Below are 55,673 nucleotides of genomic sequence, written 5' to 3'. Positions count from 1 at the left end.
TGATCTTGCCGCGTCCGAGCTCGTCGCCGCCTTCCAGCGCATAGGGGTAGGGGATTTCCTGCGTGCTGACCCCGGTCTCGATCGTCGCGCCGTATTCGGCGACGAGCGGCCGGAGCTGGTCGAGCAGATAGGCCCGGAATTCGGCCGGCTGCGTCACCGTGGTCGAATAGATGCCCGGCGCCGCGAATTTGGCATAGCCGCGCCGCGTGGCGGCCGGGAGCTTCGACGGTTCGTAGGTCACGCGCAGCATGGGGTAGCGGTAGCGCTCCCGATCCTCCGGGGTCGGGGCCTTTCCGGTATCGAAGAAGTGCTGCAGGTCGCCGCGCAGCGCCGAGCGGGCTTCGTCATAGAGCTGCTCGAGCCGGTCGATGGCGGCTTCGGGTGTCGCTGCGGTCTCGAAGCTCATGAGCGGGTGCGTCCTCCTCGTCTATCGGTTCTAGAGCATTTTCGAGCGGAGTGGACACCGGTTCGCGTGAAGAAATCGCCTCGAAGCAAAGAGGCTATCCGCGTGTTCTTGCTCCTGACAACAACCGGCGGTGGTTCACGACAATCTGCTCGGAACGCGGTTGACAAGGTAGCGGGGTGGCGATACTAAACCGACTAGTTAATTAACTGATCGGTTTCATTCGATGTCGACGGACCCGCTCAGCCTGACTTTCGCTGCCCTCGCCGACCCGACGCGCCGTGCCATTCTGGCCCGGCTGTCGCAAGGCGAGACCTCTGTGAAGGAGTTGGCTGAGCCCTTCGCGATGAGCCTCCCTGCGGTCTCGAAGCATCTGAAGGTGCTGGAGCGCGCGGGGCTGATCACGCGGGGGCGGGAAGCCCAGTGGCGACCCTGCCGGCTCGACCCCGGCCCCTTGCAGGACGTCTCGGAATGGCTGGAGCATTACAGCCGTTTCTGGGACCAGAGCCTGGGCCGGCTGGACGAGATGCTGCGCCAGATCAACGTGAAACCCCCCGATGAATCGGGCGTTTGACACGCCAATATTCCCTTCAGCTTTTCCGCAGGTGATGACCCATGCTCAAGACCGTTCTCCTCAGCCTGCTCGGCGTTGTCGTGGTCGGGATCGCCATCGTGCTGATCCTCGCGGCCCGCAAGCCGGACACCTTCCAGGTCACGCGCACCGCCACGATCAAGGCGCCGCCGGAACGTGTCTATGCCCTGATCGCCGATTTCAAGGCCTGGAGCGCCTGGTCGCCCTGGGAGAAGAAGGATCCGGCGATGAAGCGGACCTATGGCGGCACTGACACCGGCGTGGGGTCGACCTATGCCTGGGCCGGCGACAAGAATGTCGGCGAAGGCAGCATGCGCATCATGGAAGCCAACGCGCCGAGCCGGGTCGCGCTCAAGCTCGATTTCGTCAAGCCGTTCGAGGCGCATAACGACGTCGCCTTCGCGCTGACGCCGCAGGGCCCTGCGACGGTCGTGACCTGGACCATGACCGGCCCGACGCCATTCATCGGCAAGATCATGCATGTCTTCATGGATATGGACCGCATGGTCGGCGGCGATTTCGAATCCGGCCTGACGGCGATGAAGGCAGCGGCCGAGCGCCCCGCCTGAGCCGCCCTCCGCACCCGCCATCAACCCAGCGAGGAGGAAAGACAATGAAACTGTCGACTTACCTGATGTTCGGAGGCAACTGTCGCGAGGCCTTCACCCATTACGAAAAGGTGCTGGGCGGCAAGATGCTGGCCATGATGGACCACAAGGGCACGCCGGCCGAGGAGCATGTCGCCCCCGAATGGCGCGACAAGATCCTGCATGCCTGCCTCGAGGTCGACGGGCAGATGCTGATGGCCTCCGACGCGCCGCCGGATCGCTCGGACGGGCCGATGCGTTCGGTCTCCGTCAGCGTCGGCGTGAAGACTCCCGAGGAGGCCGAGCGCATCTTCGCGGGTCTCTGCGAAGGCGGCGCCAAGATCACCATGCCGATGGCCGAGACCTTCTGGTCGCCGCGCTTCGGCATGCTGGTCGATCGCTTCGGCACCAACTGGATGGTCGGCGCCGACCAGCCGGCCGACAAGATGAACTGCAGCTGAGGCACGGGTGACGTCATTCTCGGGCTCGACCCGAGAATCTCACGCAGAACAAGGCGCTGGAGCCTCCTCCGGGACGAGATGCTCGGGTCAAGCCCGAGCATGACGGCGCGCTCCAGCCGCCTCTATGACCGTCCGCCATCCACCGAGAGCACCTGCCCGCTGATCCAGCCTGCCTGTTCGCTCAGGAAGAACAGCGTGGCGTTGGCGATATCCTGGGGCGTGCCGAGGCGGCGGGTGTGGATGCTTTCGACGAGGCGCTTCTGCCCTTCCGGCCCATAGCTCTGCCACTGCCGCTCGGTTGCGGGGTTTGAGCGCACGAAGCCCGGCGCCACCGAGTTCACCGTGATGCCACGCGGGCCGAATTCCCAGGCGAGCTGCTTCGTCAGCCCGACGAGTGCGTGCTTGGCGCTGGCATAGGCCTGGATGCCGGTGAGGCTAGGCCGCAATCCTGCGCCAGACGAGATCGTGACGATCCGGCCGTAGGCGCTTTGCTTCATCGCGGGCGCTGCCGCCTGCGCGAGGAAGAAGGCGGCATCGACATTGGCCGCGAAGATCACCCGCCAGTCTTCTTCTGAAATCTCCTCGATCGGTCTGCCGACCTGTCCGCGCACGCCGCCGGCGGCATGGACGAGGAGTTCGAGCCGGCCTTCCATCGCCACGATGTCGCGCACCAGCGCCTGCGCGGCCTCGGGCGTGCCGAGATCGACCCCGTGGCCCGTCGCGCCGATTTCCCGCGCCGCCGCCTGCACGCCGCCGGTATCGATGTCGGCAAGGTGGACGCGGGCGCCGGCCTCGGCCAGCGCGGCCGCGATCGCGCGGCCGATTCCCTGGGCCGCGCCGGTGACGAGGGCTACCCGCCCGTCGAAACGGATCTGCATCGGTCGACCAGTACCTTCAGCGTTTCGAAGACCATCGGACGGCGGCCTTCCTCGATGTCGTGGATCAGCGAGACCAGCGTCTCGAGTGCCGGCGTCGCGACGCCGACCTCGCGGCCAACAGTCGCGATGATGCCGATCTGCGGGTCGACCTCGGTCTTGCGCTTGCGCACCGCGAGATCGCGCCAGATGCCGGAATGGGTCTTGGCCGTCTGCGATGTGTAATGGGCGAGCCAGCGAATGGTCTCGATCTGCGGCCCCTCGGGGCGGCCTGGCGCGAAGACCATCGGGTCGAACTCCCCGAAGCCGAGCGAGGTCACCCCGCGCTTCGCAGCAACCGCGCCGACCTCGCGCCCGAGCGCGAGCCAGACCGGCAGGCGTCCGGGATCGGCGAAATTCGCCGACATCGAATCGTCGGTCAGTGCCGTGGCGAACAGCATCGCGCCATAGGCGAGCTTGCCCCAGAGATAGCCGAAGATGTTGTCGGTCAGGATCGCATCGGGCTCGAACAGCTTCATCAGCCGATGCATCTCGGACGCGCGTTCGCTGATCGACCCGTCGAGCTCGCCGACAACCGTCGCGCCGCGGTTGCCGTAGAGAATCTCGCCCGGCCCGAGCCAGTCGGCGCCGAAATTGACGAAGCAGCCCATGGTGCGCCGTTCGCCGACTGCCTTGGCGATGGCGAGCTCGTTGAGCCCGTTCTGCGCGGAGAGCACGAAGCCGTCCTCGGCCAGATGCGGCTTGAGCGCTGCCAGCGCCGCTTCGGTCGCGCCTGCCTTCACGGCGAGGACGATGCGGCTGTAGCGGCCGCCGAGCTCGGCCGGGGTCACGGCGGGCACCGCCTGCGTGAATTCCTCGACCGGACCGGTGATGGCGAGCCCGCGCGTGCGGCAGGCCTCGACATGCTCGGCGACGATATCGACCAGCAGCACCGGCACGCCCGCCCGCGCCCAATAGGCGCCGAGCGTGCCGCCGATGGCCCCTGCGCCCCAGATCAGGATCGGCTCGCTCATCCCTGCAGCCTCACGCCTGGCCGGCCATTTCGACGGTTCCGTGGGTGGCGACATGCATCAACCCGTCCGGCGTCACCCAGCCGCGATACATGCCGTCGGTGTTGAAGGGCGCGACGACCGTGCCATCCGCGCCGACGGCCACCAGGCCGGCACCGATCCTGTGCTCGGAGAGCTCCGCCATGACGGCCTGCGTCGCGGCCTCCAGCGAAAGGCCCTTATAGGCGATCAGCGATGCGATCTCGTGGCCGACGCAGTAGCGAATGAAATACTCGCCCTTGCCGGTGCCGGAGACGGCGCAGCGTCCGTCGCGGGCATAGGTGCCGGCGCCGATGATCGGAGTGTCGCCGACGCGGCCGGCCGGCTTGTTGGTGTAGCCGCCGGTCGAGGTTGCTGCGGCGAGGTGGCCTTGCGCGTCGCAGGCCACGGCGCCGACCGTGCCGTGCTTCTCGGCCTCGCTCGCCTCGGCGGCCGTGCCGACGATCTCGCGGATCTTCATCGAGGCCAGGCTCTTGCGCCGGCGCTCGGTCGAGAAATGCTCGTTGGCGACGGTGTCGATCCCCTCATGCTCGGCGAAGGCGTCGGCGGCGGGCCCGGCGAGCAGCAGCGGGTCGCCGCGCAGCATCAGCGCCTTTGCGGCGGTGATCGGGTTGCGGATGCGTTGGGCCGCGCAGATCGCGCCGGCCGCAAGCGTCGATCCGTCCATGATCGAGGCGTCGAGCTCATGCTCCCCATCGGTGTTGAAGGCGGCGCCATGGCCGGCGTTGAAATGCGGGGAGTCCTCCATCACCCGCACCGCGGCCTCGACCGCATCGACGGCGGGGCCGCCCTTGCTCAGGATCCTCCAGCCGGCCCTGAGCGCAGCGGCGAGGTCGGCGCGGGCCTGCGCCCATTCGGCTTCGGTCATCTCGGCCTTGGGCAACGTGCCGCAGCCGCCATGGATGGCAAGCGCGAGGGTCATGTTCGTATTCCGATCAGTCGTCGTTTCGAGGAGTCGCCCGTCATGCTCGCCCTTGTGGCGAGCATCCACGTCTTGAACACGACCCTCGCCCAGCGAAGACGTGGATGGTCGGGACAAGCCCGACCATGACGCGAAGGTGGTCGCGTTACTTCTTGGCGGGCTTGATGTCCATCGCAAGCGTGTCCTCGTCGACGCGCGGGCTGATCGTCACCTTGTCCTTCTGCATCGCCCAGGCCGAGCCGACGGCGGTGATCGGCAGGCGCGGCCGGTCCTTGGCGACGATGGCCGAGACATCGGCCAGCATCTGGTTGCGCTTGGCCTCGTCCATCTCGACAGCAGCGTCCTCGATCAGCTTGTCGACCTGAGGATTCGCGTAGTTCTGGACATTGAAGGCGCCGAGCTTCTTGGCCGGGTCGTTCGAATGCACCAGTGAGGACAGCGTGTAGTTGGCCTCGCCCGTCAGCGTGCCCCAGCCCGACATCGACATCGAGAAGTCGCCGCGCAGGCGGGCCGGGAAGAACACGGCGCCCGGCTGGGCGTTGGCGTTCACCTCGACGCCGATGCGCGCCAGCATCTGGGCGATCGAGGTGCCGACCTGCCGGTCGCCGGGCAGGCGGTCATTGGTGAAGGAGAAGGTGATCTTGAAGCCGCTGGGATAGCCGGCCTCCTCCATCAGCTTCTTGGCCTTGGCGATGTCGGGCTTGAGCGCCGGCAGGCTCTTGTTGAAGCCGGCGATGGTCGGCGTCACCAACTGGTTGGCCGGCGAACCGAGGCCTTCCATCGCGATCTCGGCCAGCGCCGGCCGGTCGATGGCAAGGTCGATCGCCTCGCGCACCCTGACGTCCTGCAGCGGGTTCTTCGGCAGCGGCGAGCCGTCCTTGGCGCTGATCTGCGGGGACTTGTCCCGCATGTCGAGCTCCATGTTGAAGAGATAGACGCTTTCGACCGTCGCGACGTTGAGCTTAGCATCGCGCTTCAGCGTCGGCACGTCGGAGGCCGGGGCGCGCACGATAATGTCGACCTGCCCGGCCTTGAGCTGCGCGACGCGGGCGGCGTCGTTCGGCAGCTCCTTGCGCACGACCTTGGCCCAGGGCTCCTTCGGGCCCCAGTAGCCATCGAAGCGATCCAGCACCATCTGGTCCTTCGGCGTCCAGGAGAGGAACTTGTAGGGGCCGGTGCCAACAGCCGCCTTGCCGGAGTTGAAGGCCTCGTTGGCATTGTCCTTGGTCAGGCCCGCGGCGGCCTTGTGCGAGACGATGAACAGCCGGATGAAGTCGTTCGGCAGGTTCGGAGCCGGCCCGTCCGTGACGATGTGAACCGTCAGCGGGTCGACGATCTTCACCTCCTTGACCCGCCGGACATAGATCGTCGTCGGGTTCGGTCCGGCCACGACCGGGATGCGCTCGATCGAGAACTTCACATCCTCGGCGGTGAAGTCGGAGCCATCATGGAATTTGACGCCGGGGCGCAGCTTGAACTCCCAGACTGTCGGCTCGAGCGTCTTCCAGCTCAGGGCGAGCCGCGGCTCGATCTGCAGCTTGTCGCCGGACCAGGTCAGCGTGTCGAAGACATGCTTTAGCGCCTCGGCATGCGTGCCGGTGGCGGTGAAGTGCGGATCGATCGACTCAGGGCCGGCACGCACGCCGATCGTCAGGGTCTGGGCCAGTGCGCCGGTCGAGACGGTGGTGGCGAGTAGCGCGGCAAAGGCCGCGAGGCGGAAGGTCCGGGCCGGTTTCATGATTAGTTCCCCTCGTGTTCGAGTTCGTTGGGCCAGGTGGGCGAGGCGATGACGAGCTTGTCGAGCAGCGCGCAGAGCTGCTGCTGCTCGTCTTCGCTGAGGCGAGAGAGCATCATGTTCTGGTGCTGCACCATCTGCGGCATGGTCTCGTTGAAGATCTTGCGGCCGGCCGCCGTCAGGTGCAGCACGTAGCTGCGCAGATCGTCGGGGTCGGTCTCGCGCTTGAGCAGGCGCCTCTGCAGCAGCTTCTGCACTGCGCGCGACAGCGTGTTCTTCGGCAGCCCCGACGAGGCGACGATGTTCTTGGCAGCGACGCCCTCGCGCAGCCCCACGGCATACAGCGCAACGAATTCCGGGCGCACCAGGCCGTATCGGGTCTCGATCCAGCGATAGACCGGATCGTTGAAGCGGAAGGCAAGGAAGTTCAGCCGGAAGGACAGCCAGCAGGGATTGTCCCAGAGTTTGGTGACGGTCAGCGGATCGAGCGCGCCAAACGCGGCCTCGCGTTCCGGGTCAACGCGCGAAAGAGAGGTAGGCGAGCGCCGCATGGCAGTGTCTCCCTGCCGTTTAGTTCCAAATGGAACTTGACGCTCCGGAATGCCAGAGTCAAGGATGGTTTGGGCAGGGACTGACCGAACTGTCTACCGCCTGTGAAAGCAAAGCAAGGATTGCGCCGTGCTGGTCGCCGAGATGAACTGGATGCAGATCGAAGCCCAGGCGAAGCGGGACGACCGCTGCGTCCTGCCGCTCGGCAGCGTCGAGCAGCACGCCTATCTCAGCCTGGCGACCGACGTGATCCTGTCCGAACGGGTGGCGAAGGAGGCGGCCGAGCCGCTCGGCATCCCCGTTTTCCCCGTGCTGGCCTATGGCATGACCCCGGGCTTCCTCGATTTTCCGGGCAGCATCTCGCTGAAGCTCAGCACCTATGCGGCGCTGCTGGGAGACATCTTCGACGGCTTCTATCGCTCTGGCTTCCGGCGGATCGTGCTGGTCAACGGCCATGGCGGCAATTCGCCCGCGCTGAACTTCGCCACCGAATGGCTCGATCGCCACCCGGATGCGAGCATCAGGTTGCACAATTGGTGGGCGGCGCCGCAATTCCAGGCGGCGGTGAAGGCTATCGACCCGGCGGCGTCGCACGCCTCCTGGATGGAGAACTTCCCCTGGACGCGGCTCGCGGGCGTCTCGATGCCCGACACGCTGAAGCAGCCCTTCATTGCCGCCCAATACCAGGCCGCCAGTCCCGCGAGGCGACGCGAAATCATCGGCGACGGCAACTTCCACGGCCTTTATCAGCGGCCGGACGAGGACATGCTGAAGGTCTGGCGGGTGGGCGTCGAGGAGACGCGTGCGGCGATGGTGGAGAACTGGCCGTGAGGCCGACTTCCCTCAGCCCTCATCCTGAGGAGCCGCGGAGCGGCGTCTCGAAGGATGTTCCAGGGGGCGTCACTATCGCGAGCCGGACCAAGCCTGCGGCGCTCCGCAGGATGAGGGCTGGACAGAGCGGCAGGGACCGCCGAGACGCATGCTAGGCCACGTCGCCGTCCGGCTGGTGCAGGCGCTCGTCGTCATGCTCGTGATGTCGGTGCTGGTCTTCGTCGGCGTCTATGCGATCGGCAATCCGATCGACGTGCTGATCGGTCCCGATGTCAGCCAGGAGCTCAGGCTCCAGACCATCGCCCATTACGGGCTCGACCGGCCGCTCTGGGAGCAATACCTCACCTTTCTCGGGCGCGTGCTGCACGGCGATTTCGGCCGTTCCTTCGTCTTCGGCATGCCGGTGATGCAGCTCATCCTCTCGCGCCTGCCGGCGACCCTGGAACTGACGCTGGCCGCGGTCTGCGGCGCGGCGCTGATCGGCATCCCCGCGGGAATCTACGCCGGCTACAAGCCCGATGGCCTCGCCTCGAAGCTGATCATGACGGTCTCGATCCTCGGTTTCTCCGTGCCGACCTTCTGGATCGGCCTCGTGCTGATCATGGCCTTCGCCGTCGAACTCCAATGGCTGCCGGCGGGCGGGCGCGGCGAGACGGTTTCCGTGTTCGGCGTCGAGTGGAGCTTCCTGACGCTGAATGGGCTCAACCACTTGCTGCTCCCGGCACTAAACCTCGCCTTCTTCAAGCTCGCGCTGATGACGCGCCTTGCCCGTGCCGGCACGCGCGAGGCCATGCTGTCGGACACGGTGAAGTTCGCCCGCGCCGCCGGCCTCTCCGAATGGACCGTGCTGCGCCGGCACGTGCTGAGGCTGATCGCGATTCCGCTGGTGACCGTCTTCGGCCTGGAGTTCGGCTCGACGCTCGCCTTTGCCGTCGTCACCGAGACGATCTTCTCCTGGCCCGGCATCGGCAAGCTGATCATCGACTCCATCCAGTCGCTCGATCGGCCGGTGATGGTCGCCTATCTCATGCTCGTCGCCTTCGTCTTCATCACCATCAACTTCCTCGTCGACCTCGCTTATGTCGGGCTCGATCCCAGGCTGAGGAAAGGAGGCGCCAGATGAAGGACGCCTCTCCCGCCGCCCGCTTCTGGGCCGAATTCCGCGAGAGCAGGACAGCGGTCGCGGCGCTCGTCGTGGTCGTGCTGATGATCGGCATCGCGCTGCTGGCGCCGCTCGTCGCTCCTCAGGACCCCTACGACCTCGCCAAACTGTCGCTGTCGGATGCGCGCCGTCCGCCGGGCTATGTCGGTGAAGGTGGCTATACCCATTGGCTCGGCACCGACGCGCAGGGCCGCGATCTGCTGTCAGCCATCCTCTACGGCTTGCGCATCTCGCTGCAGATGGGGCTCGTCGCCGGTGCGCTGGCCTTCGTCCTCGGCGTTTCGCTCGGCATTGGCGCCGCCTATGTCGGCGGCCGCTGGGAAGCCTTCATTATGCGCGTCATCGATCTCCAGCTCGCCTTCCCGGCGATCCTCCTGGCGCTCGTGCTCTCGGCGTTGCTGGGCCAGGGCAAGATGCAGCTCATCGCCGCGCTCGCTGCCGCGCAATACGCCTATTTCGCGCGCACCGCCCATGGCGCCGCCTCGGCCGAGCGCGGCAAGGACTATGTCGAGGCGGTGCTGTCGACGCCGCTGCCCGGCTGGCGCGTGGTCTTGCGCCACATCTTCCCGAACTGCCTGCCGCCGCTGATCGTGGTCGCGACGGTGCAGGTGGCGAATGCCATCGCGCTGGAAGCGACGCTCTCCTTCCTCGGCGTCGGCCTGCCGGTCACCGAGCCCTCGCTCGGCATGCTCATAGCAAACGGCTTCCAGTACATGCTCTCGGGCCGCTACTGGATCTCGATCTATCCGGGCATCGCGTTGATCGTGCTGATCGTCGCGATCAACCTCGTCGGCGACCGCATCCGCGATCAGGTCAATCCGAGGCTGAAGCGATGAGCGGCCCTCCTGGATATGCGAGCCCTCATCCTGAGGAGCCGCGCAGCGGCGTCTCGAAGGATGCTTCAGGGGGCGCTTTCGCCGCGAGCTGGACCATCCTTGGAGACGCGCCTGCGGCGTGCTTCAGGATGAGGGCTGAGGGATACCGGTGGAGGGGGCAGTCATGACCGAAGTCCCGCTCCTTCAGGTCACGAATCTCGCAACGCATTTTCACGCCCGCAGCGGCGTGGTGAAGGCGGTCGACGGCGTCTCCTTCGCGCTGAAGCGCGGCGAGGTGATGGGGCTCGTCGGCGAGTCCGGGTCGGGCAAGAGCATCACCGGCTTCTCGATCATCGGGTTGATCGACCCGCCCGGCCGCGTCGAAAGCGGTTCGTCGGTGAAGCTGGAGGGCCGCGAACTCGTCGTTTTGTCTCCGTCCGACTTGCGCAAGATCCGCGGCAAGCAGATCTCGATGGTCTTCCAGGACCCGATGATGACGCTGAACCCGATGCTGACCATCGGAACGCAAATCCGATTGGCTCTGGAAGCGCATGAGACGGTCCCGGGCGCCGAGGCGCGCCGCCGCGCCGTCGCGGCATTGGCGCAGGTCCGCATTCCCGATCCCGAGGGCAAGGTCGATTTCTACCCGCACCAGTTCTCCGGCGGCATGCGCCAACGCGTCGCCATCGCCATTGCCCTGCTGCACCGGCCGAAGCTGATCATCTGCGACGAGCCGACGACCGCGCTCGACGTCTCCGTGCAGGCCGAGATCCTCGCGGAAATGAAGGAGCTGGTCGCGGAGCTCGGCACGGCGCTGATCTGGATCAGCCACGACCTCGCCGTCGTTGCCGAGCTTGCCGACCATGTCTGCGTCATGCGCCATGGCAAGATCGTCGAGGCCGGGCCGACGCTCGATGTTCTGACCCATCCGCAGCACCCTTATACGCGGGGGCTGCTCGACGCGCTGCCGTCCCGCTCCGAGCCTGGCCAATTGCTGGCCGGAGGCGCCGGCTCCGATGTAGCGCCGCCGCCGCGCGCCGCAAGGCAGGCCCCGCCCGCTGTTGTCGATGCCGTGCATTACGTCCGCATCGAGCATGTCGCCAAGCGCTTCGCCCAGACGCCGGGCCTGTTCCGCAAGCTCGCCCAGAAGGCCGGCTTGTCGAAGGCTGCGGCAGTGGTGCAAGCGGTCGACGACGTCACGCTGGTGCTGAAGCGCGGCGAGGCGCTCGGCCTTGTCGGCGAATCCGGCTCCGGCAAGTCGACGCTCGGCCGCGTGGCCGCCGGCATCTATGCCCCGGATAGCGGCCTCGTCCGCATCGGCGGCGCGCCGGTGATGAGCGCGGGCGAGAATCCCCATAAGGTCACGACGCGGGTCCAGACCATCTTCCAGGACCCTTTCGCCTCGCTGAACCCGCGCATGACGGTGGGCGACAGCATTGCCGAAGGGCCGCTGGCGCATGGGCTCGTCAAGAGCGGCGAAGCGAAGGACTACGTCCGGCAATGGCTGGCGGCCGTCGGGCTCGATCCGAACGTCGCCGGCCGCTACCCGCATCAGTTCTCGGGCGGCCAGCGCCAGCGTGTCGCCATCGCGCGGGCGCTCGCGATGCAGCCGGATGTCGTCGTCTGCGACGAGCCGGTCGCCTCGCTCGACGTCTCCATTCAGGCTCAGATCATCAATCTGCTGATCCGCCTGCGGCAGGAACTGGACCTGACGCTGATCTTCATCTCGCACGACCTCTCGGTCGTCCGCCATCTCTGCGACCGCGTCGCGATTATGTATCGCGGCAAGATCGTCGAGAGCGGCCCGGCCGGCGCGGTCTACGACCACCCGCAGCACGACTACACCAAGCGCCTGCTCGCCGCCGTGCCGGTGCTGCCGGTGGCTTGAGGATGATTACCCCGTCATTGCGAGGAGCGAAGCGACGAGGCAATCCAGGGCCGGCAGGGCTGAACCGTTCAACCCAGTCCTCCCGGAATGCTTCGCCGTGCTCGCAATGACCGGGCGCGTTTCGACAGAGAGGAAAAGGCAATGACCGAATCCGAACTCCTGCCCTGGCAATGGCCGGAAGAGGTCTGGCGCGGCAAGGTCGAGCGCGTCCGCGCCGGCCGCAATCTCAAGCCTGCCAGGTGGAAGAACGGCGCCCGTTGCGCGATCGCGTTCTCCTTCGACGTCGATCATGAGACCAACGAGCTACGCGACGGCGGCAAGTCGGTCGGCCGCCTGTCCTGGGGGCAGTATGGCAACCGTGTCGGCGTGCCGCGCATCCTGGAGCTTTTGAAGAAGCAGGACATCCCGGCGAGCTTTTTCGTGCCGGCCGTTACGGCGCTGCTCTATCCCGACGAACAGCGCCGCATCGTCGGCGAGGGTCACGAGATCGGCCTTCACGGCTGGATCCACGAGGTCAACACGGCCGTCCCCCCGGCCGACGAGCGTGAACTGCATCTGCGCTCGGCCGATACGCTGGAGAAGATCACCGGCGTCCGGCCGGTCGGCATGCGCACCCCGTCCTGGGATTTCTCCGAGGTGACGCTCTCAGTCGAACGCGAACTCGGCCTTCTCTACGATTCCTCGCTGTTCGCCGATGACGACCCCTATGAGATCGTCGAGAAGGGCGAGGCGACCGGCATGGTCGAGCTGCCGGTCGAATGGATTCGCGACGACGCGGTCTATTTCAACATGAACCGCTTCCAGGCGCTCCGGCCCTATACGCCGCCGGAGGCGGTATTCGACATATTCCGACGCGAGTTCGAGGGGGCTTATGCCGATGGCGGGCTCTTCCTGCTGACGATGCATCCGCATGTCATCACCTATCGCTCGCGCCTCTGGATCCTCGAGGAGCTGATCCGGCTCGCCAAGGCGAAGGGCGATTGCTGGTTTGCGACCCATGCCGAGATCGCGGCCTATGTGAAGGCCGAAGCCGGGCTCTGACCCGTCCGATCGGAACCGCTGCCCGATTCTCGCCGTTTTCGCTTCATCGCGGGTTCAGGCCCTGGCCGGCCTGATACCCACGCGTTGAAACGAACAACGGGAATTGCAATGCGCACGAAACGCTGGTTGCTGGTCGGGACCGTCCTGCCCGCCCTCGTCATTTCGCAGGCCGGGCAAGCCTTTGCCGAAGCCGGATACCGGCTGGCCCAGGCCCCCGCAGCCGGCGACGAGGAACCGGGACGGGGACCACGTCAGCGGCCGCAGGAGCAGCATCGTCCGCCCGGCGGGCAGCCGGGCCAGCGCGGCCCGGAGCGGCCCGCGGCTCCGGGCGCTCCCCAGGCCCCGCGCCCGCCGCAAATGCAGCCCGCCCCGGCTGTTCCCCGGCCGCAGCCTCCCGCGATGCCCGCGCCGCAACCGCGCGCCGAACCGCCTGCTGCGCGTCCGCAGCCGGAGCGTCCGCCGGTGCCGCGCGAGGCGCCTCCCGCTATGCGCCCCGCCCCGAACATGGCGCCGGCACCAGCACAGCCGCCCGCGGCCCGGCCGACACCGCCGCGTCCGCCGGCGGAGCCCGCCATGCCGACACCGCCGCGCGCCGCACCTCAGCCGCCTGCGCCGCCCGCTGCCGCGCCCGGAGCGCAACCCGGCCTGCGCCCGCAGGCCGCTCCGCCGCCGGCTCCGGCCCAGCCCGGCTCGCCGCCTTCGGTCGTGCCGCGCGGCGGCCCGGCTGTTCCGCCCTCCGCTGCTCCGCCTCAAGCGCGTCCTCCGGCGGCTGCACCGCAGCCGGGTGTGGCTCCCTCGGCTCCCGCAGGGCAGCCTCGCCCGCCCGGGGCGCCACCTTCCGCTGCTCCCGGCACATCGGTTCAGCCCGGCGCCGGCGCGCCACCCTCCGTGGTTCCGCGCGGAGGGCCGGCCGTCCCGCCGTCGGCCGCTCCGTTCCAGCGCCCGCCGGGCGCAGCGCCGCAGCCTGGCACGGCTCCCACGGTCCCGGCCGGGCAGCCGCGCCCGGCGACGCCGCCTGCTGTTGCTCCCGGCGTTCCGGCTCAGCCGGGCGCCGCAGTTCCGGTACCGCCGGCCGGCGCAGCTCCGGCGCAGCCGCTGCGCCCTGCAACGCCTCCGGCCGCGGCTCCCGTCGTCCCAGCTCCGGCGCAACCCGGCGCTGCCTCTCCGCCTTCGCCCCCGCCCCCGGCCACGCCGCCTGCAGGAGCGGTGCCCGCTCAGCCCGGTCGCCCCGCTCCGGGCGCGCCTCCCGCCGCGGTTCCTGGCGCCTCGGCGCCGGTGCAACCCGGTGTCGCACCGACCCAGCCCGGCATGGCGCCGGCGCAGCCGCCGGCCGGCGGCGTCTTCCCCACTCAGCCGCCACAGCGCGAAGGCCGTCGCGGCGGAATCTCGCCGGGTGTGGCCGGGGCGATCGGTCTCGGGGTCGGCGCTATCGGCGGCATCATGGCCGTTCAGGGAGCGCAACGCTTCGACGATATCCGGGCGCGGCGTGAGGAACGGCGCGAGGGTGATGTCACCGTCATCCGCGAGCCTGGCCGCACCATCATCCGCGACGACGACGGGCGCGCCATCATCCGCCGCGACGAGGACCAGCGTTTCCGCGATCTCGGCTGGCAAGGCCGCTCCGAGCGCCGCGACGGCGAGATGCGGACCGTGTTCGAGCGTCCCGATGGCACGCGTATCGTCACCGTCACCGATGAGGAGGGCCGCCTGATCCGCCGTATCCGCATCGATCGCGACGACCGCGAGGTGGTGATCATCGACAACACCTTGCGTGACCGTCCCGGACGCTTCGCCGATGATGTCGTCGTGCTGCCGCCGCCGCCGCTGCCGATCCCGCGCGAGCGCTATATCGTCGATGCCGATCAGGCCGACGAGGCACTGATCTACGAGACGATCATGGCGCCGCCGATCGCCGCGATCCCGCGTCGCTACACGCTCGACGAGGTCCGCTACTCGCCGGATCTTCGTGCCCGCATGCGCAGCGTCGATATCGATACGATCAACTTCGACACCGGTTCCTGGCAGGTTTCGCCGGACCAGGGCCAGCGTCTGGCCGTGATCGCGGATTCGGTCCGGCGGGCCCTGCAGAGCTCGCCCAACGAGGTCTTCCTCGTCGAGGGGCATACCGATGCCGTCGGCTCCGATGTCGACAATCTCTCGCTCTCGGATCGCCGGGCCCAGTCGGTCGCCGAGATCCTGACGCGCGACTTCCAGATCCCGCCTGAAAACCTGACCACCCAGGGCTATGGCGAGCAGTATCTGAAGGTTCAGACCCAGGACGCCGCGCGCGAGAATCGGCGCGTGACGCTGCGGCGCATCACGCCGCTGCTGACCGGTCAGAACCGCTGATCCCGCACGGGGCTGCTCCATGGGCAGCCCCGTTCTTTGCGGCGCGCGAGGAACCCCCGCACGCCCACGGCGGTTCCTCTTCCGGAGGGAGAGCCGATGGGAGATGCAGCCATGAAGATGTCCGCTCTGGCGATGGCAGGCCTGATGCTCGCGGGTTACTTCGCGCCGTTTCCGGCATCGGCTCAGAATGCTCCTCCTGCGGTGAAACAGCGTGCTCCTGGCGTGCCGGTGAGGCCACGTGCAGATGAGACCGTTCGGCCGCCGCCCGGCGAACGGGCCGCCCCGCCGCKCGCCGACAGGCGCGAACCGCGCGATGACGGAGCACAGGCTGGCCCGCCGCAGCCCGGTCGCGATCTGCCGATGCCGCGTGCGGTGCCGTCGATCATCAGGCCCTGATGCCGTTCAGGATTTGGCAAGGCGGGCGCATTAGCGTCGCCGGCATGAGCGACGCCGTCTCCCTTGCCCGCAGCATCGTCACGATGCAGGCCGCCTCGACGCAGCAGGCGCTGTCCGCCGAGATGATCAAACAGAACGCGCAGGCCGATCAGAGCCTCGTCACCATGCTCCAGCAGAGCGTCGACCAGAGCAAGGCGATGCTCCCGGCCGGGCAGGGCGCCCTTGTCGACCGCTCCGCCTGAAGAATTCCCGCCTTCTGATCGTCTGCCGCATCACCCGTTGCCAAGCGGCCTCGCTGCGCCTAACCTCCGTACCGTTCCGAGGGGTGCCCGCAAGGGCTGAGATGGCTTCCGAAGCCGAACCCGTCGAACCTGATCCGGGTCATACCGGCGGAGGGACTGGAACGCGATCGCAGGGCGCAAAGCCTTGCCCGCAGACAGCGACTGAACCGCTTCGACGCCGGATCTCCTGACCTGTACCAAGGAGGAGATCCCCATGAATGCCCATATCAAACCCCAGAAGAACAGCGTCAAAACCGCGCCGCAAAGCGTGACGACCGGCCCGATCATCGGCTCGCGCAAGATTTATGTCGCAGCCCCCGAACATCCCGAAATGCGCGTGCCGTTCCGCGAGGTCGTGCTGACCACCGATGCCGAGCCGCCGGTGCGCATCTATGATCCCTCCGGCCCCTATACCGAGACCGAGGCGAAAATCGACCTCAACGCCGGGCTGACGCAGCCGCGCCGGGCCTGGCTCGATGCCCGCGGCTTCCAGACCGTGCCCGGCCGGGCCGTCACCGCTGCCGACAACGGCCATATCAGCGAAGCGCAGCTCGTGCCCGCCTGCCCGGCGCAGCGCCCGATCCTCGAGGCGAAGCCGGGCCAGATGACGACGCAGTACGAGTTCGCGAAGGCGGGCATCATCACGCCCGAGATGATCTATGTCGCCCATCGCGAGAATCTCGGTCGTGCCGCCATGCTGGAAGGCGCGCGGGAGCGGCATGCCGATGGCGAGAGCTTCGGTGCCAGCGTGCCGGAATTCGTAACGCCCGAATTCGTCCGCGACGAGATCGCCCGCGGGCGCGCGATCATCCCGGCCAACATCAACCACCCCGAGCTGGAGCCGATGGCGATCGGCCGCAACTTCCTGGTCAAGATCAACGCCAATATCGGCAACTCCGCCGTCACCTCCGGCGCGGCCGAGGAGGTCGAGAAGCTGGTCTGGGCGATCCGCTGGGGCGCCGACACGGTGATGGACCTCTCCACCGGCCGCAACATCCACAACATCCGCTCCTGGATCCTGCGCAATTCGCCGGTGCCGATCGGCACGGTGCCGATCTACCAGGCGCTGGAGAAGGTCGGCGGCGATCCGATCAAGCTCGATTGGGAGGTGTTCAAGGACACGCTGATCGAGCAGGCCGAGCAGGGTGTCGACTATTTCACCATCCATGCCGGCGTGCGGCTTCCTTACGTCCCGCTGACCGCCAACCGCGTCACCGGCATCGTCTCGCGCGGCGGCTCGATCATGGCGCGCTGGTGCCTGGCGCATCACCGCGAGAGCTTCCTCTACGAGCGCTTCGACGAGATCTGCGAGATCATGCGCAAATATGACGTCTCGTTCTCGCTCGGCGACGGCCTGCGCCCCGGCTCGATCGCCGACGCCAACGACCGGGCTCAGTTCGCAGAACTCGAGACGCTCGGCGAGCTGACCAAGGTCGCCTGGGACAAGGGCTGCCAGGTGATGATCGAGGGCCCCGGCCATGTGCCGATGCACAAGATCAAGGAGAACATGGACAAGCAGCTGCGCGAATGCGGCGAGGCGCCGTTCTACACGCTCGGACCGCTGACCACCGACATCGCGCCGGGCTATGACCACATCACCTCCGGCATCGGGGCTGCGATGATCGGCTGGTATGGCTGCGCCATGCTCTGCTACGTCACGCCGAAGGAGCATCTCGGGCTGCCGAACCGCGACGACGTCAAGACCGGCGTCATCACCTATCGGATCGCGGCCCATGCCGCCGACCTCGCCAAGGGCCATCCGGCGGCGAAGATCCGAGACGACGCGGTCTCCCGCGCCCGTTTCGACTTTCGCTGGGAGGACCAGTTCAACCTCGCGCTCGACCCCGACACGGCGCGGGAATTCCACGACGAGACCCTGCCGAAGGACGCCCACAAGGTCGCCCATTTCTGCTCGATGTGCGGGCCGAAATTCTGCTCGATGAAGATCACGCAGGATCTGCGCGCCGAGGTGCAGGCGATGGGTGAGAACGAACGCAAGGCACTGGAGGCTTTGGCCGACGAAGGCATGGCCGCCAAGTCGAAGGAATTCCTCGACAAGGGCGGCAGCATCTATCTACCTGCGGCCGAATGAGCGGCATGAACAACAGCCTCGACGCGGCCCAGGTCGCGTCGATCCTCGCGCGGGTGGCCGAGCGCCGCCCGCGCGTCCATTGCCTGACCAATACGGTGGCGCAGAACGTTACCGCCAACATGCTGCTCGCCTTCGGAGCCGTGCCCTCGATGGCTGGTCATCCCGAGGAGGTTGCGGCTGTTGCAGCCGGCGCCGGCGCGATCCTGGTCAATCTCGGCACGATCAGTCCGGAGGGCGAGCGCGCCATCCCGAAGCTCCTTGCTGCGGCGCGGGACGGCGGCATCCCGCTCGTGCTCGACCCTGTCTTCGTCGAGCTGTCGCCGCTCCGGTTGAAGCTGGCCGGGGAGGTGTTGCGGCTGCCGGGCGTCGTCGTGCGCGGCAATGCGGTCGAGATGGCGGCGTTGGCCGGGCTGCTTGAACAGTCCTCCGGGGTCACGCGCGCGACGACAGGGGCTGTCGACATGATCGACGGGCCTTCCGGCAAGCTCTCTGTTGCCTTCGGGCATCCGCTGATGAGCCGCGTGACCGGGCTCGGCTGTGCTTCGAGCGCGCTGGCCGCAGCCTGTCTTGCGGTCGAACCAGACCCGGTGATCGCGGCCGGAGCCGCGCTGACGGCCTATGGCATTGCGGGCGAAATCGCGGCCGAGCGCTGCCATGGCCCAGGCAGCTTCGCGGTCGAGCTGATCGATGCGGTTGCGACGCTGGATGAGCGATCGCTGCAAGCCCGAATGGCGCGCGCCCGACGCTAGTGGGACAAGGCCGATTGGGGATTCACCGCCGCCCGCAAGCGCTCTAGGCTCGCCCAGCTGATTCGCCCGGCTGGCGGCGACCGCGCCGGGGGGCGATAGACGACATGATGACTAACCAAGCCTGCGAATCGCGCCGGCCAGTCCGGTTCGGCGTGATGGCGCTCGGCCTTGTTGCCGGTGTTTTCGGGGCTCAGGGAGATGCGCGCGCGGCCGAGAACGGCACGGGCTTCTACCTGCTTGGCGGTCGCGGCCCGATGGCGGGTTACCTGYCGCCGCCCGGGGTCTATTTCGAGAGTGATACCTATAGCTACGACGCGAAGCTCGATGCCCGGAAGTCCCTGCCTTCCGGCGGCCGCTTCGTCGCCGATGTGCGCAGCCAGGCACGGGCCGATTTCCTGAGCGGCACGTGGGTGACTCCCTGGGAGATCGCCGGCGGCAATCTCGCGTTTGGAGCCACCCTGCCTGTCGGCCGCGTCAGGGTCGGGGCCGGTGTCGAATACGATTCGCCACGAACGAACCGCCTGATCGGCTCCAATGTGCGCGACAATGCGACGATGGTCGGCGATCCCGTGTTCTCGACGATGCTCGGCTGGCATGCCGGCAAGTTCCATTGGAACGCGACCGTCATGGTGAACGCACCGGCGGGCGAGTACCGCAACGGCGAACTCGCCAATCTTGCCTTCCACCGCTGGGCAACGGACCTGTCCGGTGCCCTCACCTGGTTCGATCCGGAAACCGGTGTCGATCTGTCGGGTGTCGCCGGCGTGACGTTCAACGGCACCAATCCGGCCACGGACTACCGGACGGGCACCGAGTTCCACCTAGAATGGGCCGCCTCGAAGGCGTTGACCAGCGCGCTTTCCGCCGGCGTGATCGGCTATCACTATCAGCAGGTCACCGGCGATAGCGGGTCCGGCGCACAGCTCGGTCCCTACAAGGGGCGCGTGACGGCGCTGGGCGGCACGCTCGCCTACAATTTCACGGTCGGAAAGACGCCGATATCGACCCGCATCAAGGTCCTGCGCGAGTTTGCCGTCGAGAACCGCGCGCGCGGAACCGTCGGCCTGCTTACGGTCTCGCTGCCGCTGACGGTCTCGCCCTGACGACGGGGCCGATCGGGCGCGGGCTTGGCCCATCGGGCCGGTCGGTTGATGATCCAGGGAAGAGCCGCCCCCGATCTCACGGAGTGAGCGGGGGCGGCTTTGGGCTTACGGCTTCGCGAATTGAAGCGCCGGAGGCACCGGGTTCGGTTTGAACGGTGCAACCTGAAGTGCCTTGGCGTCGAGGTCGAAGCTGGTCAGGTCGACCATGCGCAGGACCTGATCCTGATAGCTCTTGATGTAGTACTTCTTGGCCCGCAGATCTGCGACCGAGGTCCACTGCGTATACTCGAGCTCTCCGCCCTTCGCCGCCGAGTTGATGAAGCCGACGGGGATGTCGAAGTTGTTCATGATGTGCTCGACGAGACGCACCGCCTGCGGACCATCGGGAGCCTGCTTCGCCGAGGCGACGTAGCCGAGCGCGCGGATGAAGCGCGACGGCGGCGTCGGATCACCGGGGATGCCGAGCAGTCCGGACCCCTGTCCGAAGGGTTCGAACGTCTTGCCGCCGATCTTGAGCGGATCGGCCGAGACCGGCGAAATCTTGACGTAGTTGCGGATGTTGTTGAGGTGCCAGTCGAAGGTGGGAGAATTCGTCAGCACGCCGAGCGGATTGTCATAGACTTTCAGCTTGCCGTCCACGGGCTCGATCACGATCGAGGCGCCTGTCGCATCGTGAATCGGGAAGTGGAACGGTAGCGTGAAATTCACGATCGGCGCCGGAAGGTCGACGATCACGGCCTTGTTGAGGGCTTCCTTGACCTCCGCGACCGTGGCGAAGTTCGACAGGACCCAGCTCAGGAATTCCCAGGGCGCGAGCGCGGTGTTCGGATCGGCTTGCGCCACCGGCGTGTAGCCCACGAAGTCCGGGAAATACAGGGCACCGCCGGCGAGCCCCTTCTCGTTCATGCCGTCGGAGACGAAAGGCTGGCCGAAGCTCATCACGCCGACGAAAGCATAACGCGTGTTCCACTTGGGGGCCGGCATGTTGGCGGGACGGGTCCCGACGAAGGCATAGTTCCGCGGGACCACGACGACGTCGGACGGTGTCTGGAGCGCATATTCGAGGGTGCGGCCGTAAACCGGCGTGCCGTCGGCGGCGATCATCAGAATGTTCGTGCAGGCCTGGGCCGGCGCGGCGCTGGCGAGCAGGCCGGCGAGCACGGCCGCCAGACCTTTCCTTGCAAATCCCCAATCAAAAAGGCGCATTCTATTCGGTCCCCCAAAAGCAGTGTGCTCCGGCTTGTAAGCGGCCAGTCCCGGAGCAATCGTAAAGATGCGCGCTGCCTTGTGCGGCCGGAGAGGAAGCCGGACAAGGTAGTGAACGCAGCCTTAATCGCAGGGGGCGCCGGGGGCCGCGGGAGAGGTCCGCCAGCCTTCTACTGCGTCGGCGTGAGCGAGAGCGGCGCGGGCTTTGGCGCCGGGCGCGGCTTCGGCTTGGCGGCAGGCTTGGGGTCGGCGCTGAGGCCGAGCCGGACGCGTAGCGCGGCGGCGCGCGCTTCCGTGATTCGTGCGGCACAGAAGCCCATCTGGCCCTCGCGCTGGAAATCGCGGCAGATGGTTTCGCGCTCGGAGGAGAATCCCGCCTGCTCGCGGGCGATCGAGCGCTGCTCGACGGCGTCCGATTTGGCCGTCAGGGTCCGGTAGCCCTCGCGGACGGCGCGCTCGGCGGCGCCGCGCGCCCGTTCGATCTCTTTCGCCTGCGCGGCGATCGTCCGCGCGTCCGGCCCCCACAGGCCACGCGGATCGATCCGGCATTGGGCTGCCTCGACGACGCAGGGTTCGCTCGGTTCCACCACGAGGACGGCGCCATCGAGCACATCGAAGACGATCGGGCAGATCGGCGCTTCCAGCCGGTAGCGCGGCACCCCGGCCGGGCGCCCGAGCGCCGTGACCGGGACGGGCGCATCGCCGAAGGAAACGGAGCAGGGCTCGACGAGATTGACAGGCTGGAAGCCGTCGAGGTCGAGCTTCATCCCGAAGCCGCTGGCGGTTTTCGTGAAAGTCGCCTCGCCGTGATGGCCGTTCCGGTGAAGGGGCCTGCCGAGGATTCCCTCCTCGGTCGGAATCTTGATCGCGGGCATGCTCGGCGGCCGCGGCGCGGCGGGCGTGCCCGGCTGCGAGGGGGCGCCCTGCTGCGTACCGGGAGCATTGAACGGCTGCGCGCCCGGCAATTGCAGGGGCTGCGCCTGCGCGAGCGCCGTCATCGCGGCTGAGATAGCCGCCAGAGAAAGGGCGATGCGCGTCGATCGGCTCATGGTGTCCATGCGCAAACGGAACGGCCTTCCTGCATGAAGGCAGGTGCGAGCGGGCGCAAGGGCCGCAAGGACACAGTCGCGGCGGAAAGCGCCGGTGCAGCCCAAAACCCCACAATCCCCGATTCTTAATCGGCTCGCCTGTCTTGCAAGGGTAGGAACACCCTCACTATATACGCCGCCAAGGGGCGGTTTAACCACCGTCAAACGTGGAATGCCGGTTCGTTCGCCGCTGAAGCGGGGGCGGCCCGGTCCATGGGCCGGCAGGCGGCGTGAATGCGTCGCAGGTCGGCGATCTGCTCAATCGAAAGGGATCCCATCCATGGGTAAAGTCATTGGTATCGACCTCGGCACGACCAACAGCTGCGTTGCAGTGATGGAAGGCTCGACGCCCAAGGTCATCGAGAATTCCGAGGGCGCGCGCACCACGCCCTCAATCGTCGCCATCACGGATGACGGCGAGCGCCTTGTCGGCCAGCCTGCGAAGCGCCAGGCCGTCACCAATCCGGAGCGCACTTTCTTCGCGATCAAGCGCCTCATCGGCCGCACCTACGACGACCCGATGACGCAGAAGGACCTCAAGCTGGTCCCCTACAAGATCACGAAGGCCTCGAACGGAGATGCCTGGGTGTCCGCCGACGGCAAGGATTATTCGCCGTCGCAGATCTCGGCCTTCACGCTGACCAAGATGAAGGAGACGGCGGAGGCCTATCTCGGCCAGCCCGTCACCCAGGCCGTCATCACGGTTCCCGCCTATTTCAACGACGCCCAGCGCCAGGCGACGAAGGATGCCGGCAAGATCGCCGGTCTCGAGGTGCTGCGCATCATCAACGAGCCGACGGCGGCAGCGCTCGCCTATGGCCTCGACAAGAAGCAGGCCGGCACCATCGCGGTCTATGACCTCGGCGGCGGCACCTTCGACGTCTCGATCCTCGAGATCGGCGATGGCGTCTTCGAGGTGAAGTCGACCAACGGCGACACCTTCCTCGGCGGCGAAGATTTCGACATGCGCCTGGTCGAGTACCTCGCGGACGAGTTCAAGCGCGAGCAGGGCATCGACCTGAAGAAGGACAAGCTCGCTCTCCAGCGCCTGAAGGAAGCGGCCGAGAAGGCCAAGATCGAACTGTCGAGCGCCTCGCAGACCGAGATCAACCTGCCCTACATCACGGCGGATGCCTCGGGTCCGAAGCACCTCGCCATCAAGCTTTCGCGCGCCAAGTTCGAGAGCCTGGTCGACGATCTGATCCAGCGCACCATCGAGCCCTGCAAGAAGGCGCTCAAGGATGCCGGCCTCTCGGCGGGCCAGATCGACGAGGTCGTCCTCGTCGGCGGCATGACCCGCATGCCGAAGGTGCAGGAGGTCGTGAAGCAGTTCTTCGGCAAGGAGCCGCACAAGGGCGTCAACCCTGACGAAGTCGTCGCCATCGGCGCTGCGATCCAGGCCGGCGTGCTGCAGGGCGACGTCAAGGACGTGCTGCTGCTCGACGTGACCCCGCTGTCGCTCGGCATCGAGACGCTTGGCGGTGTCTTTACGCGCCTGATCGACCGCAACACCACGATCCCGACCAAGAAGAGCCAGGTCTTCTCCACCGCCGAGGACAACCAGAACGCGGTGACGATCCGGGTCTTCCAGGGCGAGCGCGAGATGGCGGCCGACAACAAGCTGCTCGGCCAGTTCGACCTGATGGGCATTCCGCCGGCCCCGCGCGGCATGCCGCAGATCGAGGTGACCTTCGACATTGACGCCAACGGCATCGTTTCGGTGACGGCGAAGGACAAGGCCACCAACAAGGAGCAGCAGATCAAGATCCAGGCTTCGGGCGGCCTCAGCGAGGCCGACATCCAGAAGATGGTGAAGGACGCCGAGGCCAACGCGGCCGAGGACAAGAAGCGCCGCGAGCTGGTCGAGGCCAAGAACCAGGGCGAGAGCCTCGTTCACTCGACCGAGAAGTCGCTGAAGGACTATGGCGACAAGGTCACCGAGGCCGACAAGTCGGCGATCGAGACCGCGGTCGAGGCGCTGAAGACCGCGCTCACCGGCGAGGACGCCGAGGCCATCCAGGCTCGCACCAACGAGCTGATGCAGGCCTCCATGAAGCTCGGCGAGGCGATGTATGCCGCCAGCCAGGCCGAGACGAATGGCGCCGCGGCCGAAGGCGAAGCGGCGGCGGACGCCAAGAAGGACGACGTCATCGACGCCGACTTCAAGGACGTCTCGGACGACAAGAAGAAGAGCGCGTAACCCGCGCCCGCCTTCCTCGGGAACGTCATGGCCGGGCTTGACCCGGCCATCTCGTTACGAGAAGGCGTCGCGAAGAAGGAAGCGCCTTCCTGCCGGAGATGGCCGGGTCGAGCCCGGCCATGACGCATGGGAGGCGAAGGGGCTGTTCGATCGATGTCGAAGCGCGATTACTACGAGATCCTCGGCGTCAGCCGGACCGTGACCGAAGTCGAGCTCAAGGGCTCGTTCCGCAAGCTCGCGATGCAGCATCACCCGGACAAGAATCCCGGCGACAAGGAAGCCGAGATCAAGTTCAAGGAAATCAACGAGGCCTATCAGGTCCTCTCCGACGGCCAGAAGCGGGCCGCCTATGATCGCTTCGGCCATCAGGCCTTCGAGAATGGCGGCGGCGGCGCCGGCGGCAATGCCGATTTCTCCGACTTCATGTCGGATATCTTCGATTCCTTCTTCGGCGACGCCCGTCGTGGCGGTCCGCGCAGCGCCAATGGCCGCGAACGCGGCGCCGATCTGCGCTACAATCTCGAGATCGGGCTGGAAGAGGCCTTCACCGGCAAGAACGCCTCGATCCGCGTGCCGACCTCGGTTTCCTGCGAGGCCTGCTCGGGCACCGGCGCCAAGCCCGGCTCGAAGTCGCGGCAGTGCCCGACCTGCGGCGGCCATGGCCGCGTCCGCGCCAATCAGGGCTTCTTCTCGGTCGAGCGGACCTGCCCGACCTGCTCGGGCCGCGGCGAGATCATCGACGATCCCTGCAAGAACTGTCAGGGCGCCGGCCGCGTCACGCGCGAGCGGACGCTTTCGGTCAATATTCCGGCTGGTGTCGAGGACGGCACCCGCATCCGGCTTGCCGGCGAAGGCGAGGCTGGTCTGCGCGGCGGGCCCGCGGGCGATCTCTACATCTTCCTCTCGATCAAGCCGCACGCGATCTTCCAGCGCGACGGCGCGGACCTGTTCTGCCGCGTGCCGATCGGGCTGGTATCGGCGGCGCTCGGCGGCGAGATCGAGGTGCCGACGCTCTCGGGCGAGCAGGCGCGGGTGAAGATTCCCGAGGGCACGCAGACCGGCAAGCAGTTCCGCCTGAAGGCCAAGGGCATGAGCGTGCTGCGCTCGCGCGACGTTGGCGATCTCTACATCCAGGTCGTGGTGGAGACGCCGCAGAAGCTCACAGCGCGCCAGCGCGAGCTCCTGGAGGAGTTCGAGCGCGAGAGCTCGCACAATAACCACCCCGAGACGGCCGGCTTCTTCGGCCGGGTCAAGGATTTCCTGGGCGGGCTCGGCGGCACGGCCTGAGCCGCACGTAGGCAAACATGAAAAGGGCCGCCTTTCGGCGGCCCTTTGCTTTTGAGACCGAAGCCTCAGATCTTGTCGACGGCCTTCTTGACGGCGTCCTTGCCCTTGCCGATCGCCTGCTGGGCCTCGCCCTTCATTTCCTGGGCCTTGCCCTCGGCCTGGAGGCCGGGCTTGTCGAGCGCCTTGCCGGCGGCCTGCTTGACGTTGCCGGCGGCCTCGTTGGCCATGCCCTTGATCTTGTCGGTCGTGCTGCCCATAGCGAAGCTCCTTCTGGTCCGGGTGCGACATCCGTCGCGTCGGATAAGGAACGGAGCCTGGGCGGAAAGGTTCCGGGCGATCACGCCGTTCCGCTGCCGTTCGCCGCGAGCGCCCGCAGCGCCTCGGCCGTCGCGGCGTCGGCTGGGAAGAAGGTTCCAGGGCGAGTTCGGACAGCGTGATGTCGACCGGTGTCCCAAACACCGTCGTCGTCGAGATCAGCGACAGCACCACATCCCCGAGCCGCAACTGCATCGGCACGACGATGCCGGCTTCCATCTCGGCATCATGGCGCGCCTTCTTGGCCTCGGCCGGATAGGGGTATTCGGAAAGCTCGTTCAGCAGGGCGCCCAGAGTGCCATCCGCCGTCGCCCGCACCTGCTGGCGCAGGCGGGCGAGCAGATGGGCCCGCCATTCGCCGAGATTGGCGATGAACGGAGCGAGCCCGTCCGGATGCAGCGACAGGCGCAGCACATTCACCGGCGGCCGCAGCAGCTCCGCGTCGGCGACGAGGCCGAGCAGCCGGGTCACCGCGCCATTGGCGGCGAGCAGCGTCCAGTGCCGGTCGACCGCGAGCGCCGGATAGGGCTCGTGCCCCCTGAGGATGAGGTCGATCGCGCCCTTCGCCGCCTTCAGCGAGGGGTCTTCCAGCGAACGCGCCAGATAGATCGGCGCATAGCCCGCGGCGAACAGCAGCGCATTGCGCTCGCGCAGCGGCACGGCCAGATGCTCGGCGAGCAGCAGCACCATCTCCCGGCTCGGGCGCGAGCGGCCGCTTTCGATGAAGCTCAGATGCTTCTGAGAGATCTCGGCTTCGAGCGCGAGGTCGAGCTGGCTGAAGCGGCGAAGCTGGCGCCAGTCACGGAGCAGGGCGCCGATGGATGGGGCGTGATGCGTGTTCATGGCAGCCAAGCTAGCGATCCCCGCAGGCCGTTCCAATTACCTCCCGCTTAATCGACGCCTCCCCCCGAAACCGGCAGCATCCCCGGCATCGACAACGGGCTGACCGCCCGGCAAGCCGCAAGGAGAATGTCATGTCGCTCATCCAGTCCTCGCCTCTGCTGCGTAACGCTCTTGCGCTCGATGCCGCCGCCTGCGCCGGCATGGGCCTCCTGCTCGCCACCGCCGCCGGTCCGCTCGCCGGTCCGCTCGGCCTGCCGGATGGTTTCCTGCGCGGCGCGGGGGCCGTGCTGCTGCCTTGCGCGGTGCTGCTGGGCTTCCTCGCCAGCCGCAAGGTTCTGCCTCGCCTCGCCGTCTACGCCGTTATCGGCGTCAACCTGCTCTGGATCGTCGACAGCATCGCGGTCCTGCTGATGGGCTGGTTCGCGCCGACCGGGCTCGGCATCGCTTTCGTGCTCGCCCAGGCTGTGGCCGTCGCCGTCGTCACCGAGCTGGAGATGATCGGTTTCCGGCGCTCGCCGGTGCAGGCCGAAGCCCCGCTGGGCATGGATGGCGCGGGCCTGCGCTGAGATTGTCACGCGGCTGTCGCATGGGCTCTCTAGCCGCGGATATCCTTTTCCGTCAGCGGGTCTGTTCCATGCGCCAGCCTCTCGTCCTCGCGGCTCTCGCCTCCCTGCTCCTCGCCGGCACCGCCGGCGCGGAGCCGCTGTTCAACCGCATCGCCACCTTCTCGGTGCCGCAGAACCTGCCGACCGACCGCGATCCCGCCAAGAAGACCGTCTCCGAGATCATCGCGGCCAGCGAGGACGGTATGCTGCTCGCCTATACCGATGCCGAGCAGAAGGCGCTCGGCCTCATCGACATCGCCGATCCGGCCAACCCGAAGCCCGCGGGCTTCGTGCCGCTGGAAGGCGAATCCACGTCCGTGACGATTCTCGGTGACAAGGCCTTCGTCGCCGTCGTCACCTCCGGCGACAATTTCAAGGAGCCGGCCGGCCATCTCGCCACCGTCGACCTCAAGACCAAACAGGTCGTGGCGAAATGCGATCTCGGTGGGCAGCCCGACTCGGTTACGCTCACAAAGGACAAGGGCAGGATCGCCATCGCGATCGAGAACGAGCGCGACGAGAAGCTCAACAAGGGCGCCCTGCCGCAACTCCCCGCCGGCAACCTGACCCTGATCGGCATCAAGGATGGCGCCATCGACTGCGCCACCCGCCAGGTCGTCGATCTGACCGGCCTCGCCACCGTCGAGCCGACCGATCCGGAGCCGGAATTCGTCGACGTCAATCAGGACGGACTCGTCGTGGTGACGCTGCAGGAGAGCAACCACCTCATCGTCGTCGATTCGAAGACCGGCAAGGTGGTGACCCATTTCTCGGCCGGTTCGGTCGATCTGAAGAACATCGACAAGACCCGCGACGGCAAGATCAGCCCGACAGAGGAGCTGAAGGGCGTCGCGCGTGAGCCCGACGCCGTGCGCTGGATCGACAATGACCGCTTCGTCACCGCCAATGAGGGCGACTGGAAGGGCGGTTCGCGCGGCTTCACGATCTTTCGGAAGGATGGGACGGTCGAGTTCGATTCCGGCTCGGATGTCGACCACCTCGCCATGCGGCTCGGCCATTATCCCGAGAAGCGCTCCGCCGCCAAGGGCAGCGAGCCCGAGGGCATCGAGGTCGCGACCTACGGCAATGACCGGCTGATCTTCGTCGGGCTGGAGCGCGCCTCGCTGGTGCTGGTCTACAAGGACGAGGGTGCCGGCAAGGCGCCGCGCTTCCTGCAGGCGCTGCCGACCGGCATCGGCCCGGAGGGACTGCTTGCAATCCCGCAGCGCGACCTTTTCGTTTCCGCCTCGGAAACCGATGCCGGCGAGAAGGGCGGGGCGCGTTCGGCCGTGATGATCTATCGCCGCTCCGAGCAGGCGGCTATCTACCCGACCATCCAGTCCGAGGACGAGAACGGCTTGCCGATCGGCTGGGGCGCGCTCTCCGGTCTGGCCGCCGATCGGACCGCGCCAGGCAAGCTCTTCTCGATCACCGACAGCGCCTATGCGCCCTCGCGCATCCTTCAGATCGACGCGACGCAGAAGCCGGCCCGCATCACCGGCGCGATCACCGTGACCAAGGACGGCAAGCCCGCCTCCTACGATCTCGAAGGCATCGCGACGCGCGAGGGCGGCGGCTTCTGGCTGGCTTCCGAGGGCAATCCCGAGAAGAAGGACGCACCGCTCGCCGATATCCTGCTGCGCGTCTCGGCCAAGGGCGAGGTTGAGGAGGAGATCGTCCTGCCGGAAGCTCTGGCGAAGCATGCGGTCCGCTTCGGCTTCGAGGGCGTGGCTGTGACAGGCACGGGCGCCGACGAGACGGTCTCGCTTGCCGTGCAGCGCGAGTGGAAGGACGAGCCCAAGGGCAGGACCAAGATCCTCTCCTACAAGCCGGCGACCAAGGAATGGGGTGTACTGCACTATCCGCTGTCCCAGCCGGCTGCCGGCTTCTGGATGGGCCTCTCCGAGCTGGTTGCCCTTGGCGATGATCGCTTCGCCGTGATCGAGCGCGACAACGGCTTCGGCGCCAAGGCTGTGAAGACGCTCCAGACCTTCTCGGTGAAGGGCCTGAAGCCCGCCGCGATCGGCGCGGCGGAAATCCCGACCGTCGAGAAGACCCTGCTGCGCGACCTGACGCCCGATCTGATGAAGGCCGGCGGCTACGGCCTCGACAAGGTCGAGGGCATGGCGGTCGACAAGGCCGGGCACCTCTTCGTCGTCACCGACAATGACGGCGTCGACGACTCTTCCGGCGAGACCCAGTTCTTCGCCTTCGGCAAGATCGGCAACTGACGAACCGCCCGCGTCATTCTCGGGCGAAGCGAAGCGCAGACGCGAGAATCTCATGACCAGAGCACGCTGGTTTCCGAGATGGTCGGGTCAAGCCCGGCCATGACGCGATAAAAAGAAAAGCCCCGGATGCGGTGCATCCGGGGCAAGGCGCCTGGCCATATGACTGGAGAGCCAGGTGGGAGGAAATGGTCACCAGCCGGCGAGGACGGCGCCCTTGTAGCGCTCGGCGATGAAGCTCTTGATCTCCGGGCTGTGATAGACATCCACCAGCGTCTTGACCCAGGGCTTGTCCTTGTCGGCGGCACGGACCACGATCAGGTTGACATAGGGGCCCTTGGCGTCCTCGCGCAGGATGGCGGAGGCCGGGTCGATCTTGGCGTCGACAGCGTAGTTGGTGTTGATCGCCGCGGCGGCGACATCGGCCAGCGAGCGCGGCGTCTGGGCGGCCTCGAGCTCGATGATCTTGAACTTCTTCGGGTTGGCGGTGATGTCGGCGACGGTCGGCTTGAAGCCGACGCCGTCCTTGAGCTTGATTACGCCCTTGTCCTGCAGCAGCAGCAGCACGCGCCCGCCATTGGTCGGGTCGTTCGGGATGGCGATGGTGGCGCCGTCTGGAATCTCGGCCCAGCTCTTGTACTTCGACGAGTAGATGCCGATCGGGAAGTTCACGGTGAGGCCGGCCTTGACGATCTTGTAGCCGCGGTCCTTCACCTGGTTGTCGAGATAGGGCTCGTGCTGGAAGGAGTTGGCCTCCAGCTCGCCGGCATCGAGCGCCTGATTGGGCACGACATAGTCGGAAAACTCGGTGATCTTGAGATCCAGGCCCTTCTGCGCCGCGAGCGGCTTCACCTTCTCGAGGATCTCGGCATGCGGGCCGGGCGTCGCGCCGATGCGGATCACCTGGTTCTGCTGGGCGAAGGCCGGGCCGGCGGCGAGCGCCAGGGAGAAGCCGGCGACGAGAGCGGCGCGGCGGCTGAAAGAGGTCGTCATGATAGTGGTTTCCTTCGATGTGAAGCAGAAGAAATGACGGGTCAGGCGTGGCGCAGGCGCTTGTTGAGGCGGCGCGCGAGGCGGTCGCCGAAGCTCTGCACGAGCTGGACGAGGACGATGAGCACGGCGACGACGGTCGCCATCACGTCGGGCATGAAACGCTGGTAGCCGTAGCGGATGCCGAGGTCGCCGAGTCCGCCACCGCCGACCGCGCCGACCATGGCCGAGAAGCCGATCAGGCTGACCACGGCGAGGGTGAGGCCGAGCACGATGGCAGGCAGCGCCTCGGGTACCAGCACCTTGCGGACGATCTGGACGGGCGTGGCGCCCATGGCGCGCGCGGCCTCGACCAGCCCCTGGTCGACCTCGCGCACCGCGCCTTCGATCAGACGGGCGATGAAGGGCGTCGCTGCGACGGTCAGCGGCACGATGGCGGCTGCGGTGCCGATCGAGGTGCCGGCGAGCAGCCGAGTGAAGGGGATGATCGCGACGACGAGGATGATGAAGGGCGTCGAGCGGGTGGCGTTGACCAGCACCCCGAGCAGGGCGTTGGCCGCGGGCGCCGCAAAAAGCTCGCCGCGCTTGCTGGTGGCGAGGAAGACGCCGAGCGGCAGCCCCAGCAGCGTGCCGATGCCGGCCGAGACGGCCACCATGGCGAGCGTGTCCAGCGTCGACTGCCAGATCAGGCGGATGAGTTCAGGAGACATGGCCGATGACCTCCGCCTTGAGTCCGAGGCCCTTCAGCGCGCCGAGCACGGCGTCGCTTTCCGGCGCGCGCGAGGGCACGCAGACGAGCAGGCTGCCGAAGGGCTGGCCCGCGATGGCGTCGATCCGCCCGGCCAGGATGTTGACGTCGACGCCGACGACCGCGCTCAGCCGGCTGATCACCGGGGCGGTGGCGTTCTCGCCGATGAAGGTGATGCGCAGCACCAGGTTGTCGCCCGGGCGCGCCTGCGTGCGGATGCGGCCGGCGAGATGCTCGGGCACCTCGACGCCGGTCACCGCCTCGACGAAGCGTGCCGTCGTCGGGTGCTGCGGGTTGGTGAAGACGGAGAAGGTTTCGCCCTGCTCGACGATGCGCCCGTCCTCGATCACCGCGACACGGTCGCAGATCTCCTTGATGACGGGGATCTCGTGGGTGATCAGCAGGATGGTGATGCCGAGCTCGCGATTGACCTGCTTCAGCAACGCCAGGATCGAACGGGTCGTCTCCGGGTCGAGCGCCGAGGTCGCCTCGTCGCAGAGCAGTACCTTGGGATCGGTGGCGAGCGCGCGGGCGATGCCGACGCGCTGCTTCTGCCCGCCCGAGAGTTCCGCCGGATAACGCGCGGTCTTGTCGGCGAGGCCGACGAGCTTGAGCAACCGCTCGACCTTCGCGGTGATCTCGGCGCGCGGCGTGCCGGCGATCTCCAGCGGCAGCGCGACGTTGTCGAAGACCGTGCGCGAGGACAGCAGATTGAAGTGCTGGAAGATCATGCCGATGCGGCGGCGCTGTGCGCGCCAGCCGGCCTCGGTGAGGTTCGTGACCTCCTTGCCCTCGATCAGGATGCGGCCGGCCGTGGCGCGCTCCAGCCCGTTGACGAGGCGGATCAGCGTCGACTTGCCGGCGCCGGAGCGACCGATCACGCCGAGGATGCTGCCGGCGGGCACGTCGAGATCGATGCCGGCGAGCGCGCTCACGGCCTGCTGGCCGCTGCGCGCCGCAAAGGTCTTGCCGACCTGCTCGAAGCGGATGGCTGGCTCTGCAATGGCGATGGGCAAGGCGCCGGCGCTCAACGCGCCGGGGCTGACGGGGGCGTTCATCATGTCCTCAGAAATGGGTGTGGCAGGACCAGTGGGCGATGCCGAGCTGCTCGATGGTCAGGTCGTGGATCGAGCGGCGCCGGTCGTCCGCGCTTGTCGCGTCGAGCGGGTCGAAGGCCGCTGGCACGGCCCGGTTGAACCAGGCTGCGGCGGCGTTCCAGAGGGATGACAGGATTTGCATCACTGCCTCACGAGGCCAGCCGCAGCGGGCCGTGGCGGCGCGGCCGGGCAAGCCGGCGCGCGGCGTTCTCTGCCGCGCCGGGCGTGGCGAAGCGTTGCCCGTCCAGGGCCCGGAAAGCCGAGGAGGCGGCGATGAAGGTGAAGTCGCGCTCGTCGGTGCGGCGGCTGACGAGGCCGACCTGATCCTCGCCGATTTCGATGACATAGGCTTGCAGTGCCGGGCGGGGCCGGCTGGAGGCGGAATGAAGCGGGGACATGGCTCTGCCTTTCGCCGCATCTTGCGGCGTGTTCGTCGAAACGATCGGATGGAAACGGCCTTGCGGCCCTTGCGATCTCAGCGTCGACAGCAGCAGAGGGTCGGGCGGAAGCGGATCGGGCTTCGGCTTGCTTTGGCAACGGCCATGTCAGTCTCCTCAATCTGGAGCCCACGACCCGGTCGTGGCGCTTTAGCGTTTGGTGACGCGGCGCAAGCTGCTCGCTCAAATCTCCGCGGTGCCCGGATCGCTCCGGGAACGTTCGCAATCTGGCGGGGATCGTCCTCTTTGTCAACCGGTCCGTTCTTTTAAAGAAACTATACGTCGGAGAAGAATATTCTCCAGACGCTCTTTGCGCTCCGCCAATGATGCGGCAATGCGCGGCTTGACGAAGCCGGGGAAGCGGCGCCATCTGCCGCCATGCAGGCTCGCGCCGCCCTTCTCGATCGCCTTCGCCGCTCCGGGCTCGGAGCTTGGCTGGCGACAGCCTATGCGCTTTGCGTGCTGGCCTTGGCGCTTGCGCCGGCTCCGGCCCTGGCGGCCTTCACGGCAAGGGACGGCGCCATCCTCTGCTCCGGCGCCCCGGTGCCCGAGGAAGGTGCGCCGGCCCCGGCCAGCGATGTCGCCCATTGCAAGGGCTGTCCGCTCAATCCTGTCCTCGCCGGCGCTCCGGTGGAGGATACGCCCGCGCCGGTGCGGTTGGCCGTCCACCTGGCCTCGCCTATGTCGCTGGCAGAGGGGCTGCCGCATCGGTTCGCAACCGGGCTCGCGCAGTCGCGCGCTCCGCCGGCCGGCTGAAACCTCCGCCTGTCCATTCACATCGAATTCCGGCCTGTCCGCTCCCGAGGAGCGACGGCACCTTCTCATGAGGCTGCGTCAGCGGCCCGTCCGTTCAGGATATCCATTATGAAGCTTTCCCTTTCGCTCGCCGCGGCCGTGCTCGCGCTTTCCGCCAGCATCGCTGCCGCCCATGAGTTCAAGGCGGGCCCGCTCAAGATCGGCCATCCCTGGTCGCGCGCGACTCCGGCCGGTGCCAAGGTTGGCGGCGGCTATCTCAGCATCGAGAATACGGGAACCACGCCTGATCGGCTGGTTTCGGTCTCCGTACCCTTCGCGGCCCGCGCCGAAGTCCACGAAATGGCGGTGAAGGACGGCATCATGACCATGCGCCCGCTGGAGCAGGGCGTGGAGGTTCCGGCCGGCGCCAAGGTCGAATTCAAGCCCGGCGGCTACCACATCATGTTCATGGAGCTGAAGCAGCCGCTGAAGCAGGGCGAGATGATGAAGGGCACGCTGACCTTCGAGAAGGCCGGCACCGTCGATGTCGAGTTCAAGGTGGATTCGATCGCCGCCAAGGGCGGCGAGGGCGAGCACAAGGGCCACTGAGCCCGGATTCTCGTGCGTCCTGCCCGGTCTTTGACCCGAGCATCTCTTGCCGGCGATTCTCGGGTCACCGCTGCGCGGCGCCCGAGAATGACGTTCTGGCCGATCAGACCTTCGCGCGCGGGTCGTGCTTCGCAAGCCGCGCCAGCAGGTAGTCGACCTCGGTCCTGGCAGCCGCGCTCAGAGCCGCGCCCGGCTTGCGCTGGGCGTCGTGGGTGAGGATGCCGCGCTTCATCATCGTGTATTTGCGCACGGCGAGGCCGACGCCCTGCTGCTGCTCGTAGCGCAGCAGCGGCAGATGCGCGTCGAAGATGTCATGGGCCTCGTCGCGCTTGCCGGCCTTCTGCAGGCGCACCACGTCGATCAGCAACTCGGGGAAGGCATAGCCGGTATTGGCGCCGTCTGCCCCGCGCTCCATCTCGAAATCGAGGAAGAGACCACCATTGCCGGTCACGATCGAGATCGGCCGCAGCGACCCTTCCGCCTGGAACTTGCGCAGCGTCGAGATCTTCTCAAGGCCGGGCCAGTCCTCGTGCTTCAGCATCACGCAGGATGGGTTGTCCTGGACGATCTTGCGGATCACCGCCGGCGTCATCACCACCGAGAGCGTCAGCGGATAGTCCTGAATGACGAAGGGGATGTCCGAGCCGATGGCCTCGACCGCCTGGGCATAGTAGCCGGTGATCTGGTCGTCGGTGCGCAGGCTCGGCGGCGGCGCGATCATCACCCCGCCGGCGCCGAGATCCATCACCTGCCTGGCGAGCGAGCGCATCGCCGCGAAGCCGGGCGCGGAGACGCCGACGATGATCGGCTTGCCGCCCATCTTCGCGACCGCGCGCTTGACGAGGCTGACCGACTCCTCGGGCTCGAGCTTGGGCGCCTCGCCCATGATGCCGAGCACGGTGACGCCGTCGGAGCCGATGCCGTGGTAGAACTCGAAGAGCCGGTCGGCCGAGGTCCAGTCGATGCTGCCGTCCGGGTTGAACGGAGTCGGCGCGATCGGGAAGACGCCGCTGGCGTCGGATGTCAGGCGCATGGTTTCTGCTCTCGGTCTTGTCGGGGAGGAAGGCTGGACCCTCGTCATGGTCGGGCTTGACCCGACCATCTCGGAAACCAGCGCGGCTGGTCATGAGATTCTCGGGGCAAGCCCGAGAATGACGCCTCAGACGATACGGGTGCGGACGGTGCCGACGCCGGCGATTTCGCCTTCGAGAACGTCGCCCTTGCCGACGGCGGCGACGCCTTCAGGCGTGCCGGTGAAGATCAGGTCGCCGGGCCTGAGCTCGACCAGGCCCGAGAGATAGGAGATCGTCTCCTCGACGTTCCAGATCTGCTTGGCGAGGTCGGAGCTCTGGCGCACGGCGCCGTTGACGGTGAGTTCGATCTTGCCGGCGCTCGGATGGCCGGCCTGGCTCGCCGGCACGATCTCGCCGATCGGCCCGGAGAGGTCGAAGCCCTTCGACATGTCCCACGGCCGCCCGGTCTTCTTCGCCGCGTTCTGCAGGTCGCGACGGGTCATGTCGAGCCCGGCGGCATAGCCGTAGATATGGGCGAGCGCCTCGGATTCCGGGATGTCCTTGCCGCCGGTGCCGATTGCGACGACCAGCTCCATCTCATGATGGAGATCCTTGGTCTTCGTCGGATAAGGCATGTCGGCGCCGTTGATCAGCAGCGCATCGGCCGGCTTGGTGAAGAAGAACGGCTCCTCGCGATCAGGGTCGCCTCCCATCTCGCGGGTGTGCTCGGCGTAATTACGGCCGACGCAGAAAACGCGCCGCACGGGGAAGGAACCGCCTCCCGCGACCGGAACGGCCACGGCGGCCGGCGGATCGATCACATAATTGCTCATCGGGCAGCTCCCTAGGTCCTCAAAGTTTAGAGCACTGCTGCTGCAAAAAACCGGCACCCACTTTTTTGCGCAATGCTCCAGCGCTTGCTTGGGCCGTTCATGCGGGAGCGACGCGTCGACCGCAAGCGGCTTTGCACCGCCACCGGGCCTGCGCAGGCGGCATTGCGGCCCGGTCTTCGCATGCGCGGAAGGGTTTTGTGCGGCGCGTCATTGCAACCACCGCGATTTGCCTCCTACACTGCCTCGCCGGGCGGGTCCGGCAGGCGTCAAGGAAGGAGCGGCATGTGAGTACGGGAACCGTGAAATGGTTCAACGAGACCAAGGGCTACGGCTTCATTACGCCCGACGAGGGCGGCGGCGACATCTTCGTGCACGTCAGCGCAGTGACGCGCGCGGGGCTGCGTGGCCTGAACGAAGGCCAGAAGATCAGCTACGACCTCGAACCTGATCGCAAGACCGGCAAGAGCGCTGCGGTGAATCTGAAGGTCGCGTAGGGCAGGCAGCGACAGCGGGACGGCGACGGCGGCGCTGTTCCCGAGCCACGGCGAACCTCTTTCGCTCACGAGCGGATTGAAGGCGATTCCAGGCATGCCCGTCGCCGTTGGCGACGGATCGGGCGGAGCCGCTCAGGCGCGGCCGGGCGCCGGATGGAACAGCCGGCCCTTTTCCACGATCAGCACGATGATGAGAGCGGCGATGCCGCAGAGCGCGAAGCCCAGCGTCAGCGGGATGACGGTGCCGTTGAAGTGCTGGCCGATATAGAAGCCCAGAAGCGCGCCGATCACTGTGGTGACGAAGCCCTGCACCGAGGATGCCGTCCCCGCGACATGGCCGAGCGGCTCCATCGCCATGGCTCCGAAATTCGGCCCGAGCAGGCCGAAGCAGAACATGGCGCCGCCTTGCAGGATCGCGAAGCTCCACAGCGACTCATGGCCCGCCAGGGCAACGAGCGCGTGCACGCTCGTCAGCGCGATGTAGCCCAGCAGCGCGGTATGCGAGACCCGGCGCATGCCCAGCCGCCCGACGATGCGTGAGTTCAACAGCGAGGACGCCGCCATGAACATCGCGATCAGCGCGAAGACGGTCGTGAACAGTTCGGGTGTGTGGAAGACGTCGACGAAGACCTGCTGCGCCGAATTGATGAAGCCGAACAGCCCGCCGAGCACGAAGGCCATCGCCAGCATGTAGCCGACGCCGATGCGGCTCGTCAGCGTGGTGCGGAAGGCGGCGGCGACGCTTCGGGGGGCGATCGGCTTGCGGTCCTCCGGATGCTGGGTTTCGGGCAGCTTCACCGCGACCCAGATGAGCACGGCGCCGCCGAAGGCGGTCAGCACGCCGAAGATCCAGCGCCAGGGCGCGACCCAGAGGATCGCCTGGCCGATCGAGGGCGCCAGGATCGGCACGGCCAGGAAGACGATCATGGCGAGCGACATCACGCGCGCCATCTCGCGCCCGGAATAGCAGTCGCGCACGATCGAGACGACGAGCACGCGCGTCGCCGCAGCGCCGATACCCTGCAGCACGCGCGCTGCCATCATCGCCTCGAACGAGCCGGCGAAGGCCGCGGCGATGCTCGCGATCACGTAGACGATCAGGCCGACGAGCAGCACCGGCCGGCGGCCGTAGCGGTCGGAAATCGTGCCGTAGAAGATCTGGGAGACGCCGAAACCGAGCAGATAGGCCGTGATGATCCACTGCCGCTGGTTGGCCTCGGCGATGCCCAGCGCCTCCGCCATTTGCGGCAAGGCCGGCAGCATTGAGTCGATGGCCAGCGCGTTGGTGGCCATCAGCGCGGCGGTCAGGCCCACGAAGGTGTAGAAGCCCATGCCGTGGCGCGGCCGGGCGATGGCGGACATGTCGTTCATGGCGATCGCGAAAGCTGGCCCGGCGGCTGCAAGCGGATGGCCGCGGCAGGCAATGATCAGGCGGCAGCATTAGACCTGCCGGCAGGGACCGGCAACCCGCCCAGCCGGCCATGCGCCATGCGCCGGGCGCGCTTCCCGGCTCAGCCGGTCTTCTGCATCTCGGCCATGAGCGCGCTGTCGATCTCGTCGGCCCGCTTTGCCGCCGGTCTGCTGGCCAATCGTGCGCCATAGGCCTCGAAGGCCGGCCGCTTTTCGATCGTGCCGAACTGCAAGCCCCACAGGATCTGCGAGCCGACATAGACGTCGGCGGCGCTGAAGCGGTCCCCGAGCAGATACGGCCCCTGGCTGACGGCCTGTTCGAGCGTGTCCATCACATCCGCATAGGTCCCGTAGCCGATCGCGCGTGCCCGGTCCGGCGGCACCTCAAGCCCGAAGGCCTTGTTGCTGACGGCGGCTTCGACCGGCCCGGCGGCGAAAAACAGCCAGCGATAATAGGGGCCGCGCAGCCGGCTTGTCGCCTCCGGCGCCAGCCCTGCCTGCGGAAAGGCATCGGCGAGATAGGCGCAGATCGCGGCGCATTCGGTGACGACGGTGTCGCCATGGACGAGTGTCGGCACCTTCCCCATCGGGTTGAGCGCCTTGTATTGCGCGCTCTTCATCGGAGCGCCGAAGCCGAGGATCTCGGCCCGGTAGGGTTGGCCGACCTCTTCCGCCATCCAGCGCGCGATCCGGCCGCGCGACATGGGATTCGTGTACAGCACGAGTTCGTCCGTCATGGATATTGCCTCCTCGAGGTGCGGTGTTGCTCTATCCTGCGACGCTGTCGCGATGCTGTCAGGAGCCATCGCCTGACGACGCCGGTTCGAACTGCTATCGTTGCCGCGAAACAGGACGGGAGCATGAACGAATCATCAGCATTGCGCAGCGTCTCCGTCAGTGAAGGGCGGATGGCGATCGAGGGTTCATTGGCCCGCTACGTCCAGGGCTCGGCCCGGCGCTTCCGGCTGAAGGCCGCGCGGCTTCGCATCGTCGGCGGCTTCGAGAGCCGCGACGGGCGCCTCGAGGACGCGCAGCGCATCCTCGCCGAGGCCCGTGTGGCGGATGGCGTGTTGCGGCGCGCCGGCTTCGACGGCGAGGCCGAGGCGATCGGCCTCACCTTGCGTCCGCTCGCCGCGTCGAGCGAGCAGCCGCGACTCCTGCTGATGCTCGGCTATCGCGATGAGGGCGGAGCCGAGATGCCCTTTGCCGATGTGTTTCTGGCCCCATCGGTGTTCGAGGCGCTCAAGGCGGACATTCTTAAAGGGCTTGCACAGGAGGTTTCGCTCAGCGCGACGACGAGCCTCTGGGTGCGGGAGGAGGATCGCGAGCTGCCCGCCGGGAGTCCGGTCGGCTGGTATCTCGCGCCGGGAAGCGATGGAAATGCCGTTGTCCCGGCCCGGGGCTTCATCGACAGCATCGAGTGGATGCCGCAGGCCCGTGCCGAGCCGTTGGTCGAGGTCGTGCCCGCGCATCAGGTTGCGGCCGAGCCCGGTCACGCGTCCGACGAGGATTGGCAAGAGAGCAGCGCCGAGCAGCTGCGCAAGATCAACTGGAGCTTCAGGCAGCTCCTGCTGCTGCTCGCCTTCCTGATGATCATCGTCGCCTTGAAATAGGCGCCCGCCTCACGGCTCGTGGCGGCGGATCCGGCGGATGATCTCGTTCAGCGCCAGCATGGCCAGCGCCAGGATGAAGGGCACGACGTAGTAGATCACCCGGAACATCAGCAGCGCTCCGAGCACCTGCTCGTAGGGAAGCCGGTTGAGCGCGACCAGCATCGTCGCCTCGAAGACCCCGAGGCCGCCGGGCGCGTGGCTGGCGATGCCGATCAGGCAGGCGAAGATGTAGGCGGCCAGGAACGTCGGGTAGTCGAGATTGTAGCCGCCCGGCAGCAGCACGAACAGCACGGCCGCGGCAGCGCTGACCTCGCAGGCGCCGAGCGCCATCTGGCCGAGCGTGGTGCCCAGCCCCGGCAGATGCAGGTTCCAGCCCCGCACGCGCAAGGAGCGCTCGCCCGTGGCGATCCAGATCAGGTAGCCGATGATGCCGAGGCCGACGAGGCCGCCGACGATCTGGACGACGAGTGGCGAGGTCCGCGCCAGCATGGCGACGGAACCGGCCGAATAGACCAGGCTGGCGCAGAGGATGGCGCCGAGCCCGAGCCAGAAGGTGATGCCGGCGATCACCGTCAGGCTCGCGACTTCCGAGGCGCGCACGCCCTTCGGTGAATAGATCCAGTAGCGAACCGTGCCGCCCGTCACGATCGGGAAGCCGAGCGTGAAGGAAACCGAATAGCTGGTGAAGGAGGCAAGCGCCGTGGTGCGATAGGCGATGGAGAGCCCTAGCCGGCGCAGCGCCAGCGCATCGTATCCCGTCAGCAGCAGATAGCTCAGCGCCGTGAAGCACGACGCAAGTCCGAGCTGGCGCAGGCTGGCATTGGCGAAGGCACCGGCGAGCTGGCCCGGCTCCATCTGGCTGATGATGTGCCAGAGCACCACGAGCGAAGCGCCGAAGATGACGGTGCTCGCCAGCGGGCCGAGCCACCACCAGCGGCTGCGCTTGCGCAGGTGCATTCCTGGCTCATGCGGGCCGAACGACATGCGCTCTCTGGGTTGCGCGCCGCAGCTCGATCGCGGCGACACGGGGGGACGGGAGGGCGCGGCCGCGCCCCGGCCCGAGAGATAGCGCGTTGGCAGCGATGCACAAGCCGCTGCGGCGAATGAGCCCTATGAGAGAGCCGGGCTACAACCGGCTCGGGCCGTGCGCCGGTACCAGAAGCCGCCGGCGATCCACGCCATGCCGGCATTCCCGTAGCAGCCGGCTGCCTCGGGGCGGCACGGGTGGGACGGGGGAACAGCCGCTACCCGCCGGCGTTCAACGCTCGACTCCAGGAAGGGAGGTTCATCATGCCGCGTGGCGACAAATCAGCCTATACGGACAAGCAGAAGCGCAGGGCCGAGCACATCGAGGAAGGCTACGAGGAGCGCGGCGTCTCGCATGAGGAAGCCGAGCGCCGGGCGTGGGCTACCGTCAACAAGGAAAGCGGCGGCGGCAACAAATCGGGCTCCGGCCGCGGCAAGCCCGACACCGATGTCTCTGCCAAGCGCGGCGGGCTGATCGGCGGCGAGGCTGCGGCCGCTCGCCCGCAGTCCGAGCGCTCGGCCTCGGCGAAGAAGGCGGCCGAGACGCGGAAGAAGAAGGCGTCCTGAACCGGGGCGGCTTGCCGCCCCGGAGTTGCACGCCTCAGCCGCCGATGTTGAAGGCGGCCAGCGCCGCCATGTTGACGATGTCGGAATCCTTCGCGCCGAGCGGCACGATCTGCACGGGCTTGTCGAGGCCGACGATCAGCGGCCCGATCACGGTTGCGCCGCCGAGTTCCTGCAGCAGCTTTGTCGAGATCGAGGCCGAGTGGAAGGCCGGCATCACCAGCACGTTTGCCGGCCCAGACAGGCGGCAGAACGGGTACTGGGTCATGATCTCGCGGTTGAGCGCGACATCCGCCGCCATCTCGCCGTCATACTCGAAATCGACGCGCTGGCCGTCGAGGATCGCCACCGCGTCGCGCACCTTTTCGGAGCGCTCGCCGGCTGGATGCCCGAAGGTCGAGAAGGCGAGCATCGCCACCTTCGGCTCGTAGCCGAGCCTGCGGCCGACGCCGGCCGCCTCGATCGCGATCTCGGAGAGCGCCTGGGCCGTCGGCATCTCGGTGATCGCGGTGTCGGCGACGAGAACGGTGCGGTCGCGCGAGATCACGATCGAGACGCCGATCACGCGGTGGCCGGGCTTCTCGTCGATGACGCGGCGGACTTCCTCAAGCGCGATCGAATAGTTGCGGGTCACGCCCGTCACCATCGCGTCGGCATCGCCGAGCGCCACCATCGCCGCGGCGAAATGGTTGCGGTCCTGGTTGATCAGGCGCTGGCAGTCGCGGAAGAGATAGCCCTGCCGCTGCAGCCGCTCGTAGAGATACTGCGCATAGGCGCTGTTGCGGTGGGAGAGCCGCGCGTTCTGGATCGAGATGCCCTTGGCTTCGAGATCGACGCCGAGGAAGGTCGCGGTCTCGTAGATGCGCTCCTCGCGGCCGACGAGAATGGCCTGGCCCAGCTCCTGATTGACGAAGGACGCTGCGGCGCGGATGACCTGCTCCTCCTCGCCCTCGGCAAAGACGACGCGCTTGGGATAGCGTTTCACCCGCTCGAAGATGCGGTTGAGCGTGCCGGCGATCGGGTCGCGGCGGGCGGAGAGCTGCGCCTTGTAGGTCCCCATGTCGACGATCGGCTTGCCGGCGACGCCGGAATCCATCGCCGCCTTGGCAACCGCCATCGGCACGACATGGATCAGGCGCGGATCGAACGGCACGGGGATGATGTAATCCTTTCCGTAGCGCGGCCGCGCGCCTTGATAGGCTGCGGCAACCTCGTCGGGCACGTCCTCGCGGGCGAGCATCGCCAGCGACTCCGCTGCAGCGATCTTCATCTCCATGTTGATCGTGGTCGCCCGCACGTCGAGCGCTCCCCGGAAGATGAAGGGGAAGCCGAGGACGTTGTTGACCTGATTGGGATAGTCCGAGCGGCCGGTCGCCATGATCGCGTCGTCGCGCACCGCGGCGACCTCCTCCGGCGTGATCTCCGGATCGGGATTGGCCATGGCGAAGATGATCGGGTTCGGCGCCATCGCGGCGACCATCTCCTTGGTCACCGCACCCTTCTGCGAGAGGCCGAAGAAGGCGTCCGCTCCCTCCAGCGCCTGCGCCAGCGTCCGCCGGTCGGTGACGGCGGCATGGGCCGACTTCCACTGGTTCATGCCCTCGGTGCGGCCCTGGTAGATCACGCCCTTGGTGTCGCAGAGGATGACGTTGTCGGGCTTGAAGCCCATCGCCTTCAGGAGCTCGATGCAGGCGATGGCGGCGGCGCCGGCACCGTTGATGACGAGCCTTGTCGACTTGATGTCGCGTCCCGTCAGGTCGAGCGCGTTGACCAGGCCGGCGGCGGCGATGATCGCGGTGCCGTGCTGGTCGTCGTGGAAGACCGGGATGTCCATCAATTCGCGCAGGCGCTGCTCGATGATGAAGCACTCGGGCGCCTTGATGTCCTCGAGGTTGATGCCGCCGAAGGACGGGCCGAGATAGCGCACGGCGTCGATGAACTTGTCCGGGTCCTCCGTGTCGACCTCGAGGTCGATCGAGTCGACGTCGGCAAAGCGCTTGAACAGGACGGATTTGCCCTCCATCACCGGCTTCGAGGCCAGAGCGCCGAGGTTGCCGAGGCCGAGGATGGCGGTGCCGTTCGAGATCACCGCGACGAGGTTCGAACGGGTGGTGTAGTCATAGGCGCGCGACGGGTCCTCCGCGATCGCCAGCACCGGCACGGCCACGCCCGGCGAATAGGCCAGCGACAGGTCACGCTGCGTCGCCATCGGCTTCGTCGGCACCACCTCGAGCTTGCCGGGCCGCCCTTGCGAGTGGAACAGCAGGGCTTCCTGGTCCGTGAAGGTCGGGCGCGTTCTCTTGGTCGTCGGGCGGTCGTTCATCGAAGCGTCTTTTCTTGAGCATTTCCTCGGGGGAGCTGACCATACGGCCGCCCGCCACGGGACCACAAGCCGTTATAGTCCCACAGAACTCTTGCCGGGTAACGCGTGAACCACCGCGGCGTCGGATGCTACAGGCGGTTGCGCACGCTGCGGACGAAATCACCGACATAGCGGTCGAGCGCTTCGGCCTGCTCATCGACCCTGCGGGCGGCGTCCGCCACGCCGATGGCGGCGTCGCCGGTGACGCGCACCTCGGTGCCGACCGCGCTGACATTGGCGGTGACGGCGTCAGCGCTGAGAGCGACGGCCTGCGCATCGGCGGCAATGGTCGAGGCGATGTCGGCCTGCCGGCTGACGACGGAGGCGATCGCGCCGGATGTCCGCTCGATCGTCGTCATCGTGTCCTCGATATGGGCCACGGCCTCGACGGCAGTCGCGGCCGCACCGCGGATGTCGGTGAGCGTTTCGGCGATGTCGCGCGTCGCTTTCTGGGTCTGCTCCGCGAGCGTCTTGACCTCGCCCGCCACGACGGCGAAGCCGCGCCCGGCGGCGCCTGCGCGCGCGGCCTCGATGGTGGCGTTCAGCGCCAGCAAATTGGTGCGGGCTGCGATCTCTTCGATGAAATCGAGCACGGCGCGAACCTTGTCGGCCGCCTCCGTCAGCCCCGTAACGTCGCTTCGCGTGCTGCGGACATAGCTGGCGGCGGCGCGCACCGTCTCGTCGGCATGGCTCGTCTGCCGGGTGAGTTCCCGGATCGAGGCTTCGATCTCTTCCGCCGCGGTCGCGACGCTGCCGACCCGCTGCGATGCGCTTTCCGCCTCCCGGGTCACGCCTTCGGCGCGCTGGGTCGTCTTGCTGGCGCTTTGCACCATCTGGCTGGCGGCGGCGTGCATGTCACGCATCGAAACCCCGACATCGGCGAGCGCCTTGCCGACGGTGCGTTCCAGATCGCCGGCGAGTTCGTCGAGCGCGGTCTTGCGGAGCATCTCGATTTCGGCGCGGCGCGCTTCCAGCGTCTTCTCGGCGGTGATGTCGAGCAGGATGCCGTCCCAGACGAGAGTTCCGTCGGCGAGCCGGCGCTTGGTCGACTCGCTGCGCAGCCAGACGACGCCGCCATCTGGAGCGTGGTAACGGCCCTCGAAGCGCCACAGCGTCTCGCTTTCCTGCTGCTCCCGACGCAATTGCTCGAAGCGGATGCGATCTTCGGCGAGCATCTTGCCGAGCCAGATGTCGGGATCGCGTTCGACCTGCTCCTTGCTGATGCCCAGCACCTTGTCGATGGAGAAGGAAGCGAACCGGTAGGTCATGACCCCGTCCGGCCTCACGATCCGCTGGTAGAGCGTTCCGGGAGCGCGGTCGATCAGCGTCCGCAGCCGATAGGCGGTCTCGCGCCTTTCACGGTCGTTGATGATGACGATACCGGTCAGGAAGATGCCGACCGTTCCGACGAAGATCATGATCGGCACGGCCTCGCGCAGGAAGCGCTGCCCGGCTTCTCCCGGAATAAGGCCCGCCGAGGCAAGCAGGCAGAGCGCGTCTATCAGGCTGAGGGCCGCGAGATCGCCGACGCCGAGCGGCCGCCGGCGGCGCGTCAGCCAGATCGCGTAGGCAATTCCGATGACGGCGCGGGCCACGATGCCGGTAATGCCCGTGACCATGCCGACACCGCCGGTCAGATAGCGCATCACGACGAGCGGCGCGGCCGTCAGCACGGCGGCGCCCGGACCGCCGATCGGACCGGCCAGAATGGCGAAGCTGTTGCGCGAATCGACGACGAGGCCAGGTATGATCTCGAAGGGATTGCCCATGCTGATGAGCGCCCCGGCCGCAAACAGCACGCCGACGATCACCTGCCGCAGCCAGGATCGTTCCCCGATCCGGGGCATGGCGACGGTCAGGAGCAGCCCCGCCAGAAGCAGGAAGAAAAGGCTTTCGGCGAGATTGATCAGCAACAATGTCGAGACTTTCGGCCGATTGAGCCGAAGAACCTTGCTTTCAATTGTTGAAAGCCGTCCTAACGGATGGTCTTGGCGCCGCTTTTTGCTAGCGTGCCGCCCGATGCGTCACAGCTCCCCCACCGAAGCCGCCCAATCCGCCGCGCCGGCCGCTGCCACCGAGCGCGTCACGCCGATGATGGCGCAGTACGTCGAGATCAAGGCGGCCAATCCCGATTGCCTGCTGTTCTACCGGATGGGCGATTTCTACGAATTGTTCTTCCGCGACGCCGAGATCGCCTCGCGCACCCTCGGCATCGTTCTGACCAAGCGCGGCAAGCATCAGGGCGACGATATCCCGATGTGCGGCGTTCCCGTGGAGCGCGCCGACGATTATCTCCAGCGCCTGATCGCCGCCGGCCATCGCGTCGCGGTCTGCGAGCAGACCGAGGACCCGGCCGAGGCCAAGAAGCGCGGCAACAAATCGGTGGTGAAGCGCGACGTGGTCCGCCTCGTCACCCCCGGCACCATCACCGAGGAGCGGCTGCTCGAGCCCGGCCGCGCGAGCCTGCTCGTCGCGGTCGCGCGCCGCAAGACGGGGGAGGCGGCCTCGCTCTACGGTCTCGCGGCCATCGACATCTCGACCGGTCGCTTCACGGTGATGGAGGCGCCGCAGGAGCGGCTAGCCATCGAATTTTCGCGTCTCGAGCCGCGCGAGATCGTCTGCCCCGACGCGATCCATGACGATCCCGAACTCAAGGAGTTCTGGCGCGAGATCGCGGTGCCGGTGACACCGCTCGCGCGCGACGGGCTCGATGCTGCCTCGGCCGAACGGCGCCTGAAGGAGTTTTTCGGCGTCGCCACGCTCGACGCCTTCGGCGCTTTCAGCCGCGCCGAGATCGCGGCTGCCGGCGCAGCGCTCGCCTATGTCGAGCGCACCCAGCTCGGCGCCCGGCCGCCCTTGTCGGCACCGGTGCGGGATTCCGGCTCGGCGACGATGCTGATCGATGCCGCCACCCGCGCCAATCTCGAATTGACGCGCACCCTCGGCGGCGAGCGCCAGGGCAGTCTGCTGGCCACGATCGACCGCACGGTGACGCCGGGCGGAGCGCGCCTGCTGGCCGAGCGCCTCGCCGGCCCGTTGACTGATCCGGCCGCGATCGCGGCGCGCCACGATGCGGTTGAATTCCTGGTGGCGGATAGTGCCCTGCGCGAGGATCTCCAGCAGGCGCTGGAGAAGGTGCCGGACGTTGCGCGTGCGCTGGCGCGGCTCTCGCTCGATCGCGGCGGCCCGCGCGACCTTGCCGCGCTCGGCGCCGGGCTCGACGCCGCCCGCGCGATCGCCGCCTTGCTCGCCCGGCGCGGTGAATTGCCTGCCGAGCTGGCGCGCGCCATGCGGGCGCTGGGCGAGAGCGATCCCGATCTGCCGGTTCGTCTCAACGCCGCGCTGGCCGACGAGCTGCCGCTCAATCGCCGCGACGGCCGCTTCGTCCGCGAGGGGCATGACGCGACGCTGGACGAACTGCGCCTGTTGCAGGTCGATTCACGCAAGGTCATCGCGCAATTGCAGGCGCGCTATGCTGCCGAGACCGGCTGCCGCACGCTGCGGATCAAGCACAACGCCATGCTCGGCTATTTCGTCGAGGTGCCGCAGGCGATGGGCGAGGAGTTCCTGAAGGAGCCCTGGCGCGCGACTTTCGTGCATCGCCAGACCATGTCCGACGCGATGCGCTTCTCCTCGGTCGAGCTTGGCGAGCTCGAGGCCAAGATCGCCTCTGCCGCCGACCGGGCGCTCAAGCTGGAACTCTCTGTCTTCGCTCAGCTCTGCGAGGCGGTGCTGGCCCAGGCCGAGCCGATCAAGGCCGCGGCTCTGGCGTTGGCCGAGCTCGACGTTGCCGCGGCTCTCGCCGATCTCGCCGTGCGCGAGGGCTGGAGCCGCCCGCAGATCGATGATGGCGTCGCCTTGACCATCGAGCGCGGTCGCCACCCCGTCGTCGAGGCGGCGCTGAAGCGCGACGGCAAGCCCTTCGTCGCCAACGACACCGAATTGTCGCCGCCCGGCACCGACGCCAGGGGCGGGCGCATTTGCCTGATCACCGGCCCGAACATGGCCGGTAAATCGACCTTCCTGCGCCAGAACGCGCTGATCGCCGTTCTCGCCCAGATGGGGGCCTTCGTTCCGGCCGCCCGCGCCCATATCGGTATCGTCGACCGGCTGTTCTCGCGGGTCGGTGCCGCCGACGACCTCGCACGCGGCCGTTCGACCTTCATGGTCGAGATGGTCGAGACCGCTGCGATCCTGAATCAGGCCGGCCCGCGCGCGCTCGTCATCCTCGACGAGATCGGCCGCGGGACGGCGACTTTCGACGGCCTCTCCATCGCCTGGGCCGCGATCGAGCACCTGCACGAGATCAACCGCTGCCGCAGCCTGTTCGCCACGCATTACCACGAGCTCACGGCGCTCGGAGACAGGCTCGACCGCGTGGCCAACGCCACCGTCCGCGTCACCGAATGGAAGGGCGAGGTCGTCTTCCTGCATGAGGTTGTGCCGGGCGCGGCCGACCGCTCCTACGGCATTCAGGTCGCCAAGCTTGCCGGCCTGCCGCCGGCTGTGGTCGAGCGGGCCCGCGCCATCCTCGGCGAATTGGAGAAGACCGAGCGGGAGAAGCCGGTCGCCTCGCTGGTCGATGATCTCCCGCTCTTCGCCGCGCCGCTGCGCCGGTCGGCTCCAGCCGTCACGGAAGACCAGCCGGACGGCTTGCGCGAGACGCTGGCCGCCATCGATCCCGACGAGATGACGCCGCGGGAGGCGCTGGAAGCACTCTATCGGTTGAAGAGGCTCGCCTGACCCCTACCCCAGCCGCTTGATGCTGGTGATGGCGCCGAAGCTCTTGGTCAGGATGCGGTCGCGCGCTTCCCGCAGCGGCTCGCGATGGACCGTCATCGTGTAGCCGTTGGCATGCAGCAGCGTATCCGGGTCGGTCAGGATGCCGACATGGCCCTTCCAGAAGATCAAATCGCCGCGCTCAAGCCCGGAGAGACTCTCATCGAAGGGAACGGCGCGGCCGAGTGCAGCCTCCAGCATGTCTGAATCGCGCGGCGAAGCGACCCCGGCTGCGGCGAGCGCAAGCTGTGTCAGTCCGGAGCAGTCGAGGCCCAGGCTGGTCTTGCCGCCCCAGAGATAGGGCACCCCGAGGAAACGCTCGGCGACCGCGACGAAATCGGCTTCGAAGCAATCGGCCGGGACGAGGTGCTTCAGGAAGATGTGCCCGCCATCGGCGAGGATGGCGAAATCGCCCTTGGCCTCCAGCACGGCGACGCCTGCATTCAGCGAAAGCGACGCAAGCGGCGGCAGTTTGATCGAGGAGCCCGGATAGACGAAAGTCCTGAGCGCCGCGACACAGTGCGTCGGCAGGGGCTGGCCGGGGCGCAACGCGTCGTCGGGCAGGTAGCCGACATAGCCGTCGCCCGCGAGCTGGACCCAGGCCCAGCCCTCCTCGCGCTCGTAGACATCGACCAGCTCGCCCGCGATCGCCTCGGTGTCGAGCGCTGCGTCGGGGCGTGGCTCGCGCCGCAGCGGCGCCGAGGGAACAACGACCCGCATCGGCTGCGGATCGGCGAAGCGGGCGGCCTCGACCTGCCCGGCCAGATGGCGCGCGGCGAGATCGGGGCGAAAGGCGTGGATGCGGCGGTCGAGAATCGTCATGGGTGCAATCTAGCGCGGCGAGGGTCTTGCTGGGAGAGCCGTCAGCTTCCGCCGATCTCCTTGGCGTGCTCCGTCACCAGATCGGCCAGCCTCTCGACTGCGAGTGCGCCGGCGACAGTGCGCTGGATCACGACGTTGCGGCGGTCGGTCTCGTCGCGCTTGCGCGTCAGGAGGCCGAGCTTGCCGAGCGTATCGAGCGCGCGCGTGATCACCGGCTTGGTCACGCCGAGCTGCTTCGCCAGCCCCCGCACCGTATGCGGCGGCAGCTCGAGATATACCGTCAGCAGGATCGCTGTCTGGCGCGCCGAGAGATCGGCTTCGCTGTCCCGCACCAGGTCGAGATGCACCTGCCGCCACAGTCTGAGCGCCTGCGAAGGCCTGATCTCCAAGGGCATGATGGCACGGTTCCCGATCGTTACGGGTCCGTATCATTATCCTGTGCCGGCGGCGGCGCAATCGCCTTCGGCGATCAGCCTTAACCGGCCGGGTAGAGCTGCTTCACCAGCGCATGGATCAGCCGCGCACCCTGGCATTCGCCGCCCTCGGGCCGTCCCGGCTTGGGCGAGGGGGTCCAGCCGTAGATATCGAAATGCGCGTAGGATTGCGTCTTCTCGACGAAGCGGTTGAGAAAGAGCGCCGCCGTCACCGAGCCGGCCATGCCGCCGCTGGAGACATGGTTCACATCGGCGATCTTGGAATCGAGTAGGCCGTCATAGGGCCGCCAGAGCGGCATGCGCCAGACCGGGTCGTTTACCGCCATGCCGATCCGCGCGATTTCCGCGGCGAGGCCTTCGTCATGGGTGTAGAACGGCGGGAGCTCCGGTCCGAGGGCAGTGCGCGCTGCGCCAGTCAGCGTGGCGAAATCGATCAGCAGTTCCGGCATCTCCTCGTCGGCCAGCGTCAGCGCGTCGGCCAGGATCAGCCGGCCTTCGGCGTCGGTGTTGCCGATCTCGACCGAGAGCCCCTTGCGGCTCGCCAGCACATCGCCGGGCCGGAAGGCATTGCCCGAGACGGCATTCTCCACCGCCGGCACCAGGAGCCGCAGCCGCACCGGCAGTTTCGCGAGCATGATCATCCGCGCCGCTGCGATCGCCGCCGCGGCACCGCCCATGTCCTTCTTCATCAGCAGCATCGAGGCGTCGGGCTTGAGGTTGAGCCCGCCCGTGTCGAAGGCGACGCCCTTGCCGACCAGCGTGACCTTGGGATGGGCCGGATCGCCCCAGACCAGATCGACGAGGCGCGGCGCACGTGTGGAGGCGCGGCCGACCGCGTGGATCATCGGGAAGTTCCGGGTGATCAGGTCGTCCCCGACGATGCTGGTGATCGTCGCGCCGCACTCGGCGGCCAGCCCGCGGATCGCCGCTTCGATCTCGCCCGGTCCCAGCTCATTGGCCGGCGTGTTGATGAGATCGCGCGCCAGTGCAGCCGATTCAGCGATCAGGCTGATCTCTGCGCCGTGGACGCCGTCCGGCAGAGACAGGCGCGCGCGCGGTGGCTTCGGCTTGCGGTAGCGGTCGAAGCGATAGCCCTGCAGCAGCCAGCCGAGCGCAGCGATCGCCGGATCGTCGATCTCGCCTTCGAGCGCATAGTCGCCCGCCGGCAGCAGGGCGGACAGCCGCGACGGCGCAAAGGGATCGCGCTGCCGCTGCGCAGTTTCGACACCCAGAAGAACGGCGGCGAGCGCTCCCTGTGAATCCGGAAGGAAGCAATGCTGGCCCGTGCCGGCCGCGAAGCCTTGCGCGAGGGCGAAATTGCGATGGGACGGTGAAAGCCGTGCCTGCAAGGCTGGCCAGGTCTGGGACGAAACCACGTGAATCGAGACGGCAGCGTCGGAGGTGGAGATCAGAAGACTGTTCACGGGTCGGTCGATCGGTTCTGAGACAGCGGCGGGTGCCGGGATTAAGGATGCATTAGGGTTAACGTTTTATCACCGAACGACCAGAGGAACCCATTCAGACGACGTTGTCGCGAGGCGATCCGGCCCATGATTCGAACGAAACTCGCCTCCGACCTGTCGATTTTCCGTGCCCGCCGACTTGGATTGACGATTGCTGTCTGCTTAGGAGCAATGGCCCTTGCGGGTTGCCAGAGCCGCGGCGGCCCGGGAGACGTCACGGGCTCGATTGCACGCAGTCCGGCGGCGCAGCCGCGCACCGCGGCCGACTGGCAGGCCGAGCGGGAGAATTGGGCGAAGCGCTATGAGGCCAATCCGAAGGATCGCAACGCCGCTCTCTCCTATGCGCGGGCGCTGCGGGCGCTCGACCAGAACGCACAGGCGCTGGCCGTGCTCCAGAGCGCCGTCCTGACCTTCCAGGATGACCGCGAGCTGCTGGGCGCCTATGGCCGCTCGCTCGCCGATAACGGACGTTTCCGGGAAGCGGACGACGTGCTTTCCCGTGCCCATTCGCCGGAGCGGCCGGATTGGCGCATCCTCTCGGCGCAGGGCACGGTCGCCGACCAGCTCGGCGAGCATGAGAGAGCCCAGCAGATCTACCAGGCCGCTCTGAAGCTTGCCCCGGGCGAGCCGACGGTCATGTCCAATTACGGCTTGTCGCTCGCCTTGTCTCGCCATCTGCCTGAGGCGGAACGGGTTCTCACCGAGGCGGCAGCCTCGCAGGGGGCCGACATCCGCGTGCGCCAGAATCTGGTTCTGGTGCTCGGGCTTCAGGGCCGCTTCGGCGAGGCCGAGGCCATGGCCCGGCGGGACCAGAGTCCGGCCGAGGCGGCGGCGACGATCGCCTATCTCAAGCGCAGCGTCAGCCAGCAGAACAGCTGGGACCTGCTCAAGGGCGCGAAGGGCCGGGGGCAGCCCACCGCCAAGCCTCCGCTGGCGCAGTCTCCGGACAGGTCGGCCGATACGGACCGCCGAGGCTGACCGAGCTGCGAAGCTTCCCTTGGTGTGCCTGGCAGAACCTCCGGGCGAAAGCTGGAGCAGCCGAGGCGCGGACGGTTTGCGCGGCCGCCTGCGACCGCTGATTTACATAGCTGCGGCTCGCCATCATCGGCGATCCGCGTTGATGGCCCCTGTGGCTCGTTCAGGCTTAAGTCACTTCCAACCGAAGACCTGCACCAGCGCCGGAAACATGATGATGACGAAGAGCACCGGCAGGAAGAACAGGATCATCGGCACGGTCAGTTTCGGCGGCAGGGCGGCGGCCTTCTTCTCGGCGGCGTTCATGCGCTGATCGCGGCTCTCCTGCGCCAGGGTGCGCAGCGCCGTGCCGAGCGGCGTGCCATAGCGTTCGGCCTGGATCAGCGCCGTCGAGACCGACTTGACGCTTTCAAGACCGGTCCGCATCGCGAGGTTCTCATAGGCGACCCTGCGGTCAGTCAGATAGGAGAGCTCCGCCGTGCAGAGAGCGAACTCCTCGGCCAGGGGCACGGACTGGCTGCCGATTTCGTTCGCGACCTTGCGGAACGCCTGCTCGATCGACATGCCGGACTCCACGCAGATCAGCAGCAGGTCGAGCGCGTCCGGAAAGGCCAGGCGCATCGAGATCTGCCGCTTGCTGATCTGGTTGGACAGGAAGACTTCCGGCGCCTTGATGCCGAGATAGGCGCCGCCGATCGCGATCGCGATCTTCATAAGCAGCGACTGGCCGAAACCGTTGATGACGAAAAGATAGAACAGCGTGAACAGGAAAAAGCCGACGGGTACGGCGAGGCGGAAGAACAGGAAGGCGATTTCCGCCTGCGGTCCCCGATAGCCTGCCATGGTGAGCTGCTTCCTGGCGTTCTCGGTTCCCAGCCAGTCGCCGAGCTTGAACTGCTCGACGATGCGCCGCATGTAGGCTTTCGGCTCCTGGCGCAGGCTCACCTTCTCGTTCTGGCGGTTGAGCCGATCGCGCTCGCGTGCCCGGATCTTCTCGCGCTCCGTCGCGACGTTCTTCATACGCTTCTGGAGGGTATTGCCCTCGGTCAGCGGGATCGCGACGGTCAGCACCGTGGCCGCGGCCGCGACGGCGGCCAGCAGCGCAAGCATGAATTGCGGATCGGTGAGCTTGTCGACGATCTGGGAAATCACGCATCCACCTCAGATCTCGAAATTGATCATCTTGCGCATGACCAGGACGCCCATCAGCATCCATATGCCGCAGCCGACGAGGGCGAGCTTGCCCATCTGGGTGAGCCACAGGAGCTCGATATATCTCGGGGTGGAGAGATAGACGAGAACAGCAACCGATGGCGGCAGGGCGGCGATGATACCGGCGGAGGCCTTGGCTTCCATCGAGACCGCCTGGATCTTGTCGCGCATCTTGCGCCGCTCGCGCAGGACGCGCGAGAGGTTCGCCAGGGTCTCGGACAGGTTGCCGCCGGTCCTCTGCTGGATGGCGATCACGATGCCGAAGAAATTTGCTTCCGCGCAGGGCATCCGCTCGTAGAGCTTTCCCGCAGCTTCGGCGAGCGGCAAGCCGAGCGTCTGGGCCTCGATGATCTGCCGGAACTCGCCCCTGACGGGCTCTACGGCTTCGGAAGCAATGATGCGCAGGCAATCATTGACTGGAAGGCCGGCCTTGATGCCGCGGACGATGACGTCGAGCGCGTTGGGGAACTCGATGGCGAACCGTTTCAGACGTTTCGTTTTGCAATGCTTCAGGAACCAGGCCGGCAGGCCCAGCGCCCCGATGAACAGACCGACAGCCCCCATGATCATATTGCCGCTCAAGATCAGCAGGACGAGGCCGGCGACGGCGGCGGTCACAGCGCAGATCACGTAGTATTTCTGGCGGGTCCAGCTCAGGCCGGCCTGGCCGATGCGCGCTTCGAGCGTCAGCTTGTTGCGGGCGTTCTCGCGGTTCTCGATCTCCTTGAGGCTTTGCGCGACCTGCCCGCGCTTGGCCCTGGCCTGTGCTTCCCGGTCGATGCTGCGCATCGTGCTCGGACCGGCAAATTCCTTGCGCCGCTTCTCGGCACGCTTTTCGCCGCTCAGCGTAGGATAAAGCAGCGCATAGGCGACGCCGCCAACGGCGAGCGTGGCCAGTGCGGCGATGGCAAGCGTGCTCGAATTCATGGCTTGGCTCCCGACAAGGGCCTCCGTTCAGGCTGCAAAGCCTTCATTGACCTGCTCGAGCTGGTCGAGCGCCGTGGCGAGGCGCTGCTCCTCGCCGAAGTAACGAGCCCGCTCCCAGAAGCGCGGGCGGCCGATGCCGGTCGAGCGGTGGCGGCCGATCAGCTTGCCCGCGGCGTCCTCGCCGAGCACGTCGTAGAGCATGAGGTCCTGCGTCGTGATGACCTCGCCTTCCATCCCCATCACCTCGGTGATGTGGGTGATGCGGCGCGAGCCGTCGCGCAGGCGCTGCGCCTGGATGATGACATCGACCGAGGAGCAGATCATCTCGCGCAGGGTCTTCGACGGCAGCGAGAAGCCGCCCATGGTGATCATCGACTCGATACGACTGAGACATTCGCGTGGCGAGTTGGCGTGGAGCGTGCCCATCGAGCCGTCATGGCCGGTGTTCATCGCCTGGAGCAGGTCGAAGGCCTCGGGTCCGCGCACCTCGCCGACGATGATACGTTCCGGGCGCATGCGCAGGCAGTTCTTGACGAGGTCGCGCATCGTGACCGCGCCGGTGCCTTCGAGATTGGGCGGGCGCGTCTCGAGGCGCACGACATGCGGCTGCTGGAGCTGGAGCTCGGCGGCGTCCTCGCAAGTGATGACGCGCTCGTCATCGTCGATGAAGTTGGTCAGGCAGTTCAGCAGCGTCGTCTTGCCGGAACCGGTGCCGCCGGAGATGACGATGTTGCAGCGGACGCGGCCGATGATCTTCAGGATCTCGGCGCCGGGCGGCGAGATCGCGCCGAACTTGACGAGCTGGTCGAGCGTCAGCTTGTCCTTCCTGAACTTGCGGATGGTGAGCGCGGGCCCATCGATCGCGAGCGGCGGTCCGATGACGTTGACGCGCGAGCCGTCGGCGAGGCGCGCGTCGCAGATCGGCGAGCTTTCGTCGACGCGTCGCCCGACCTGGCTGACGATGCGCTGGCAGATGTTCATCAACTGCGCATTGTCGCGGAAGCGGATGTTGGTGAGCTGGATCTTGCCGCCGGTCTCGATGAAGGTGCGGTTCGCGCCGTTGACCATGATGTCGGCGATGTCGTCGCGCGCCAGCAGCGGTTCGAGCGGTCCGTAGCCGAGAACGTCGTTGCAGATGTCGTCGAGCAGTTCTTCCTGCTCGGCGATGGAGAGCACGACATTCTTCAGCGAGATGATCTCGTTGATGATGTCGCGGATTTCCTCCCGCGCCGATTCCGAGTCGAGCTTCGCAAGCTGCGACAGATCGATCGCCTCGATCAGCGCCCCGAAGATCATGCTCTTCATCTGATAGTATTCTTCGGAGCGCGTCGCCGCCTCGACCGGCGCGAACTTGCGTTCCTCGGCGGTGGGCTGGACCTGCTCCGGCTTGCGCGTCGCCGGCTGAAGGGCGGCTGAGCTCCTGGCGCTCAGGTTCGGCGCGACGGTCGCGCCCGCGGATCGCTTCCCGAACATCTCAA

At 67.2% G+C, this 55,673-nt stretch carries 51 protein-coding genes, 1 pseudogene and 1 riboswitch (1 of these 53 only partly in view); of the genes and pseudogenes, 24 read left to right on the top strand and 28 right to left on the bottom strand.

The window, feature by feature from the left end:
- Window positions 1-406, bottom strand: the beginning of a protein-coding gene (locus AC1DIN_RS16110) for an AMP nucleosidase (RefSeq protein ID WP_441471325.1). Its footprint begins 1,049 nt before the window's first position; the window shows 406 of its 1,455 coding nt (coding positions 1-406); the start codon lies at window positions 404-406; its stop codon lies beyond the left edge, outside the window.
- 223 nt (window positions 407-629) lie between these two features.
- On the opposite strand from AC1DIN_RS16110, the gene AC1DIN_RS16105 reads away from it, so the two are divergent.
- The 3 genes from AC1DIN_RS16105 to AC1DIN_RS16095 are packed head-to-tail and all read left to right on the top strand — an operon-like array spanning window position 630 to window position 2,043.
- Complete coding sequence (locus tag AC1DIN_RS16105) at window positions 630-977, top strand: ArsR/SmtB family transcription factor (RefSeq protein ID WP_476810513.1); 348 nt, start codon at window positions 630-632, stop codon at window positions 975-977.
- Between the two features lie 41 nt (window positions 978-1,018).
- On the top strand, window positions 1,019-1,564 hold the full coding sequence (locus tag AC1DIN_RS16100; RefSeq protein WP_476810512.1) for an SRPBCC family protein: 546 nt from the start codon (window positions 1,019-1,021) through the stop codon (window positions 1,562-1,564).
- A gap of 44 nt (window positions 1,565-1,608) precedes the next feature.
- Entirely contained in the window at window positions 1,609-2,043 is a 435-nt protein-coding gene (locus AC1DIN_RS16095; RefSeq protein WP_476810511.1) for a VOC family protein, read from the top strand.
- Window positions 2,044-2,165: 122 nt separating this feature from the next.
- On the opposite strand, the gene AC1DIN_RS16090 is transcribed toward AC1DIN_RS16095, so the two are convergent.
- The 5 genes from AC1DIN_RS16090 to AC1DIN_RS16070 all read right to left on the bottom strand — a co-directional run bounded on the left by AC1DIN_RS16090 (window position 2,166) and on the right by AC1DIN_RS16070 (window position 7,175).
- A complete protein-coding gene (locus tag AC1DIN_RS16090; protein WP_476810510.1) occupies window positions 2,166-2,921 on the bottom strand; it encodes an SDR family NAD(P)-dependent oxidoreductase in 756 nt (251 codons plus the stop codon).
- Window positions 2,894-3,931 (bottom strand): ketopantoate reductase family protein, encoded by a 1,038-nt coding sequence (locus AC1DIN_RS16085; protein WP_476810509.1) that lies wholly within the window; start codon window positions 3,929-3,931, stop codon window positions 2,894-2,896. Before AC1DIN_RS16085 ends, AC1DIN_RS16090 begins: the two co-directional genes overlap by 28 nt.
- Window positions 3,932-3,941: 10 nt before the next feature.
- Window positions 3,942-4,889, bottom strand: coding sequence for an isoaspartyl peptidase/L-asparaginase family protein (locus AC1DIN_RS16080; RefSeq protein ID WP_476810508.1), 948 nt, complete (start codon window positions 4,887-4,889; stop codon window positions 3,942-3,944).
- 145 nt (window positions 4,890-5,034) lie between these two features.
- Entirely contained in the window at window positions 5,035-6,627 is a 1,593-nt protein-coding gene (locus tag AC1DIN_RS16075) for an ABC transporter substrate-binding protein (protein ID WP_476810507.1), read from the bottom strand.
- A 2-nt stretch (window positions 6,628-6,629) separates the two neighbouring features.
- The gene (locus AC1DIN_RS16070) at window positions 6,630-7,175 is read right to left on the bottom strand and encodes a MarR family winged helix-turn-helix transcriptional regulator (RefSeq protein WP_476810506.1); all 546 of its coding nucleotides are present in this window, start codon (window positions 7,173-7,175) and stop codon (window positions 6,630-6,632) included.
- A 127-nt stretch (window positions 7,176-7,302) separates the two neighbouring features.
- Here AC1DIN_RS16070 and AC1DIN_RS16065 point away from each other — a divergent pair, with 127 nt between their 5' ends.
- The 10 genes from AC1DIN_RS16065 to AC1DIN_RS16020 all read left to right on the top strand — a co-directional run bounded on the left by AC1DIN_RS16065 (window position 7,303) and on the right by AC1DIN_RS16020 (window position 19,880).
- Entirely contained in the window at window positions 7,303-8,004 is a 702-nt protein-coding gene (locus tag AC1DIN_RS16065) for a creatininase family protein (RefSeq protein ID WP_476810505.1), read from the top strand.
- Window positions 8,005-8,152: 148 nt separating this feature from the next.
- Window positions 8,153-9,127, top strand: coding sequence for an ABC transporter permease (locus AC1DIN_RS16060; protein ID WP_476810504.1), 975 nt, complete (start codon window positions 8,153-8,155; stop codon window positions 9,125-9,127).
- Window positions 9,124-10,002 carry an ABC transporter permease gene (locus AC1DIN_RS16055; protein ID WP_476810503.1) on the top strand — a complete coding sequence of 293 codons (879 nt, stop codon included), beginning with the start codon at window positions 9,124-9,126 and terminating at the stop codon, window positions 10,000-10,002. The genes AC1DIN_RS16060 and AC1DIN_RS16055 overlap by 4 nt, the downstream gene beginning before the upstream one ends.
- 163 nt (window positions 10,003-10,165) lie before the next feature.
- The gene (locus tag AC1DIN_RS16050) at window positions 10,166-11,869 is read left to right on the top strand and encodes a dipeptide ABC transporter ATP-binding protein (RefSeq protein ID WP_476810502.1); all 1,704 of its coding nucleotides are present in this window, start codon (window positions 10,166-10,168) and stop codon (window positions 11,867-11,869) included.
- Between the two features lie 141 nt (window positions 11,870-12,010).
- Window positions 12,011-12,910 (top strand): polysaccharide deacetylase family protein, encoded by a 900-nt coding sequence (locus AC1DIN_RS16045; protein WP_476810501.1) that lies wholly within the window; start codon window positions 12,011-12,013, stop codon window positions 12,908-12,910.
- A gap of 1,275 nt (window positions 12,911-14,185) precedes the next feature.
- Window positions 14,186-15,259: an OmpA family protein gene (locus AC1DIN_RS16040; RefSeq protein ID WP_441472132.1), complete on the top strand. Its 1,074-nt coding sequence runs from the start codon at window positions 14,186-14,188 to the stop codon at window positions 15,257-15,259.
- 395 nt (window positions 15,260-15,654) lie between these two features.
- Window positions 15,655-15,897 (top strand): hypothetical protein, encoded by a 243-nt coding sequence (locus AC1DIN_RS16035; protein ID WP_476810500.1) that lies wholly within the window; start codon window positions 15,655-15,657, stop codon window positions 15,895-15,897.
- Window positions 15,898-15,966: 69 nt separating this feature from the next.
- Window positions 15,967-16,071: riboswitch (TPP riboswitch) on the top strand.
- Between the two features lie 79 nt (window positions 16,072-16,150).
- Entirely contained in the window at window positions 16,151-18,028 is a 1,878-nt protein-coding gene (gene thiC / locus AC1DIN_RS16030; protein WP_441472135.1) for a phosphomethylpyrimidine synthase ThiC, read from the top strand.
- 5 nt (window positions 18,029-18,033) lie between these two features.
- Entirely contained in the window at window positions 18,034-18,777 is a 744-nt protein-coding gene (locus tag AC1DIN_RS16025; protein WP_476810499.1) for a hydroxyethylthiazole kinase, read from the top strand.
- A 104-nt stretch (window positions 18,778-18,881) separates the two neighbouring features.
- Window positions 18,882-19,880, top strand: a complete 999-nt coding sequence (locus tag AC1DIN_RS16020) for a SphA family protein (protein ID WP_476810498.1) — start codon at window positions 18,882-18,884, stop codon at window positions 19,878-19,880.
- Window positions 19,881-19,985: 105 nt separating this feature from the next.
- On the opposite strand, the gene AC1DIN_RS16015 is transcribed toward AC1DIN_RS16020, so the two are convergent.
- Window positions 19,986-21,086, bottom strand: a complete 1,101-nt coding sequence (locus AC1DIN_RS16015) for a linear amide C-N hydrolase (protein WP_476810497.1) — start codon at window positions 21,084-21,086, stop codon at window positions 19,986-19,988.
- A 170-nt stretch (window positions 21,087-21,256) separates the two neighbouring features.
- Window positions 21,257-22,135, bottom strand: coding sequence for a hypothetical protein (locus AC1DIN_RS16010; protein WP_476810496.1), 879 nt, complete (start codon window positions 22,133-22,135; stop codon window positions 21,257-21,259).
- A 319-nt stretch (window positions 22,136-22,454) separates the two neighbouring features.
- On the opposite strand from AC1DIN_RS16010, the gene dnaK reads away from it, so the two are divergent.
- Both dnaK and dnaJ read left to right on the top strand, forming a co-directional pair.
- Window positions 22,455-24,374, top strand: coding sequence for a molecular chaperone DnaK (gene dnaK, locus AC1DIN_RS16005; RefSeq protein WP_441472140.1), 1,920 nt, complete (start codon window positions 22,455-22,457; stop codon window positions 24,372-24,374).
- Between the two features lie 153 nt (window positions 24,375-24,527).
- Complete coding sequence (dnaJ, locus tag AC1DIN_RS16000; protein WP_476810495.1) at window positions 24,528-25,661, top strand: molecular chaperone DnaJ; 1,134 nt, start codon at window positions 24,528-24,530, stop codon at window positions 25,659-25,661.
- A 65-nt stretch (window positions 25,662-25,726) separates the two neighbouring features.
- On the opposite strand, the gene AC1DIN_RS15995 is transcribed toward dnaJ, so the two are convergent.
- Both AC1DIN_RS15995 and AC1DIN_RS15990 read right to left on the bottom strand, forming a co-directional pair.
- Window positions 25,727-25,918 carry a CsbD family protein gene (locus AC1DIN_RS15995; protein ID WP_476810494.1) on the bottom strand — a complete coding sequence of 64 codons (192 nt, stop codon included), beginning with the start codon at window positions 25,916-25,918 and terminating at the stop codon, window positions 25,727-25,729.
- An 80-nt stretch (window positions 25,919-25,998) separates the two neighbouring features.
- Window positions 25,999-26,819 (bottom strand): annotated as a pseudogene (locus AC1DIN_RS15990) (helix-turn-helix domain-containing protein).
- Window positions 26,820-26,950: 131 nt separating this feature from the next.
- Between AC1DIN_RS15990 and AC1DIN_RS15985 the strand changes: the two are divergent.
- Together AC1DIN_RS15985 and AC1DIN_RS15980 are read left to right on the top strand one after the other, a co-directional pair.
- Window positions 26,951-27,385: a hypothetical protein gene (locus AC1DIN_RS15985; RefSeq protein WP_476810493.1), complete on the top strand. Its 435-nt coding sequence runs from the start codon at window positions 26,951-26,953 to the stop codon at window positions 27,383-27,385.
- A 68-nt stretch (window positions 27,386-27,453) separates the two neighbouring features.
- Entirely contained in the window at window positions 27,454-29,655 is a 2,202-nt protein-coding gene (locus AC1DIN_RS15980) for an esterase-like activity of phytase family protein (protein ID WP_476810492.1), read from the top strand.
- Between the two features lie 189 nt (window positions 29,656-29,844).
- On the opposite strand, the gene AC1DIN_RS15975 is transcribed toward AC1DIN_RS15980, so the two are convergent.
- From AC1DIN_RS15975 to AC1DIN_RS15955, 5 genes are read right to left on the bottom strand one after another with little or no spacing between them, the layout of a single operon-like run.
- Entirely contained in the window at window positions 29,845-30,645 is an 801-nt protein-coding gene (locus AC1DIN_RS15975) for a MetQ/NlpA family ABC transporter substrate-binding protein (protein WP_441472145.1), read from the bottom strand.
- A gap of 41 nt (window positions 30,646-30,686) precedes the next feature.
- Window positions 30,687-31,352 carry a methionine ABC transporter permease gene (locus tag AC1DIN_RS15970; protein WP_149131599.1) on the bottom strand — a complete coding sequence of 222 codons (666 nt, stop codon included), beginning with the start codon at window positions 31,350-31,352 and terminating at the stop codon, window positions 30,687-30,689.
- The gene (locus tag AC1DIN_RS15965; RefSeq protein ID WP_476810491.1) at window positions 31,342-32,448 is read right to left on the bottom strand and encodes a methionine ABC transporter ATP-binding protein; all 1,107 of its coding nucleotides are present in this window, start codon (window positions 32,446-32,448) and stop codon (window positions 31,342-31,344) included. Before AC1DIN_RS15965 ends, AC1DIN_RS15970 begins: the two co-directional genes overlap by 11 nt.
- 7 nt (window positions 32,449-32,455) lie before the next feature.
- Window positions 32,456-32,629 carry a hypothetical protein gene (locus AC1DIN_RS15960; RefSeq protein WP_441472147.1) on the bottom strand — a complete coding sequence of 58 codons (174 nt, stop codon included), beginning with the start codon at window positions 32,627-32,629 and terminating at the stop codon, window positions 32,456-32,458.
- A 7-nt stretch (window positions 32,630-32,636) separates the two neighbouring features.
- A complete protein-coding gene (locus AC1DIN_RS15955) occupies window positions 32,637-32,885 on the bottom strand; it encodes a hypothetical protein (RefSeq protein WP_441472148.1) in 249 nt (82 codons plus the stop codon).
- 417 nt (window positions 32,886-33,302) lie between these two features.
- On the opposite strand from AC1DIN_RS15955, the gene AC1DIN_RS15950 reads away from it, so the two are divergent.
- Together AC1DIN_RS15950 and AC1DIN_RS15945 are read left to right on the top strand one after the other, a co-directional pair.
- Entirely contained in the window at window positions 33,303-33,680 is a 378-nt protein-coding gene (locus tag AC1DIN_RS15950; protein WP_476810490.1) for a hypothetical protein, read from the top strand.
- Window positions 33,681-33,788: 108 nt separating this feature from the next.
- Window positions 33,789-34,268: a copper chaperone PCu(A)C gene (locus AC1DIN_RS15945; RefSeq protein WP_441472150.1), complete on the top strand. Its 480-nt coding sequence runs from the start codon at window positions 33,789-33,791 to the stop codon at window positions 34,266-34,268.
- A 103-nt stretch (window positions 34,269-34,371) separates the two neighbouring features.
- On the opposite strand, the gene AC1DIN_RS15940 is transcribed toward AC1DIN_RS15945, so the two are convergent.
- Window positions 34,372-35,301 (bottom strand): dihydrodipicolinate synthase family protein, encoded by a 930-nt coding sequence (locus AC1DIN_RS15940; protein ID WP_476810489.1) that lies wholly within the window; start codon window positions 35,299-35,301, stop codon window positions 34,372-34,374.
- Window positions 35,302-35,427: 126 nt separating this feature from the next.
- Window positions 35,428-36,114 carry a fumarylacetoacetate hydrolase family protein gene (locus AC1DIN_RS15935; RefSeq protein ID WP_476810488.1) on the bottom strand — a complete coding sequence of 229 codons (687 nt, stop codon included), beginning with the start codon at window positions 36,112-36,114 and terminating at the stop codon, window positions 35,428-35,430.
- 284 nt (window positions 36,115-36,398) lie between these two features.
- Here AC1DIN_RS15935 and AC1DIN_RS15930 point away from each other — a divergent pair, with 284 nt between their 5' ends.
- Window positions 36,399-36,608: a cold-shock protein gene (locus AC1DIN_RS15930; RefSeq protein ID WP_441472153.1), complete on the top strand. Its 210-nt coding sequence runs from the start codon at window positions 36,399-36,401 to the stop codon at window positions 36,606-36,608.
- Window positions 36,609-36,740: 132 nt separating this feature from the next.
- Here the strand turns inward: AC1DIN_RS15930 and AC1DIN_RS15925 are convergent, their stop codons facing one another.
- Both AC1DIN_RS15925 and AC1DIN_RS15920 read right to left on the bottom strand, forming a co-directional pair.
- Window positions 36,741-37,979 (bottom strand): multidrug effflux MFS transporter, encoded by a 1,239-nt coding sequence (locus tag AC1DIN_RS15925; protein WP_476810487.1) that lies wholly within the window; start codon window positions 37,977-37,979, stop codon window positions 36,741-36,743.
- A 140-nt stretch (window positions 37,980-38,119) separates the two neighbouring features.
- Entirely contained in the window at window positions 38,120-38,755 is a 636-nt protein-coding gene (locus tag AC1DIN_RS15920; protein WP_476810486.1) for a glutathione S-transferase family protein, read from the bottom strand.
- 123 nt (window positions 38,756-38,878) lie between these two features.
- Between AC1DIN_RS15920 and AC1DIN_RS15915 the strand changes: the two genes are divergently transcribed.
- The gene (locus tag AC1DIN_RS15915; RefSeq protein ID WP_476810485.1) at window positions 38,879-39,631 is read left to right on the top strand and encodes a hypothetical protein; all 753 of its coding nucleotides are present in this window, start codon (window positions 38,879-38,881) and stop codon (window positions 39,629-39,631) included.
- Window positions 39,632-39,640: 9 nt separating this feature from the next.
- On the opposite strand, the gene AC1DIN_RS15910 is transcribed toward AC1DIN_RS15915, so the two are convergent.
- Window positions 39,641-40,588: a lysylphosphatidylglycerol synthase domain-containing protein gene (locus AC1DIN_RS15910; protein ID WP_441472157.1), complete on the bottom strand. Its 948-nt coding sequence runs from the start codon at window positions 40,586-40,588 to the stop codon at window positions 39,641-39,643.
- A 333-nt stretch (window positions 40,589-40,921) separates the two neighbouring features.
- Here AC1DIN_RS15910 and AC1DIN_RS15905 point away from each other — a divergent pair, with 333 nt between their 5' ends.
- Window positions 40,922-41,224, top strand: coding sequence for a plasmid stabilization protein (locus AC1DIN_RS15905; protein WP_476810484.1), 303 nt, complete (start codon window positions 40,922-40,924; stop codon window positions 41,222-41,224).
- Window positions 41,225-41,258: 34 nt separating this feature from the next.
- Here the strand turns inward: AC1DIN_RS15905 and AC1DIN_RS15900 are convergent, their stop codons facing one another.
- Together AC1DIN_RS15900 and AC1DIN_RS15895 are read right to left on the bottom strand one after the other, a co-directional pair.
- Window positions 41,259-43,544 carry an NADP-dependent malic enzyme gene (locus AC1DIN_RS15900; RefSeq protein ID WP_476810483.1) on the bottom strand — a complete coding sequence of 762 codons (2,286 nt, stop codon included), beginning with the start codon at window positions 43,542-43,544 and terminating at the stop codon, window positions 41,259-41,261.
- A gap of 128 nt (window positions 43,545-43,672) precedes the next feature.
- Window positions 43,673-45,499: a methyl-accepting chemotaxis protein gene (locus AC1DIN_RS15895; protein ID WP_476810482.1), complete on the bottom strand. Its 1,827-nt coding sequence runs from the start codon at window positions 45,497-45,499 to the stop codon at window positions 43,673-43,675.
- Between the two features lie 103 nt (window positions 45,500-45,602).
- On the opposite strand from AC1DIN_RS15895, the gene mutS reads away from it, so the two are divergent.
- On the top strand, window positions 45,603-48,326 hold the full coding sequence (gene mutS, locus AC1DIN_RS15890) for a DNA mismatch repair protein MutS (protein WP_476810481.1): 2,724 nt from the start codon (window positions 45,603-45,605) through the stop codon (window positions 48,324-48,326).
- Window positions 48,327-48,329: 3 nt separating this feature from the next.
- Here the strand turns inward: mutS and AC1DIN_RS15885 are convergent, their stop codons facing one another.
- The 3 genes from AC1DIN_RS15885 to AC1DIN_RS15875 form a co-directional block, all read right to left on the bottom strand.
- The gene (locus AC1DIN_RS15885; RefSeq protein ID WP_476810480.1) at window positions 48,330-49,184 is read right to left on the bottom strand and encodes a C40 family peptidase; all 855 of its coding nucleotides are present in this window, start codon (window positions 49,182-49,184) and stop codon (window positions 48,330-48,332) included.
- 41 nt (window positions 49,185-49,225) lie between these two features.
- Window positions 49,226-49,579 carry a MarR family winged helix-turn-helix transcriptional regulator gene (locus tag AC1DIN_RS15880; RefSeq protein ID WP_441472163.1) on the bottom strand — a complete coding sequence of 118 codons (354 nt, stop codon included), beginning with the start codon at window positions 49,577-49,579 and terminating at the stop codon, window positions 49,226-49,228.
- An 80-nt stretch (window positions 49,580-49,659) separates the two neighbouring features.
- Window positions 49,660-51,042 carry a leucyl aminopeptidase family protein gene (locus AC1DIN_RS15875; RefSeq protein ID WP_476810479.1) on the bottom strand — a complete coding sequence of 461 codons (1,383 nt, stop codon included), beginning with the start codon at window positions 51,040-51,042 and terminating at the stop codon, window positions 49,660-49,662.
- Window positions 51,043-51,252: 210 nt separating this feature from the next.
- On the opposite strand from AC1DIN_RS15875, the gene AC1DIN_RS15870 reads away from it, so the two are divergent.
- A complete protein-coding gene (locus tag AC1DIN_RS15870) occupies window positions 51,253-52,059 on the top strand; it encodes a tetratricopeptide repeat protein (RefSeq protein WP_476810478.1) in 807 nt (268 codons plus the stop codon).
- 171 nt (window positions 52,060-52,230) lie between these two features.
- Here the strand turns inward: AC1DIN_RS15870 and AC1DIN_RS15865 are convergent, their stop codons facing one another.
- From AC1DIN_RS15865 to AC1DIN_RS15855, 3 genes are read right to left on the bottom strand one after another with little or no spacing between them, the layout of a single operon-like run.
- On the bottom strand, window positions 52,231-53,208 hold the full coding sequence (locus AC1DIN_RS15865; protein ID WP_476810477.1) for a type II secretion system F family protein: 978 nt from the start codon (window positions 53,206-53,208) through the stop codon (window positions 52,231-52,233).
- 9 nt (window positions 53,209-53,217) lie between these two features.
- Complete coding sequence (locus tag AC1DIN_RS15860; protein ID WP_441472167.1) at window positions 53,218-54,195, bottom strand: type II secretion system F family protein; 978 nt, start codon at window positions 54,193-54,195, stop codon at window positions 53,218-53,220.
- A 27-nt stretch (window positions 54,196-54,222) separates the two neighbouring features.
- Window positions 54,223-55,668: a CpaF family protein gene (locus tag AC1DIN_RS15855; RefSeq protein WP_476810476.1), complete on the bottom strand. Its 1,446-nt coding sequence runs from the start codon at window positions 55,666-55,668 to the stop codon at window positions 54,223-54,225.
- Window positions 55,669-55,673: the final 5 nt, after the last annotated feature.

The sequence above is a fragment of the Allobosea sp. 05T438 genome (assembly GCF_056396025.1).
The sequence above is the reverse complement of the archived record's forward strand: the minus strand, read 5'-3'. Positions and strand labels throughout refer to the sequence as shown.

Bases quoted from the DNA above. Each gene is read 5' to 3' on its own strand.
- AC1DIN_RS15925 (WP_476810487.1), bottom strand. From the start codon at position 37,979: ATGAACGACATGTCCGCCATCGCCCGGCCGCGCCACGGCATGGGCTTC.
- AC1DIN_RS15920 (WP_476810486.1), bottom strand. From the start codon at position 38,755: ATGACGGACGAACTCGTGCTGTACACGAATCCCATGTCGCGCGGCCGG.
- AC1DIN_RS15995 (WP_476810494.1), bottom strand. From the start codon at position 25,918: ATGGGCAGCACGACCGACAAGATCAAGGGCATGGCCAACGAGGCCGCC.
- dnaK (WP_441472140.1), top strand. From the start codon at position 22,455: ATGGGTAAAGTCATTGGTATCGACCTCGGCACGACCAACAGCTGCGTT.
- AC1DIN_RS15905 (WP_476810484.1), top strand. From the start codon at position 40,922: ATGCCGCGTGGCGACAAATCAGCCTATACGGACAAGCAGAAGCGCAGG.
- AC1DIN_RS16105 (WP_476810513.1), top strand. From the start codon at position 630: ATGTCGACGGACCCGCTCAGCCTGACTTTCGCTGCCCTCGCCGACCCG.
- AC1DIN_RS16010 (WP_476810496.1), bottom strand. From the start codon at position 22,135: ATGAGCCGATCGACGCGCATCGCCCTTTCTCTGGCGGCTATCTCAGCC.
- AC1DIN_RS16050 (WP_476810502.1), top strand. From the start codon at position 10,166: ATGACCGAAGTCCCGCTCCTTCAGGTCACGAATCTCGCAACGCATTTT.
- AC1DIN_RS15970 (WP_149131599.1), bottom strand. From the start codon at position 31,352: ATGTCTCCTGAACTCATCCGCCTGATCTGGCAGTCGACGCTGGACACG.
- AC1DIN_RS15985 (WP_476810493.1), top strand. From the start codon at position 26,951: ATGTCGCTCATCCAGTCCTCGCCTCTGCTGCGTAACGCTCTTGCGCTC.
- AC1DIN_RS15855 (WP_476810476.1), bottom strand. From the start codon at position 55,668: ATGTTCGGGAAGCGATCCGCGGGCGCGACCGTCGCGCCGAACCTGAGC.
- AC1DIN_RS16060 (WP_476810504.1), top strand. From the start codon at position 8,153: ATGCTAGGCCACGTCGCCGTCCGGCTGGTGCAGGCGCTCGTCGTCATG.
- AC1DIN_RS15940 (WP_476810489.1), bottom strand. From the start codon at position 35,301: ATGCGCCTGACATCCGACGCCAGCGGCGTCTTCCCGATCGCGCCGACT.
- AC1DIN_RS15935 (WP_476810488.1), bottom strand. From the start codon at position 36,114: ATGAGCAATTATGTGATCGATCCGCCGGCCGCCGTGGCCGTTCCGGTC.
- thiC (WP_441472135.1), top strand. From the start codon at position 16,151: ATGAATGCCCATATCAAACCCCAGAAGAACAGCGTCAAAACCGCGCCG.
- dnaJ (WP_476810495.1), top strand. From the start codon at position 24,528: ATGTCGAAGCGCGATTACTACGAGATCCTCGGCGTCAGCCGGACCGTG.
- AC1DIN_RS16025 (WP_476810499.1), top strand. From the start codon at position 18,034: ATGAACAACAGCCTCGACGCGGCCCAGGTCGCGTCGATCCTCGCGCGG.
- AC1DIN_RS16035 (WP_476810500.1), top strand. From the start codon at position 15,655: ATGCCGTTCAGGATTTGGCAAGGCGGGCGCATTAGCGTCGCCGGCATG.
- AC1DIN_RS15900 (WP_476810483.1), bottom strand. From the start codon at position 43,544: ATGAACGACCGCCCGACGACCAAGAGAACGCGCCCGACCTTCACGGAC.
- AC1DIN_RS15885 (WP_476810480.1), bottom strand. From the start codon at position 49,184: ATGACGATTCTCGACCGCCGCATCCACGCCTTTCGCCCCGATCTCGCC.
- AC1DIN_RS16090 (WP_476810510.1), bottom strand. From the start codon at position 2,921: ATGCAGATCCGTTTCGACGGGCGGGTAGCCCTCGTCACCGGCGCGGCC.
- AC1DIN_RS16055 (WP_476810503.1), top strand. From the start codon at position 9,124: ATGAAGGACGCCTCTCCCGCCGCCCGCTTCTGGGCCGAATTCCGCGAG.
- AC1DIN_RS15870 (WP_476810478.1), top strand. From the start codon at position 51,253: ATGGCCCTTGCGGGTTGCCAGAGCCGCGGCGGCCCGGGAGACGTCACG.
- mutS (WP_476810481.1), top strand. From the start codon at position 45,603: ATGCGTCACAGCTCCCCCACCGAAGCCGCCCAATCCGCCGCGCCGGCC.
- AC1DIN_RS15910 (WP_441472157.1), bottom strand. From the start codon at position 40,588: ATGCACCTGCGCAAGCGCAGCCGCTGGTGGTGGCTCGGCCCGCTGGCG.
- AC1DIN_RS15945 (WP_441472150.1), top strand. From the start codon at position 33,789: ATGAAGCTTTCCCTTTCGCTCGCCGCGGCCGTGCTCGCGCTTTCCGCC.
- AC1DIN_RS15860 (WP_441472167.1), bottom strand. From the start codon at position 54,195: ATGAATTCGAGCACGCTTGCCATCGCCGCACTGGCCACGCTCGCCGTT.
- AC1DIN_RS16085 (WP_476810509.1), bottom strand. From the start codon at position 3,931: ATGAGCGAGCCGATCCTGATCTGGGGCGCAGGGGCCATCGGCGGCACG.
- AC1DIN_RS16045 (WP_476810501.1), top strand. From the start codon at position 12,011: ATGACCGAATCCGAACTCCTGCCCTGGCAATGGCCGGAAGAGGTCTGG.
- AC1DIN_RS15880 (WP_441472163.1), bottom strand. From the start codon at position 49,579: ATGCCCTTGGAGATCAGGCCTTCGCAGGCGCTCAGACTGTGGCGGCAG.
- AC1DIN_RS16070 (WP_476810506.1), bottom strand. From the start codon at position 7,175: ATGCGGCGCTCGCCTACCTCTCTTTCGCGCGTTGACCCGGAACGCGAG.
- AC1DIN_RS15975 (WP_441472145.1), bottom strand. From the start codon at position 30,645: ATGACGACCTCTTTCAGCCGCCGCGCCGCTCTCGTCGCCGGCTTCTCC.
- AC1DIN_RS16100 (WP_476810512.1), top strand. From the start codon at position 1,019: ATGCTCAAGACCGTTCTCCTCAGCCTGCTCGGCGTTGTCGTGGTCGGG.
- AC1DIN_RS16075 (WP_476810507.1), bottom strand. From the start codon at position 6,627: ATGAAACCGGCCCGGACCTTCCGCCTCGCGGCCTTTGCCGCGCTACTC.
- AC1DIN_RS16095 (WP_476810511.1), top strand. From the start codon at position 1,609: ATGAAACTGTCGACTTACCTGATGTTCGGAGGCAACTGTCGCGAGGCC.
- AC1DIN_RS15980 (WP_476810492.1), top strand. From the start codon at position 27,454: ATGCGCCAGCCTCTCGTCCTCGCGGCTCTCGCCTCCCTGCTCCTCGCC.
- AC1DIN_RS16080 (WP_476810508.1), bottom strand. From the start codon at position 4,889: ATGACCCTCGCGCTTGCCATCCATGGCGGCTGCGGCACGTTGCCCAAG.
- AC1DIN_RS15950 (WP_476810490.1), top strand. From the start codon at position 33,303: ATGCAGGCTCGCGCCGCCCTTCTCGATCGCCTTCGCCGCTCCGGGCTC.
- AC1DIN_RS15955 (WP_441472148.1), bottom strand. From the start codon at position 32,885: ATGTCCCCGCTTCATTCCGCCTCCAGCCGGCCCCGCCCGGCACTGCAA.
- AC1DIN_RS15960 (WP_441472147.1), bottom strand. From the start codon at position 32,629: ATGCAAATCCTGTCATCCCTCTGGAACGCCGCCGCAGCCTGGTTCAAC.
- AC1DIN_RS15915 (WP_476810485.1), top strand. From the start codon at position 38,879: ATGAACGAATCATCAGCATTGCGCAGCGTCTCCGTCAGTGAAGGGCGG.
- AC1DIN_RS15965 (WP_476810491.1), bottom strand. From the start codon at position 32,448: ATGAACGCCCCCGTCAGCCCCGGCGCGTTGAGCGCCGGCGCCTTGCCC.
- AC1DIN_RS16015 (WP_476810497.1), bottom strand. From the start codon at position 21,086: ATGCGCCTTTTTGATTGGGGATTTGCAAGGAAAGGTCTGGCGGCCGTG.